Origin of the sequence: Curtobacterium sp. VKM Ac-1376 (assembly GCF_015351025.1) — a bacterium.
GTDB lineage: Bacteria > Actinomycetota > Actinomycetes > Actinomycetales > Microbacteriaceae > Curtobacterium.
In genome coordinates this window covers 56462-113553 of record NZ_JADKRV010000001.1, presented here as the reverse complement: position 1 = coordinate 113553, position 57092 = coordinate 56462, and the positions used below count along the sequence as shown (strand labels likewise).

Annotated in this window: 52 protein-coding genes (2 of these 52 running past the window's edge); 15 read left to right on the top strand and 37 right to left on the bottom strand. The window is 72.0% G+C overall.

Annotated features, from left to right (window positions below; genetic code table 11):
• Nucleotides 1–1135: the 3' portion of a Na+/H+ antiporter NhaA gene (gene nhaA / locus ITJ56_RS00505; RefSeq protein ID WP_194626401.1), read on the top strand. The gene continues 44 nt to the left of window position 1, outside the view; only the last 1135 of its 1179 coding nucleotides appear in the window; the start codon falls outside the window, past its left edge; its stop codon occupies nt 1133–1135.
• A gap of 158 nt (nt 1136–1293) precedes the next feature.
• Here the strand turns inward: nhaA and mfd are convergent, their stop codons facing one another.
• The 12 genes from mfd to ITJ56_RS00445 all read right to left on the bottom strand — a co-directional run bounded on the left by mfd (nt 1294) and on the right by ITJ56_RS00445 (nt 16470).
• Complete coding sequence (gene mfd, locus ITJ56_RS00500; protein ID WP_194626399.1) at nt 1294–4902, bottom strand: transcription-repair coupling factor; 3609 nt, start codon at nt 4900–4902, stop codon at nt 1294–1296.
• Nucleotides 4903–4970: 68 nt separating this feature from the next.
• Nucleotides 4971–5555: an aminoacyl-tRNA hydrolase gene (gene pth / locus ITJ56_RS00495; RefSeq protein WP_194626397.1), complete on the bottom strand. Its 585-nt coding sequence runs from the start codon at nt 5553–5555 to the stop codon at nt 4971–4973.
• 29 nt (nt 5556–5584) lie between these two features.
• Complete coding sequence (locus tag ITJ56_RS00490; RefSeq protein WP_194626395.1) at nt 5585–6208, bottom strand: 50S ribosomal protein L25/general stress protein Ctc; 624 nt, start codon at nt 6206–6208, stop codon at nt 5585–5587.
• 217 nt (nt 6209–6425) lie between these two features.
• Nucleotides 6426–7328, bottom strand: a complete 903-nt coding sequence (locus tag ITJ56_RS00485) for a hypothetical protein (RefSeq protein WP_194626393.1) — start codon at nt 7326–7328, stop codon at nt 6426–6428.
• A gap of 52 nt (nt 7329–7380) precedes the next feature.
• The gene (gene manD / locus ITJ56_RS00480; protein ID WP_228516881.1) at nt 7381–8733 is read right to left on the bottom strand and encodes a D-mannonate dehydratase ManD; all 1353 of its coding nucleotides are present in this window, start codon (nt 8731–8733) and stop codon (nt 7381–7383) included.
• Nucleotides 8730–10013, bottom strand: coding sequence for a mannitol dehydrogenase family protein (locus tag ITJ56_RS00475; RefSeq protein WP_194626391.1), 1284 nt, complete (start codon nt 10011–10013; stop codon nt 8730–8732). Before ITJ56_RS00475 ends, manD begins: the two co-directional genes overlap by 4 nt.
• Nucleotides 10010–10897, bottom strand: coding sequence for a sugar phosphate isomerase/epimerase family protein (locus ITJ56_RS00470; RefSeq protein WP_194626389.1), 888 nt, complete (start codon nt 10895–10897; stop codon nt 10010–10012). Before ITJ56_RS00470 ends, ITJ56_RS00475 begins: the two co-directional genes overlap by 4 nt.
• Nucleotides 10894–12162, bottom strand: a complete 1269-nt coding sequence (locus ITJ56_RS00465; RefSeq protein ID WP_194626387.1) for a Gfo/Idh/MocA family oxidoreductase — start codon at nt 12160–12162, stop codon at nt 10894–10896. The genes ITJ56_RS00470 and ITJ56_RS00465 overlap by 4 nt, the downstream gene beginning before the upstream one ends.
• Nucleotides 12159–12995 carry a sugar phosphate isomerase/epimerase family protein gene (locus ITJ56_RS00460; protein ID WP_194626385.1) on the bottom strand — a complete coding sequence of 279 codons (837 nt, stop codon included), beginning with the start codon at nt 12993–12995 and terminating at the stop codon, nt 12159–12161. The genes ITJ56_RS00465 and ITJ56_RS00460 overlap by 4 nt, the downstream gene beginning before the upstream one ends.
• Before the next feature lie 156 nt (nt 12996–13151).
• Nucleotides 13152–14096, bottom strand: coding sequence for a carbohydrate ABC transporter permease (locus tag ITJ56_RS00455; protein ID WP_228516880.1), 945 nt, complete (start codon nt 14094–14096; stop codon nt 13152–13154).
• The gene (locus ITJ56_RS00450; RefSeq protein WP_194626383.1) at nt 14093–15115 is read right to left on the bottom strand and encodes a carbohydrate ABC transporter permease; all 1023 of its coding nucleotides are present in this window, start codon (nt 15113–15115) and stop codon (nt 14093–14095) included. Before ITJ56_RS00450 ends, ITJ56_RS00455 begins: the two co-directional genes overlap by 4 nt.
• Nucleotides 15115–16470, bottom strand: a complete 1356-nt coding sequence (locus ITJ56_RS00445) for an ABC transporter substrate-binding protein (RefSeq protein WP_194626381.1) — start codon at nt 16468–16470, stop codon at nt 15115–15117. Before ITJ56_RS00445 ends, ITJ56_RS00450 begins: the two co-directional genes overlap by 1 nt.
• 120 nt (nt 16471–16590) lie before the next feature.
• Between ITJ56_RS00445 and ITJ56_RS00440 the strand changes: the two genes are divergently transcribed.
• The 3 genes from ITJ56_RS00440 (at nt 16591) to ITJ56_RS00430 (ending at nt 19942) form a co-directional block, all read left to right on the top strand.
• The gene (locus ITJ56_RS00440; RefSeq protein ID WP_416354741.1) at nt 16591–17673 is read left to right on the top strand and encodes a LacI family DNA-binding transcriptional regulator; all 1083 of its coding nucleotides are present in this window, start codon (nt 16591–16593) and stop codon (nt 17671–17673) included.
• A gap of 75 nt (nt 17674–17748) precedes the next feature.
• The gene (gene uxaC / locus ITJ56_RS00435) at nt 17749–19188 is read left to right on the top strand and encodes a glucuronate isomerase (RefSeq protein ID WP_194626378.1); all 1440 of its coding nucleotides are present in this window, start codon (nt 17749–17751) and stop codon (nt 19186–19188) included.
• Between the two features lie 145 nt (nt 19189–19333).
• Nucleotides 19334–19942, top strand: coding sequence for a class I SAM-dependent methyltransferase (locus ITJ56_RS00430; RefSeq protein ID WP_194626376.1), 609 nt, complete (start codon nt 19334–19336; stop codon nt 19940–19942).
• Between the two features lie 18 nt (nt 19943–19960).
• On the opposite strand, the gene ITJ56_RS00425 is transcribed toward ITJ56_RS00430, so the two are convergent.
• Nucleotides 19961–20338, bottom strand: a complete 378-nt coding sequence (locus ITJ56_RS00425; RefSeq protein WP_194626374.1) for a type II toxin-antitoxin system death-on-curing family toxin — start codon at nt 20336–20338, stop codon at nt 19961–19963.
• Between the two features lie 165 nt (nt 20339–20503).
• A complete protein-coding gene (locus ITJ56_RS00420) occupies nt 20504–21043 on the bottom strand; it encodes a gluconokinase (RefSeq protein ID WP_194626372.1) in 540 nt (179 codons plus the stop codon).
• A gap of 112 nt (nt 21044–21155) precedes the next feature.
• On the opposite strand from ITJ56_RS00420, the gene gndA reads away from it, so the two are divergent.
• Nucleotides 21156–22613 carry an NADP-dependent phosphogluconate dehydrogenase gene (gene gndA, locus ITJ56_RS00415; protein ID WP_194626370.1) on the top strand — a complete coding sequence of 486 codons (1458 nt, stop codon included), beginning with the start codon at nt 21156–21158 and terminating at the stop codon, nt 22611–22613.
• Nucleotides 22614–22694: 81 nt separating this feature from the next.
• Here gndA and ITJ56_RS00410 read toward each other — a convergent pair whose 3' ends face one another.
• Nucleotides 22695–23396, bottom strand: a complete 702-nt coding sequence (locus ITJ56_RS00410; RefSeq protein WP_194626368.1) for a hypothetical protein — start codon at nt 23394–23396, stop codon at nt 22695–22697.
• A 107-nt stretch (nt 23397–23503) separates the two neighbouring features.
• On the opposite strand from ITJ56_RS00410, the gene ITJ56_RS00405 reads away from it, so the two are divergent.
• Nucleotides 23504–25129 (top strand): molybdopterin-dependent oxidoreductase, encoded by a 1626-nt coding sequence (locus ITJ56_RS00405; protein ID WP_194626366.1) that lies wholly within the window; start codon nt 23504–23506, stop codon nt 25127–25129.
• A 175-nt stretch (nt 25130–25304) separates the two neighbouring features.
• On the opposite strand, the gene ITJ56_RS00400 is transcribed toward ITJ56_RS00405, so the two are convergent.
• From ITJ56_RS00400 to ITJ56_RS00355, 10 genes are all read right to left on the bottom strand, one after another.
• Entirely contained in the window at nt 25305–26084 is a 780-nt protein-coding gene (locus tag ITJ56_RS00400; protein ID WP_194626363.1) for a putative protein N(5)-glutamine methyltransferase, read from the bottom strand.
• Entirely contained in the window at nt 26081–27058 is a 978-nt protein-coding gene (locus tag ITJ56_RS00395) for a ribose-phosphate diphosphokinase (RefSeq protein ID WP_194626361.1), read from the bottom strand. The genes ITJ56_RS00400 and ITJ56_RS00395 overlap by 4 nt, the downstream gene beginning before the upstream one ends.
• Before the next feature lie 62 nt (nt 27059–27120).
• Complete coding sequence (gene glmU, locus ITJ56_RS00390; RefSeq protein ID WP_194626359.1) at nt 27121–28548, bottom strand: bifunctional UDP-N-acetylglucosamine diphosphorylase/glucosamine-1-phosphate N-acetyltransferase GlmU; 1428 nt, start codon at nt 28546–28548, stop codon at nt 27121–27123.
• A gap of 148 nt (nt 28549–28696) precedes the next feature.
• Entirely contained in the window at nt 28697–30079 is a 1383-nt protein-coding gene (locus ITJ56_RS00385; protein WP_194626357.1) for an MFS transporter, read from the bottom strand.
• A gap of 243 nt (nt 30080–30322) precedes the next feature.
• Nucleotides 30323–31354 carry an NAD(P)-dependent alcohol dehydrogenase gene (locus tag ITJ56_RS00380; protein WP_194626355.1) on the bottom strand — a complete coding sequence of 344 codons (1032 nt, stop codon included), beginning with the start codon at nt 31352–31354 and terminating at the stop codon, nt 30323–30325.
• Complete coding sequence (locus ITJ56_RS00375) at nt 31351–32583, bottom strand: ROK family transcriptional regulator (protein WP_194626354.1); 1233 nt, start codon at nt 32581–32583, stop codon at nt 31351–31353. The genes ITJ56_RS00380 and ITJ56_RS00375 overlap by 4 nt, the downstream gene beginning before the upstream one ends.
• A 122-nt stretch (nt 32584–32705) precedes the next feature.
• The gene (locus tag ITJ56_RS00370) at nt 32706–33755 is read right to left on the bottom strand and encodes a sugar phosphate isomerase/epimerase family protein (protein ID WP_194626352.1); all 1050 of its coding nucleotides are present in this window, start codon (nt 33753–33755) and stop codon (nt 32706–32708) included.
• A gap of 52 nt (nt 33756–33807) precedes the next feature.
• On the bottom strand, nt 33808–34920 hold the full coding sequence (locus tag ITJ56_RS00365; protein ID WP_194626350.1) for a Gfo/Idh/MocA family protein: 1113 nt from the start codon (nt 34918–34920) through the stop codon (nt 33808–33810).
• Nucleotides 34905–35603: a ThuA domain-containing protein gene (locus ITJ56_RS00360; protein ID WP_194626348.1), complete on the bottom strand. Its 699-nt coding sequence runs from the start codon at nt 35601–35603 to the stop codon at nt 34905–34907. Before ITJ56_RS00360 ends, ITJ56_RS00365 begins: the two co-directional genes overlap by 16 nt.
• Nucleotides 35600–36781 (bottom strand): Gfo/Idh/MocA family protein, encoded by a 1182-nt coding sequence (locus ITJ56_RS00355; RefSeq protein ID WP_194626345.1) that lies wholly within the window; start codon nt 36779–36781, stop codon nt 35600–35602. Before ITJ56_RS00355 ends, ITJ56_RS00360 begins: the two co-directional genes overlap by 4 nt.
• 97 nt (nt 36782–36878) lie before the next feature.
• On the opposite strand from ITJ56_RS00355, the gene xylA reads away from it, so the two are divergent.
• The 3 genes from xylA to ITJ56_RS00340 all read left to right on the top strand — a co-directional run bounded on the left by xylA (nt 36879) and on the right by ITJ56_RS00340 (nt 40667).
• On the top strand, nt 36879–38072 hold the full coding sequence (xylA, locus tag ITJ56_RS00350; protein ID WP_194626343.1) for a xylose isomerase: 1194 nt from the start codon (nt 36879–36881) through the stop codon (nt 38070–38072).
• Nucleotides 38073–38128: 56 nt separating this feature from the next.
• A complete protein-coding gene (gene xylB, locus ITJ56_RS00345) occupies nt 38129–39598 on the top strand; it encodes a xylulokinase (protein WP_194627403.1) in 1470 nt (489 codons plus the stop codon).
• Between the two features lie 82 nt (nt 39599–39680).
• A complete protein-coding gene (locus ITJ56_RS00340; protein WP_194626341.1) occupies nt 39681–40667 on the top strand; it encodes an acetylxylan esterase in 987 nt (328 codons plus the stop codon).
• On the opposite strand, the gene ITJ56_RS00335 is transcribed toward ITJ56_RS00340, so the two are convergent.
• The 3 genes from ITJ56_RS00335 to ITJ56_RS00325 are packed head-to-tail and all read right to left on the bottom strand — an operon-like array spanning nt 40655 to nt 41979.
• Nucleotides 40655–40849, bottom strand: coding sequence for a hypothetical protein (locus ITJ56_RS00335; protein ID WP_194626339.1), 195 nt, complete (start codon nt 40847–40849; stop codon nt 40655–40657). The genes ITJ56_RS00340 and ITJ56_RS00335 overlap by 13 nt on opposite strands.
• A gap of 3 nt (nt 40850–40852) precedes the next feature.
• The gene (locus ITJ56_RS00330; RefSeq protein WP_194626337.1) at nt 40853–41815 is read right to left on the bottom strand and encodes a helix-turn-helix transcriptional regulator; all 963 of its coding nucleotides are present in this window, start codon (nt 41813–41815) and stop codon (nt 40853–40855) included.
• Entirely contained in the window at nt 41812–41979 is a 168-nt protein-coding gene (locus ITJ56_RS00325; RefSeq protein ID WP_194626335.1) for a hypothetical protein, read from the bottom strand. The genes ITJ56_RS00330 and ITJ56_RS00325 overlap by 4 nt, the downstream gene beginning before the upstream one ends.
• 196 nt (nt 41980–42175) lie before the next feature.
• Here ITJ56_RS00325 and ITJ56_RS00320 point away from each other — a divergent pair, with 196 nt between their 5' ends.
• From ITJ56_RS00320 to ITJ56_RS00305, 4 genes are all read left to right on the top strand, one after another.
• Entirely contained in the window at nt 42176–42958 is a 783-nt protein-coding gene (locus tag ITJ56_RS00320; RefSeq protein WP_194626333.1) for a helix-turn-helix domain-containing protein, read from the top strand.
• Nucleotides 42951–43661 (top strand): GAF and ANTAR domain-containing protein, encoded by a 711-nt coding sequence (locus ITJ56_RS00315; RefSeq protein WP_194626331.1) that lies wholly within the window; start codon nt 42951–42953, stop codon nt 43659–43661. The genes ITJ56_RS00320 and ITJ56_RS00315 overlap by 8 nt, the downstream gene beginning before the upstream one ends.
• A gap of 117 nt (nt 43662–43778) precedes the next feature.
• A complete protein-coding gene (locus ITJ56_RS00310) occupies nt 43779–44156 on the top strand; it encodes an ATP-dependent DNA ligase (protein WP_194626329.1) in 378 nt (125 codons plus the stop codon).
• Nucleotides 44157–44202: 46 nt separating this feature from the next.
• Nucleotides 44203–45255 (top strand): glycosyl hydrolase family 18 protein, encoded by a 1053-nt coding sequence (locus ITJ56_RS00305; protein WP_194626327.1) that lies wholly within the window; start codon nt 44203–44205, stop codon nt 45253–45255.
• A gap of 62 nt (nt 45256–45317) precedes the next feature.
• Here ITJ56_RS00305 and ITJ56_RS00300 read toward each other — a convergent pair whose 3' ends face one another.
• Genes ITJ56_RS00300 through ITJ56_RS00285 form a run of 4 tightly spaced genes read right to left on the bottom strand, consistent with a single transcriptional unit; the run spans nt 45318 to nt 51032 of the window.
• Nucleotides 45318–47834 (bottom strand): glycoside hydrolase family 3 N-terminal domain-containing protein, encoded by a 2517-nt coding sequence (locus ITJ56_RS00300; RefSeq protein ID WP_194626325.1) that lies wholly within the window; start codon nt 47832–47834, stop codon nt 45318–45320.
• On the bottom strand, nt 47831–48712 hold the full coding sequence (locus ITJ56_RS00295; protein ID WP_194626323.1) for a carbohydrate ABC transporter permease: 882 nt from the start codon (nt 48710–48712) through the stop codon (nt 47831–47833). The genes ITJ56_RS00300 and ITJ56_RS00295 overlap by 4 nt, the downstream gene beginning before the upstream one ends.
• Complete coding sequence (locus ITJ56_RS00290; protein ID WP_194626321.1) at nt 48712–49734, bottom strand: carbohydrate ABC transporter permease; 1023 nt, start codon at nt 49732–49734, stop codon at nt 48712–48714. Before ITJ56_RS00290 ends, ITJ56_RS00295 begins: the two co-directional genes overlap by 1 nt.
• A 2-nt stretch (nt 49735–49736) precedes the next feature.
• Entirely contained in the window at nt 49737–51032 is a 1296-nt protein-coding gene (locus ITJ56_RS00285) for an ABC transporter substrate-binding protein (protein ID WP_194626319.1), read from the bottom strand.
• Nucleotides 51033–51178: 146 nt separating this feature from the next.
• Here ITJ56_RS00285 and ITJ56_RS00280 point away from each other — a divergent pair, with 146 nt between their 5' ends.
• A complete protein-coding gene (locus ITJ56_RS00280) occupies nt 51179–52225 on the top strand; it encodes a LacI family DNA-binding transcriptional regulator (protein ID WP_194626317.1) in 1047 nt (348 codons plus the stop codon).
• A 15-nt stretch (nt 52226–52240) separates the two neighbouring features.
• On the opposite strand, the gene ITJ56_RS18785 is transcribed toward ITJ56_RS00280, so the two are convergent.
• Nucleotides 52241–53224, bottom strand: a complete 984-nt coding sequence (locus ITJ56_RS18785) for an AraC family transcriptional regulator (protein WP_194626315.1) — start codon at nt 53222–53224, stop codon at nt 52241–52243.
• Between the two features lie 121 nt (nt 53225–53345).
• Here ITJ56_RS18785 and ITJ56_RS00270 point away from each other — a divergent pair, with 121 nt between their 5' ends.
• Nucleotides 53346–53792, top strand: a complete 447-nt coding sequence (locus tag ITJ56_RS00270; RefSeq protein WP_194626313.1) for a MarR family winged helix-turn-helix transcriptional regulator — start codon at nt 53346–53348, stop codon at nt 53790–53792.
• A 67-nt stretch (nt 53793–53859) separates the two neighbouring features.
• On the opposite strand, the gene ITJ56_RS00265 is transcribed toward ITJ56_RS00270, so the two are convergent.
• The 4 genes in view from ITJ56_RS00265 to ITJ56_RS18160 are tightly spaced (at most 14 nt apart) and all read right to left on the bottom strand, a layout consistent with a single transcriptional unit that may run on beyond the window.
• Entirely contained in the window at nt 53860–55692 is a 1833-nt protein-coding gene (locus ITJ56_RS00265) for a choice-of-anchor G family protein (RefSeq protein WP_323749675.1), read from the bottom strand.
• 14 nt (nt 55693–55706) lie between these two features.
• Nucleotides 55707–56483: a hypothetical protein gene (locus tag ITJ56_RS00260; RefSeq protein WP_194626309.1), complete on the bottom strand. Its 777-nt coding sequence runs from the start codon at nt 56481–56483 to the stop codon at nt 55707–55709.
• On the bottom strand, nt 56480–57064 hold the full coding sequence (locus tag ITJ56_RS00255) for a signal peptidase I (protein ID WP_194626307.1): 585 nt from the start codon (nt 57062–57064) through the stop codon (nt 56480–56482). Before ITJ56_RS00255 ends, ITJ56_RS00260 begins: the two co-directional genes overlap by 4 nt.
• A 7-nt stretch (nt 57065–57071) precedes the next feature.
• Nucleotides 57072–57092 carry the 3' end of a hypothetical protein gene (locus tag ITJ56_RS18160; RefSeq protein WP_228516879.1) on the bottom strand. The gene runs 285 nt beyond the window's last position, so only the last 21 of its 306 coding nucleotides appear in the window; its start codon lies off the right edge, out of view — the gene reads right to left on this strand; it ends in the stop codon at nt 57072–57074.

Here is a 57092-nt window from a genome sequence, read left to right as displayed (position 1 = left end):
CCTCACCGCCGCGGTGCTCGGCCTCGTCGTGGCGAACTCGCCCGTCGGCCCCGGCCTCGAACGTCTGCTGGCCGCCCACCTGCCGCTCGGCGCCGTCGGCCTCGACCTGTCGATCGCACACTGGATCAGTGACGGCCTGCTCGCGGTGTTCTTCCTGCTCGTCGCGATCGAGCTGAAGCAGGAACTCGTCGACGGTGAACTGTCCAACCCGAAGACCGCGATCGTGCCGGCCATCGCTGCCGTCGGTGGCGTGCTCGTCCCCGCCGGTGTGTTCCTCCTCGTCACTGCGGGGACCCCGTACACGCACGGCTGGCCGATCCCGACGGCAACGGACATCGCGTTCGCGCTCGGGGTCCTCGCCATGTTCGGCCGGGGACTGCCGGGCGGCATCCGGGTGTTCCTGCTCGCACTCGCCGTGCTCGACGACCTCATCGCGATCATCATCATCGCCGTCGTGTTCGCGCACGACACCGACTTCCTGGCCCTCGGCGGCGCCGTGGTCACGCTCGCGCTGTTCTGGCTGCTCGGCCGCATGCTCCGGCCCGGACGCAGCGGGCAGACCGTCCTGATCGTGGCGATGGTCCTGGTCGGACTCGTGACGTGGTGGCTCGTCTACCACTCCGGCGTGCACGCCACGATCGCGGGCGTCGCGCTCGGCCTCGTACTCCCCCGCCGCCCCGGCCACACCCTGCACGAGAACGTCGAGCCGTGGTCGAACGCGATCGTCCTGCCGGTGTTCGCGTTCGCCTCGGCCGCGGTGATCATCCCCGCGGTGGGCATCGCCGAGCTCTCCCCCACGTTCTGGGCGGTCGTCATCGCGCTGCCGGTCGGCAAGGTCATCGGCATCACCCTGTTCGGCGTCATCGCCACGCGGATCTTCCGCTCGCCCGGCCGCTCCTCGCTGTCGTTCTTCTCGATCATCACCGTCGGTGTGCTCGGCGGGATCGGGTTCACGGTCTCGCTCCTGATGAACGAACTCGCGTTCGCCCGCAACGAGGAGATCCTCGACGAGGGCGTCCTCGCCGTGCTCGTCGGATCCGGCATCGCCATCGTGGCGTCGGCGGTCGTCGTCACCCTCCGGGCGCGGGCCTACCGCGCGCGGCGCGAGCTGTCCGAGGCCGAGGCGACGGAGTAGCGGGCGGCGGACCGGGCGGGCACCACACTTGCGACGATCCACGCGTCGATCAACGCGTGGATCGTCGCGAACGGCGTGCGCGCCGTGGACCCGGCCAGGGACGGACTGGAGGCACGGTGCGGGCCCGCACCGTGCCTCCAGTCCGTCAGTGTCGGCGTCTACGCCGCCGGCGCTTCTGCCGGGGTCGTCGCCCCGTACACGGCCGTCAGGATGCTCTCCACCCACTCGATGAGGGCCTCGTCCGGCAGCGCCTGGTCGTGCGGCCGGGGGATCGGGATGCTCGTCGCGTTCTGCTGCGGGAACCACCGGGCCCCCGGGAACATGCGCTTGAGCCGCACCTGCATCGAGTCGGCGAGCTCCTTGCCCGCGACGCGCAGGTTCGAACCCATGACCACCACGTCGGACAGCCCGACCTGCTGCGCCATGCGCCGGAGCCGGGACACCTCGACCAGGGTCTGCACGGCCTGTGGCGGCTGCCCGTAGCGGTCGGTGAGTTCGTCGAGCACCATGTCGATCGCGTCCGGCTGCGCCGTGGGTGCCGAGGCCGCCGAGAGCTTCTGGTACGCCTCGAGCCGGAGACGCTCGGACTCGACGTAGTCCTCGGGGATGTGCGCGTCGACGGGGATCTCGAGCCGGAGCTCGGTCTGCCCCTCGGCGACGTCACCGCGGAACTGGGAGACGGCCTCGCCGATCATGCGGAGGTACAGGTCGAAGCCGACACCGGCGATGTGGCCGGACTGCTCCCCACCGAGCAGGTTGCCGGCGCCGCGGATCTCGAGGTCCTTCATGGCGACCTGCATGCCCGCGCCGAGCTCGTTGTTCGCCGCGATGGTCTCGAGGCGGTCCTGGGCGGTCTCGGACAGCGGCTTGTCGGAGTCGTAGAGGAAGTACGCGTACCCGCGCTCTCGCCCACGGCCGACACGACCCCGCAGCTGGTGGAGCTGCGACAGACCGTACTTGTCCGCCTTGTCGATGATGAGCGTGTTCGCGTTGGCGATGTCCAGCCCGGTCTCGATGATCGTCGTCGACACCAGGACGTCGAACCGGCGCTCCCAGAAGTCGACCATGACCTGCTCGAGGCTGCTCTCCGACATCTGCCCGTGCGCGACGGCGATGCGGGCGTCCGGCACGATCTCGGCCAGGTGGGCGGCGACCGACTGGATGTCCCGCACGCGGTTGTGCACGTAGAACACCTGGCCCTCGCGCAGCAGCTCGCGGCGGATCGCCGCCGCCACCTGCAGGTCGGACTGCGGCCCGACGAAGGTCAGGATCGGGTGGCGGTCCTCTGGTGGGGTGGCCAGGGTCGACATCTCGCGGATCCCGGTGACCGCCATCTCGAGCGAGCGCGGGATCGGGGTCGCCGACATCGCCAGGACGTCCACGTTGGTCTTGAACTTCTTCAGCTGGTCCTTGTGCTCGACGCCGAACCGCTGTTCCTCGTCGATGATGACGAGCCCGACGTCCTTGAACGTGATGCCCTGCGACAGGATCCGGTGCGTCGCGATGACGATGTCGACCGTGCCGTCGGCGAGCCCGGCGATGGTCTCCTTCGACTCCTTCTCGGACTGGAACCGGCTGAGGGCGCGCAGGTGCACGGGGAACCCGGCGAAGCGCTCCTGGAACGTCTCCATGTGCTGCCGGACGAGCAGGGTCGTCGGCACGAGCATGACGACCTGCTTGCCGTCCTGCACGGCCTTGAACGCGGCACGGACGGCGACCTCGGTCTTGCCGTACCCGACGTCGCCGGAGAGCAGGCGGTCCATCGGGATCGGCCGCTCCATGTCGCGCTTGATCTCGTCGATCGTGGTGAGCTGGTCGGCGGTCTCGGCGAACGGGAACGCCTCTTCCAGCTCACGCTGCCACGGGGTGTCCGGCCCGAACGCGTGCCCCTTCGACGCCATGCGCGCCGAGTACAGCTTCACCAGGTCGACGGCGATGTCACGGACGGCCTTGCGGGCCTTCGACTTCGCGGCGGACCAGTCCGAGCCGCCCATCTTCGACAGGGTCGGGGACTCGCCGCCGACGTACCGCGACAGCTGGTCGAGCTGGTCCGTCGGCACGAAGAGCTTGTCGCCCGGGTAGTTGCGCTTCGACGGTGCGTACTCGAGCACGAGGTACTCGCGCTGCGTCTTCACCGCGTTGCGGCCGCCGGAGCTCACTTCGCGCGAGACGAGCTCGACGAACTTGCCGATGCCGTGCGTGGTGTGCACGACGACGTCGCCCGGCTTGAGCTGCAGCGGGTCGACGACGTTCTTGCGTCGGCTCGCCAGCTTCTTGACGGTGCGCGCGCCCTGCTGGACGCTGCGGCCGTAGAACTCGGCTTCGCTGATGACCGCGATGCGAGGGTCGGGGATGGCGAACCCCGACTCGACGGTGGCGGTCGTCACGACGGCGACCCCCGGCTCGGGAGGCGCGGTGACGGCTTCGGCACGGGCTGCGACCCCCGCGTCCGCGAGGACCTGCACCGCCCGCTCGACCAGCCCCTGCCCCTGGGCGGTCACCACGACCGCCCACCCGTCGTCGGTCAGCGACTTCACGTGCGCGATCGCGCCGTCGGCGCTGCCCGCGAAGCTCGGCACCGCCTCGGCGCGGACGCGGATGTACTCGCCCGCCTCGGCCGCGGCCTCGGCATCGGTCAGGACCCGCTCGGTGTCGCCCTCGTCGAGGCCGGAATCGAACGGCGACACGGTCCACCAGGTGCGCTGGCCGCGAGTGTTCCTGAGCTGCTGCACGGTGAGGAAGTTGCCGGCGTCGAGGTCGATCGGGGCCTGCGCGCCGGCGACCGCGGCGCTCCACGCGGCCTGCAGGAACTCGGTGTTCGTCTCAGCCAGGCTGTTCGCGCGGCCGTTCACCCGCTCGGGCGAGAACACCGCGATGGTGGCGTCGTCCGGCAGGTAGCTCGTGACGGGGACCAGTTCCTGCACGAGCGCGGGGGCGAGCGACTCCATGCCCTCGACCGGGATCCCCTCGGCGATCTTCGCCAGCATCTGCGACAGGTTCGGGAACTCGTGCAGCATCTCGCGCGCGCGCTGCCGGACGTCGTCGCTGAGCAGGAGTTCGCGCGAGGCGGTGAGTTCGACCGAGCCGAGGTCGTCCTCGGTGGTGCGCTGGTCGGCGACGGAGAAGGCCTTGATCGCCTCGATCTCGTCACCGAAGAAGTCGACCCGGACCGGGTGGTCTGCAGCAGGGGGGAAGACGTCGAGGATGCCGCCGCGCACCGCGAACTCCCCGCGACGGGTGACGAGGTCGACGCGGGCGTAGGCGAGGTCGACGAGCTGGGACGCGATCACCGAGAGGTCGTTGCCGCGAGAGTCCGTGCGCAGCACCACGGGGGCGAGGGACGTCAGGTTGCTCGCGATCGGCTGCAGGGCCGCACGGACGCTCGCGACCACGATCGTCTGACGGCGGTCTGCCGGGGCAGCCGCCTGCCAGGCCGCGAGCTTCCGCAACGTCGCGATGCGGGTGCCGACGGTCTGCGCACTCGGGCTGAGCCGTTCGTGCGGCAGGGTCTCCCACGCCGGGAACTCGAGCACCTGGGCGTCGGGCAGGTAGCTGCCGAAGGATTCTCGGACAGCCTCGGCCTCACGCCCCGTCGCCGTGATGACAAGGACGCACTGCGGGCCGGTGCGCTCGGCGAGCAGGGCCCCGAGCAGCGGGACCCGGAGGCCGTCGACCACGGAGAAGTCAGCGTCGCGCGGCGCGGCGCGCAGGACGCGATCGAAGGCGGAGGCGCGGGAAAGCGCAGGGATGATGCCCGAGATCGTCACTCAGGAGATGGTACCGGCCACCACCGACAGCGCCCGCGTCGTGCGCGACGGGCGAACAGCGAGGAGCGTCAGGACGGCGCGTGGACGCGCTGCTGCGCCGCGAGCAGGCCGACCTCGGCGATCGCCTCGACCGCGTCCGCTGCGTCGGCCAGCAGGATCGGCAGCGTCTTCTTCTCGGCTGCGGAGAAGTCGCGCAGCACGTAGTCGGCCGGGTCCTGACGACCGGGGGGACGGCCGATGCCGACCCGCACACGCGTGAACTCGTTCGTGCCGGTGGCCTTGATGATGTCGCGCAGACCGTTGTGGCCACCGTGCCCGCCGCTGCCCTTGAGACGGACGGTGTCGAACGGCAGGTCCAGCTCGTCGTGCACGACGACGAGCTCGGCGGGGGTCGCGCTGTAGAACCCGAGCACCGAGGAGACCGGCCCGCCCGAGGTGTTCATGAACGACCCGGGCTTCGCCAGCACGAGTCGCGGTCCGCCGGGCACCAGGCGCCCCTCGGCGACCTGGTTCGGCGTCTTGTGCTTCTTGAACGTCGCCCCCATGCGGGCGGCGAGTTCGTCGAGGACCATCTGGCCGACGTTGTGACGGTTGCCGGCGTAGCCGGGCCCGGGGTTCCCGAGCCCGACCACGACGAGGATGCGATCCGCCACAGCGCCGGCCAGATGTCTTCGAAGGGGTGTTACTCGGAGTCCGCAGCGCCCTCGGCACCCGACTCGGCACCGGCCTCGGCCGACGCCTCGTCGGCGGCGTCGTCGTCAGCGGTGCCACGCGGGGTGACGATCGCGACGACCAGCGCCTCCGGGTCGGTCTCGAGCTCGGCGCCCTCGGGGAGCTCGAGCTGCGCGGCGTGGATCTGCACGCCGTCCTCGAGGCCCTCGACGTTCACGGAGACGTGCTCCGGGATGTTCGTGGCGAGCACGAGCAGCGAGATCGTGTTGAGGTCCTGCACGTGGATGGTGCCGGAGAAGGACTCGCCCTCGATGAGGACGGGCACGTCGACGGTGACCTTCTCGCCGCGGCGGAGGACCACGAGGTCGATGTGCTCGATGATCTGACGCACCGGGTCACGCTGGACGTCCTTCACGAGGGCGAGCTGCGCCGCACCCTCGATGTCGAGGTCCACGACCGCGTTGGCCGTACGGACGAGCAGCATGGTCTCGTGACCGGGCAGCGAGATGTGCTGCGGCTCGGTGCCGTGGCCGTAGACGACGGCGGGGATCTTGTCGGCAGCGCGGAGCTTGCGGGCAGCGCCCTTGCCGAACTTGGTGCGGACTTCCGCTGCGAGCTTGGTGTAGTCGGCCATGGTGCCTCCTGGTGTCGGGGACGACGCCGGGTTGCCGGCATCGTGGGGGTCTGTGGTGTTGCAACTCGAACGCGTGCACGCGTGAGGAACGATCCCAGAGTCTTGCCGGGTATCCCACCGCGTCGATCACGGCCGCGCGTGCGCAGCCCTCGCCGAAGTCAGGGACCGAGTCTAGCAGCCCCGTTCGGGCGTGTCGCGACGCTTCTGCTCGCCCCGCTCAGCGTCCGAGCTCACGCCGGTGCCGCTGGGCCGCAGCCAGGACCTCGCGGGCGCGGTCACTCGCGGTCTCCGCCTCGTCCCGGAGCCCTTCGAGGCGGCTGATCTCGGCTTCAGCCCGCTCGAGCTCCCGTTGCACGTCCGCTTTCCGGTCCTCGGCGGCCGTCAGGTCGGCCTCCGCGGTGTCGAGTGCGGCATCCGCCTCGCGCGACTCGGTACGCGCGACCGTCTCCGCCTGACGCGCGGCCCTCCGGCCGGCAGCCGGATCACGCTCCGGTTCCGGTTCCGGTTTGGGCTCCACGTGGTCGCGCTGCGCGGGCCTGGAGGCACGACTCGCCTTCCGCGCACCCCTCGCCTGCGAGATGGGGATGGGTGGGGCATCGCTGCCGGACCAAGCGTCCGGCACCGCGTCCGGATCCGCGAGCGCCCCGTCCAGGTCGACCTCGTCGAACCCCACGCTCTCGAGCGCCGTCACGAGCAGGCCCGACCGGACGGCAGCGCCGGCGTGGGGGTCGGCCATCGCCGCCTCGATCGTCGCGCGGACCTGCTCGAGCACCGCCGGGGTGACCGGGTGCCCGGCGTCGGAGGCCAGGTCGGCACCGGCCTGGGCGAGCGCGTCGACCACGCCGGAGCGCTGCCGCCGGAGCCTCCGGATCTCGTCCGGGTCGGCATCGGCCTGGGCCTTCCGGAGCGCCGGCCCGAGGTCGACGGCCTCGTCCATGGCACCGTCGTGCGCGAGCAGGTCGATCACCCAGGCGGCCGGGGCAGGCTTCCGGAGCTTCCCGATCGCCGCGGCGAGGTCGCGGTCATCCTTCCGCGCAGCCCGCTGTCGTGCGGTGCGCTCGGCGACGAAGTCCTGCGGCGCGACGAGCAGCAGCTCCCTGGCGACGTCCGCGAACTCCATGCCACCACTGTGCCCGCTCAACACCCTGCCCGCCGGACGACCCTGCCCGCCACTACCAGTCGTGGACGGTGCCGTCGGCCAGGCGGTTGAACGGCAGGTAGGCCTGCTCGTAGGGGTACTTCCCCGCCTCGTCGACGTCGAGGCTGACCCCGAGGCCGGGCTCGTCGCCCGGGTGCAGGTAGCCGTCGGTGAAGGTGAACGTCTGGTGGAACACCTGGTTCGTCTGCGGGCCGTGCTGCATGTACTCCTGGATGCCGAAGTTGTGGATCGCGAGCCCGAGGTGCATCTGGGCCGCGAGCCCCACCGGGGAGATGTCGGTCGGCCCGTGGAACCCGGACTTGACCTGGTACATCGCGGCGTAGTCCATCGTCTTCTTCAGCGGGGTGATGCCGCCCATGTGCGTGACGGCACCGCGGACGTAGTCGATGAGCTGGTCGCGGATGATGTCCTTGAAGTCCCAGATGGTGTTGAACACCTCGCCGATCGCGAGCGGCGTCGTGGTGTGCTGCCGGACGAGCTTCAGGGCCTCCTGGTTCTCGGCGGGGGTGCAGTCCTCGAGCCAGAACAGGTCGTACGGCTCGAGCGACTTGCCGAGCTTGGCGGCCTGCAGCGGCGTCATCCGGTGGTGGCCGTCGTGCAGCAGGGGCAGTTCGGGGCCGAACTCGTTGCGGACGGCTTCGAACACGGTGGGCAGGTGGCGCAGGTACGCGCGGGTGTCCCAGTCCTCCATCGCAGGGTGGGCGCCGCGCTGTGCGGGCTCGAAGTCGTAGCGGACACCGGCGTTGCCCTCGGTGGTCTTGTTCGACGCGATGCCGTAGATGGACTCGAGGCCAGGCACACCGGTCTGCACGCGGATGGAGCGGTAGCCCTCCTCCTGGTGCTCGCGGATCGAGTCGAACAGCTCGGGCAGCTCCTTGCCGGAGGCGTGCCCGTACGCCATGAGTCCGGTCCGGGAGGCCCCGCCGAGCAGCTGGTAGAGCGGCATCCCGGCGACCTTGGCCTTGATGTCCCAGAGGGCCATGTCGACGGCGGCGATCGAGGCCATCGTGACCGGACCACGGCGCCAGTACGACGACCGGTACAGGAACTGCCAGGCGTCCTCGATGCGGCTGGCGTCACGGCCGACGAGCAGCGGGACGACGTGCTCGGACAGGTACGCGGAGACCGCGAGCTCACGGCCGTTCAGGGTGGCGTCGCCGAGCCCGGTGACGCCGTCGGCCGTGGTGAGCTTGAGCGTCACGAAGTTCCGGTTCGGGCTGGTCACGATGACCTCGGCCCGCTCGATCAGCTGCCCGCGGTCCGCCGAGGCCCAGGTGTCCGGACGGCCGGCGGTGGTCTCGGCCGGTCCGCTGTCGGTGGCACCGGGGACCGGGGCCGCGGGGTTCGTGGTGTTCGTGTCGGTCATGCGTGGACTCCTCCGTTGGAGCGTTCGCGGGCGCGTGCCGCGGCGGTGCGGATGCGGTCGGCCGCCGCCGTCACGGCGGCGACCACGGGGGTCGTGTCGAGTTCGGGGGCGATGACGGCCAGGACGTCGTGCACGTCCGAGTCTGGCCCGGGGGCACCGGGGTCGTCCACCAGCTCGGGTTGCTCGGTGACGTGCAACCACCACGCGGCGAGGGCGGTGGCCGCTCCGGTGCCGATGCCGGCCGAGGGGTCGCGGGTGAGCCGGTGCCGCACGACGTCGACGACGCGGACGGGCAGCTTCTGCGAACCGCCGGACGCGATCTGCCGCGGGGTGTGCCGGATGCGCGGGTTGGCGAACCGCTCGACCAGGGCCGCTCGGGCGTCGGTGACCTCGGCCTCGGGCAGCGGGAGCTCGAGCGCGGCTTCGTCCCAGAGCTGCTCGACCGCGGTACGGCAGACCGGGTCGTCCAAAGCCTCGGCCACGGTGTCGTGCCCGAGCTGCAACCCAAGGTAGGCGAGGAGCGAGTGCGAGCCGTTCAGCAGCCAGAGCTTCCGCTGCTCGTACGGGGTGACCTCGTCGACGATGCGCACCCCGGCGGTCTCCCACGCGGGTCGGTCGATCCCGTCGAAGGCGTCCTCGAGCACCCACTCCGCGAACGGCTCGGTGACGACCGGGACCCGGTCTCCGGCGAGCGCACCCGGCAGTTCCGACAGGCGCGCGACGTCGTCGTCGGTGGTGGCCGGGGTGATCCGGTCGACCATCGAGCTCGGGAACGTGACGTTCGCCTCGATCCAGTCGTGCAGGGCGTCGTCGGTGACGGCGTCGAGCACGGCGTCGCGCAGGACCGCCCCGTTGTGCGTCAGGTTGTCCAAGCTGACCAGTGCGATGCGCCCGGACCCGGCGGCACGCCGGGCGTCGAGCCCCGCGACCAACCGGGCCGGGACGTCGGAACCGGGCCGGTAGCCCTGCTCGGTGACCGTCAGCGTGACGATGGTCGTCGCAGGCGACGCGACCGCGTGCCTCCAGGCCGTGTCGTCGCTGCCCGGGTGGGCGGCCACGATCGTGTCGACCACCTCGGCGTCGTCGCCGGACGCAGCGCGCGTGACCAGCGTGTACCGGCAGTCCTGTGCGGTGAGGGCGTCCGCCGCCGCGGGCGAGCGCCCGGTGAAGGCGGTGATGCCCCACGGCTCCCCCGTGGTGTGGGCCGTGTACCAGGCGAGGTGGGCGCGCGCGAACGCGCCCACCCCCAGGTGGACGATGCCCGGTCGGCGATCGGTCATGCCGACACCGGCACGAGGGACCGCAGGTACGCCAGGTTGTCGGCGGTGCGGGCTTCGAGCGGCAGGTCGGTGGAGAAGTCCTCGATCGTGACCCATCCGTCGTAGCCCACCTGGCGGAGCGCGTCGAGGTACTCGGAGACCGACGCCTGGCCGGTGCGCAGGGGTGCCCACTCGTGCTGCCAGATCGAACTACCGTCGGCACGGGTGTCGCCGGTGTCGACCCAGCGGGCGTTCTTCACGTGGGCGTGCGCCAGGTACGGCCCGAGCAGCTCGAACGCGGCGAGGTGGTCCTCGTACCCCTCGATCACGAGGTTGCCGAGGTCGTGGATGACCCCGACGTGTGCGGGATCGAGACCGTCGATCAGCCGCAGTGCCGCGGAGGCCGACGGCGTGATCGTCATGTGGTGCAGCTCGACCAACACCTTGACGCCGAGTTCGGCAGCGCGGTCCGCCGCCCACTCGAGGTCGGCGCGGGTGCGGTCGAAGAGCTGGGGGTAGGTCTCGCCGGTGCGTTCCTTCTCGGCCCGGTAGTGCGGCATCGTGACGCGGACCTGCCGGGCGCCGAGTTCGCTCGTCACGCGCAGCATCGTGTCGACGCCGTCGTGGTCGGCGGCCGGCTGGTAGCCGCCGATGCCCGAGTACTCGAGCCCGGCGGCGTCGGTGACCCGGGCGACTTCGCCGACCCGGTCACGGATGCCGGTGTACTGCCACGTCGAGTTGTTGCCCGCCCAGAACGACCGCTCGGCGGGGACCTCGGCGCCGTCGGCCGGGCGGTCGTCGACGATGCGCCACTCGATGCCGTCCCAGCCCTGCGCGGCCAGGGTCTCGGCGGCTTCGGACGGGGTCCAGTCGGGGGTGGAGGCGGTGAACACGGAGAACTTCATCGGGTGGCTCCTTCGGTCGCGCTGGCGGTGGCGGGTGTGCCGACGACCGGCACCACGTCGGCTGGGTCGGCGCTGCCTTGCCCTCGATCAGCCCCGCCGACGACCGGCACCACGTCGTCGTACTTGCCGTCGATCACGTCGTCGATGCGGACGGGTTGCCCGAGCGTCGCGCTGACGTAGAGCCCGCGGACGGTGGCGAGCGACACCAGGGCGGCGTCGACCGTGACGCCGGGTTCGCGGCCCTGCCGGATCGCGCCGACGATGTCGGTGTACTGCCGAGCGTGCCCCGCGGCGAAGTGATCGGGTTCGGCCGGGCCGCCGACGACGTGCTCGGGTGGGACGGCCCGGTCCTTCTGGTCGACGGCACCGGCGACCGCGGTCGCGTTGGACGTCGTCGCGGCGGATTCGAGCGTCGCGTTGTCCGGCGCGATGTGGAAGTAGGCGAGCCGGTCGTCGTCGACGATCGCGGATCCGTGCGTGCCGTACACGGCGTAGCGCGCGGAGAGGCCCGGGTACGCGGCGGTCGTGCAGTGGATGACGCCGAGCGCCCCGCCGGCGAACCGGACGGTGGCGACGGCGGTGTCCTCGACCTCGATGCGGTCGTGGGCGAGCAGGCCGGTCTGCGCGGAGATCTCGACCGGACGACCGAGCGCCCAGACGAGGAGGTCGACGGTGTGCACGCCCTGGTTCATCACCGCACCGCCGCCGTCGAGCGCCCAGGTGCCGCGCCAGTCACCGGAGTCGTAGTACCCCTGCGACCGGTACCAGGCGACGCTCGCGAGCCCCGAGGTCACGGTGCCGAACCCGCCGTCGTGCGCGGCCCGGGCGACGGCTGCCGACGCCGGGTCGAAGCGGTGCTGGCTGATGACGCTCGTGACGAGCCCACGATCGCGAGCGGCTGCGGCGAGCGCTGCGATCTGCCGGGCCCGGGGCATCGTGGTGTCGAGCGGCTTCTCGATGACGACGTGCTTGCCGGCGGCCAGCGCGGCCTCGGCCAGCTGCACGTGCATGCCCGAGGGCGAGCAGATGGCGACGACGTCGATGTCGGTCTGTTCGATCGCTTCCTCGATGGTGGACGTCGTGATCGGACGGTCGACGCCCATCGCCTCGATCGCGTCCGCCGCGCCTGTGGCGGCTTCGGGCACGGCGTCGACGAGGGCGACGACCTGCAGGTCGGGGTGGTGCACCGCGACGGTGGCGTGGTGGCGTCCGATGACGCCGGCGCCGACGACGGCCAGGCGGAGCGGGTTGGTGGGTTCGGTCATCGCAGGGTGACTCCGATCTGGTCGGTGAGGGTGCGGAAGGCCCGGCCGGCGCGACCGAAGGCCGCGGGGCCGGAGAACCCGCCGAGGGAGGTGAAGTCGCTGAGGTGCGGCTCGAGCGAGGCGTACCCGGAGTAGCCGGCGTCACGGAGCGCGGTGAGGGTCTGGAGCAGTTCGCCGTCACCCTCGCCCGCCGGCACCACAGACGAGTCGGCGGCCAGGGCGTCCTTGACCTGCAGGTAGTCGACGTAGGGGGCGAGCTGCTCCCAGCCGTCCGTGAAGGGCCGGACGCCGCACTGGACGTAGTTCGCGTTGTCCCAGGCCAGGCGGAGCGCGGACGAACCGACGCTCTCGACGATGTCGAGCACCCGCGCGGGGACGTCACCGTAGATGTCCTTCTCGTTCTCGTGCAGCAGGGTCACCCCTTCGCGCTCGGCGAGGTCGGCCAGCGCCCGCATCCGGACGAGGACGTCGTCGCGGACGTCGTCGGGCGTGCGGCCCTCGAAGTAGAACGAGAAGATCCGGATGTTCGTGGTGCCGAGGGCGTGCGCGGCGGCGATCGCACGGGCGAGCCGCGACACCTCGTGCTCGACGGGCTCGTCGACGGGCACCTTGCCGATCGGCGAGGCGATCGCGGACACGGTCTGTCCGCGCTCCTCGAGCAGCCGGTGGAGTCCGGCGAGCTGGTCCTCGTCGAGGTCGACGACGTTGACGCCCCAGGCACTGCGGACCTCGATGGCGCTCGCGCCGAGCGCCTGGAGGACCGCGACCTGGACGACCGGGTCGGCGTCGATCTCGTCGCCGAAACCGGAGAGTTCCCAACTGGGCTGGGTCATTGCATTCCCTTCATGAGGTGGAGCAGCCGGGGCCCCGCAGCCGGTTCCGGTGCGACGCGCCAGCGGCGGACCGGCCGTGCCGGTGGGGAGAGGCGCGGGGCGGGCTGGCACCGCGCCTCCAGGCAGTCTGTGGACAAGTCGGCAGACTGCACAGCGCTACTTGACGGAGCCGGCGGTGAGCCCGCCGACCAGGTAGCGCTGGAAGATCAGGTACAGGGCGACGACGGGGACCGCGCAGACGATCGAGGCGGCCATCATCTGGCCGTAGATCGGGACCGCGCCGCCCTCCTGGGTGGTGCCGAGCACCTGCAGGACCACGGCGACCGTCCGGGTGTTCGGGGTCGTCATGATCGTGGAGAACAGGACGTCGTTCCAGCCGAGCAGGAAGGCGAAGATCGCGGACACGACGATGCCGGGCCACGACAGCGGGAGCACGATCTTCGTCAGGATCTTCGTCGAGCTGGCGCCGTCGATGCGCGCCGCTTCCTCGAGTTCCTTCGGCAGGCCGCGCAGGTAGGTGACCATCACCCATGTCGAGAACGGCAGGGCGAAGGTCAGGTAGGTGACGAACAGGCCCCAGCGGGTGCCGATGATCTGCACGCCGGTGGCGCTGGCGATGTTCGAGAACACCACGAAGACCGGCAGGAGCAGGAGCGTGCCGGGGATCGACTGCAGGGCGAGGAGCCCACGCAGGATGGTCAGCCGCCCGAGGAACCGGAACCGGACGAGCACGTAGGCCGTGGACACGGCGAGCGCGGCACTCGCGACGGCGACGGCACCGGCGGTGAGCATCGAGTTCACCAGCCCCTCGCCGAGGGCGACGGTGGACCAGATCTCGACGTAGTTCGACAGCGTGAACTCGGACGGGAAGTACTCGCCGCGGGCGACCGCGACGTCGGAGTTCACCGAGCCGAACAGGATGTAGAGCACCGGCACGGCGATGAACGCGATGATCACGGCGATCACCACGATGAGCAGCCAGCGGGGCAGGAGCCGGGTGACGTCGGTGTCGTAGGGACGCTTGTGGCGGCGACCGGGCGCGGTGATGCTCTCGGTCAGGGTCGCCGTCGGGCGGGTCCGTGTGGTGGTGAAGGCGGTCATGCGCGTGCTCCGTCGATGTCGGCGGCGGTCGGGGCGGCGGCGAGCGTGGCGCGGTCGGCGCGGCGCTGCTTCCGGTTGGGGCCGGCGTCGTCACCGGTGTCGAGCTTGACCGCCCGCAGGTAGACGAACAGCGGGATGGCGACGATCACGAGTGAGCAGATCGCCATCGCCGCGGACAGGCCGAAGCGGAACGACTGGAAGCTCGCGATGTACGTCAGGACGGGCATCACCTCGACGCTGGACGGCAGCGGGACGCCGAACAGCACGAACGGCAGCGTGAAGTTGTTGATGTTGTGCAGGATCGAGATGATCACCGCGAGGCTGAGCGGTCCGCGCAGGTACGGGAAGATGATGGAGCGCAGCTTCGCCCACCAGGTCACCCCGTCGAGGGCAGCTGCCTCGTGCACCTCGTTCTCCACGGCCTGCAGTCCGGCCAGGGACAGCAGGTAGACGAACGGCCAGCTCGTCCAGATCATCACGCCGGCGAGCGCCCAGTACGACGCCGAACCGTTCAGCCACAGCACGTCGGTGTGCAGGACCGAGTTGACCACGCCCTGCGGCTGGAGCATCGTGCGGAAGAACGTGCCGACCACGAACGCGGGGAGCACGTACGGGATGAGGTAGATCGACCGGACGAGCCCGCGGCCGGGGAACCGGTTCTGCGTCGAGATCGCGGCGGCGACCCCGATCGGCACGGTGACCGCGGTGACGAGCACCGACAGGGACACCGAGATCCAGATGGAGTGCAGCAGGGGCGAGTTCGTGAACGCCTCGGTGAAGTTGGCGAACCCGACGAACGGAGCGCTGAACCACTCGCGCAGCGTGTACTGGTCGAGGTCGAGCATCGCGATGAAGAACCCCACCAGGAGCGGCACCACGATGACGGCGAGCATGAGGACCCCGCCGGGCAGGAGCATCCACAGCGGGCGCTCGCGTTTGTAGAGGGGCGTCTTGCCGGCCGGGCGGACCGGCCGGGGCGCTGCCGCGTCGGTGCGGGGCCTGGTCTGCGTGCTGGTCATCACAGACTTCCGTTCTTCTGACGATCGAGGGTGGCCTGGGCGTCCTTCTGGGCGTCCTGCAGTCGCTTGCGGAGCTGGTCGTCGGTGACCTCGCCGGACTTCAGCGACGGGATCGACTGCACGACCACGTCGACCAGGGCGAGCTGGATGTCGGACCAGGCGCCGGTGAACGCGGTCGGCTTGGACAGGCGGCCGGCGTCGATGATCGGCTTGAGCTGCGGGTTGTCGGCCGCCAGGTCGGCGGCGGCCGACGCGTTGGTCGGCAGGTTCCCGAACAGGTCGTAGTACTCGAGCTGGGCCTTCGGGGCGCTGAGCTGCTTGATGAAGGCGAAGGACAGGTCCTGCTTCGTGCCGTAGTCGGCGACGACCCAGTTGTCGCCGGACAGGATGCTGGCGGCCTCGATGCCGTCGGACGGCCGCTCGGACGCACCCGGCGGGACGGTCGGCAGCAGGGCGAACTCGTACTTGCCGTCGACCTTGGTGTCCTGGAACGAGTTGATGGCGGTGGTGGTCGTCATCGGGAAGAACGCCGCCTTGCCCTCGGTGAACTGCGCGAGGGCCTGCGCGTTGTTCCAGCCGATCGCGGCCGGGTCGACGACACCGTCCTTCGTCACCCAGTCGAAGTAGGTGCGGTAGGCGTTCTCGACGGCCTCGCTGTCGATCTCGGCCTTCGAGCCGTCGACGATCGTGTTGCCGGCGTTCTGGGCCATCCCCCACACGAACTTCCAGGGGTCGAAGCCGTCGGCGTAGGCGATCGCCATGCCGTGGCGTCCGTCACCCGTGGTGGCCTTCGCGTCGGCCGTCAGCTCGTCCCACGTCGTGGGCATGTCGGTGATGCCGGCCTTCGCGAGCAGGTCCTTGTTCACCGCCATCACGAACGGACGGCTGGCGAACGGGATCCCGATCTGCTTCGACGCACTCGGACCGGAGATGCCGCACGACGCGGGGTCGAACTGGTCCTTGCCGCCGATCGCGTCCCACTCCTTCGCGCCCATCTCGACGAAGGCACCGGTGGCGTACGCGGTCGGGGTGAACGTCGTGCCGATCGCGTAGACGTCGGGGCCCTGCCCGGAGATGACGCTCGTCTGGATCGCGGTCAACTCCTCCTGCGCGGACGAGTAGGTCTCCCACTGGATGTCGGCACCGGTGGTGCGCTTGAACTCGGCGGCGGTCTCCCGCTGCCACTGTTTGCGTTCCTTGGGGTAGGTGGTGTCCGCGCCCATCATCACGCGGAGGGTGTTCGGGTCGTCGCCGCTGCCGTTCACCACGGCACATCCCTGCAGGGACAGTGCGGCGAGGGCGACCACGGCGACGGCACCGACGATGGTGCGGACTTGCAGTCTTCGCGTCTTCACGGGGGTTTCCTCCTCGAGACCTCCTCCGAGCGGCGCTGCTCGGTGGCACCACTGTTCCGCCGTTGGCAACATGCGGCAACCGGTTGCCACTTGTTGCCAGACGCGAATACGTTCGGCCTCGTGAGCGGACTCTCGACGAACGACGGCCGCGACGGGGCCGGTGCCGGCATCGCCGTCGGTGCGACGCGTCGCGTCACCATCCGGGACATCGCGGACGCCACCGGGGTCGCCGCGTCCACCGTCTCACGGGCCCTGTCCCTGCCCGACCGGGTGAACGCCGTCACCCAGGAGCGCATCCAGCGGGCCGCCCGCGAACTCGGCTACGTCGCCAACTCGCAGGCCCGGGCGCTGACCTCCGGCCGCACCCGCGCCGTCGCGGTGCTCGTCTCCGACATCACCAACCCCTTCTACTTCGACGTCATCCGCGGCACGCAGCACCAGCTGGCGGGTGCCGGCTGGACGCAGCTGCTCGTCGACACCGAGGAGTCCGCCGACGCCGAGATCGCCGCCCTCACCGCCGTCGGGGCGAAGGCCGACGGCGTCGTGCTCACCGCCTCGCGCCTGTCCGACGCGCAGATCGCCCGGTTCGCCGAGCGGATCCCCCTGGTCGTCGTGAACCGTCGGCCCACCGGCGTGCCCTCGGTGCTCATCGACACCCCCGGCGGGGTGGAGCAGGCGGTGCAGCACCTGGTGTCGCTGGGACACCGGGAGATCCTGTACATCGCCGGGCCGGACAGTTCGTGGTCGAACGAGCGTCGGTGGCGCGCACTCGTGCAGGTCGCCAAGCGCCTGGGGATCCGTGTCGCCCGGGTCGGGCCGCACGCACCGTTCGTCGACTCCGGTGCCGCGGCCGCCGATGCCGCCGTGCACGCCGGTGCGACCGCGTGCATCGCCTTCAACGACCTGATCGCCATCGGGATGCTCGCCCGGCTGCGGGAGCGGGGGGTCCGCGTCCCCGAGGACATGAGCATCGTGGGCTGCGACGACATCTTCGGCGCCGACTTCTGCAACCCGCCGCTCACCACGATGACCTCGCCGATCGAGCGCGCCGGCCGGGTCGCGATCCGGATGCTGCTCGGACGACTCGGCGCCCTGCCCGCCGACGAGCTGCCCGGGGAGCACATGTCCGGCGCCGTCGCGCTGCCCACCCACCTGACCGTGCGCGAGTCGACCGGGCCGGCGCCGGTCGCCGGCACCGGCTGATCCCGTACGGGCGGCCCCGAACTCGCCACACCCGCACTCGCCGCCCCGAACTCGCCACACCCGAAGGAGTCGATGATGACCCGCACCAGCACCCCCACCCGGCTCACGCCCCACCCCGACCGGCTGCTCCCCGCGGACCCCGGAGCGCGAGCCGTGGCACGCAGCGTGTACGAGGCGGTCAAGGACGCCCCGATCATCTCGCCGCACGGGCACGTCGATGCAGCGCTGATCGCCTCGGACCAGCCCTTCAGCGACCCCGCGTCGCTGCTCATCACGCCGGACCACTACGTCCTCCGCCTGCTGCACGCGAACGGGGTGGACCTGACCGCGCTGGGACGCGCTGACCTGTCGGGGACCTCACCCGTGCCTCCAGGCCGCGCCATCTGGCGACAGCTGGCGGAGCACTGGGACGACTTCCTCGGGACCCCCGTGCGCTACTGGTTCGAGACGGAGCTGCACGACGTGTTCGGGCTCGACCAGGCACCGTCAGCCGCGAACGCGGACGACCAGTACGACCACATCGCCGGTCTGCTGGCGTCCCCCGCCTTCCGGCCGCGCGCCCTGTTCGACACCTTCGGCATCGAGGTCCTCGCCACGACCGACGGCCCGGCGGACGACCTCGCCGCGCACGCGCAGCTCGCCGCCGACCCCGGCTTCACGGGCCGGGTGCTCCCCACCTTCCGCGCGGACGCCGTGTTCGACCCGACGCGGTCGGACTGGAGGCCCGTGGTCGCGTCGATCGGCGAGGCCGCCGGCATCGACACGGGCACCCACGCAGGGCTGTTGGCGGCGCTCCGCGCACGTCGCCGGTACTTCATCGAGCACGGCGCGACCGCGACGGACACGGGCGTGCTCGACGCGGGATCCACGCCGCTGTCGTCCGTGGAGCGCGAACGGATCCACGCGGCGGCACTCCGGGACCCGTCGTCGGTCACCGAGTCCGAGGCGACGGCGTACCGGCACGACATGCTCTACCGCTGGGCGGAGATGAGTGTCGAGGACGGCCTGGTCATGCAGCTGCACCCGGGGGTGATCCGGAACCACCACACCCCCACGCTCGAGCGCTTCGGGCCGGACACCGGGCACGACCTGCCGGCGGTCGGGTCGTTCACCGAGCCCCTGCGCCCACTGCTCGAGTCGTTCGGCACCGCACCCGGGTTCCACCTCGTGCTGTTCACCGTCGACGAGACGGTGTTCTCGCGCGAGATCGGTCCGCTGGCGGGCTTCTACCCCGCGGTGTACGCGGGGGCACCGTGGTGGTTCATCGACACTCCGGCGGCGATCGGGCGGTACCGCTCGGCCGTCACCGACTCGGCCTCGTTCACGAAGACGTCCGGGTTCATCGACGACACCCGCGCGTACTGCTCCATCCCGGCGCGGCACGACATGGCTCGTCGTGCGGATGCGGCGTACCTGGCGTCGCTCGTGGTCACGCACCAGATGTCCGAGGAGGACGCCGTCCGGACCGCGGGGCGCATCGTGTCCGACATCCCGCAGGCGACGTTCAAGCTCTGAGGGGCGGGCGCGGGCGCGGCGGGCGCGGGCGGGCGTGGCGCGGCGGGCGCGTGGTGCGAGGTTCCGTGCTCGGTGCGAGGGTCGCCGGGTCGCACGGAACAGGGAACCTCGCACGGTTCGGCGCTGCGCCGGTACGGTCAGGCGCATGACGGAGCGGGTGACGAGGGCGTACAGCGCGCGGGCCGACGAGTACACGGCAGTGCTCGGGTCGATGGACGCCGTCCACCCCGATGACCGGGCACTCGTCGACGCCTGGGCAGCGGGTCGCCGCGGCCCCCTGCTCGACGCCGGGTGCGGGCCGGGGCACTGGACGGCGCACCTCGCGCGGCAGGGGAATCGTGTCATCGGCATCGACGCGGTGCCGGCGTTCGTCGAGCACGCACGACGGACGCACGGTGCGGTGGACGTGGACATCGACTTCCGGGTCGGGTCGCTCGACGCGCTGCCGTTCGGGGACGGCAGCGTCGACGGAGTCCTGGCCTGGTACTCGGTGATCCACCACGAACCCCCGCGGATCGGAGGGCCACTGGCCGAGTTCCGGCGGGTGCTCTCCCCCGGCGGCGGTCTGCTGCTCGGGTTCTTCGAGGGCCCTGCGGTCGAGGCCTTCGACCACGCGGTCGTCACCGCGTTCCGCTGGCCCGTCCCGTCCCTGGCGGCACTGCTGAACGAAGCGGGCTTCGACGTGGTGGACGTCCACACCCGTTCAGCACCGGGGCACCGACCGCACGGGGCGGTCAGTGCGGTGCGACGCTGATCGTGACCGCGTGGTCGATCAGGCGTCCGAGATCAGGGGCATCAGGGCCGCGGCGATCTCCGGCACGGCGTCGAGTTCCCCTTCGGCGATCGCGACGATGAATTCGTACGCCTCGTTGTTCGAGGCGTGGAGCCGGACCCCGTTCACACCGAGGAAGACCACGAGCAGCATCAGTCCGAGGCGCTTGTCGCCGTCGACCAGGGCGTTGTTCCGGACGGCGGAGTGGACGAGTGCCGCAGCCTTCTCGACCAGTGTCGGGTAGGCATCGTTGCCGCCCACCGAAGCGGCGGGACGTGTGATCGCCGCCTCGAGCAGTCCGACGTCGCGGACCGCGGAGTCCGCCCCGAGGGTCCGCCGAGCGATGTGCAACGCCTCGTCGCTGGTGAGGTGGATCACTTGCCGAGTCGATCGAGTGCCTCGGCGTAGCGCGGGAGTCCTGGAACGACGCTCCGGGTGTCTCCCATGACGACCGCCGGTCTCGGGACTTCGGGGATGACGAGCACGGCGATGCGCCCCTGTGGAGGAACGGCTCAGGACCCGTCAGCGGTCATCGGCCGTCGCTCAGGCTGAGGTGACCGCGAGCGCGGCCAGTATCTCTCGCACGGTGTCGTCGACCGAGCCGTCGATCGACACGTCGACGGCGGCCTCGTCGGGCTGGGGTCGCTCGAGCGTCGCGAACTGGGAGTCCAGCAGCGAGGTCGGCATGTACTCGTGCCGGCGGTGCGACTGGCGCTCGGCGATGAGCTCACGCGACCCGTCGAGGAACGCGATGACGAGGCCCGGGGCCGACTGCCGGAGCCGGTCGCGGTAGACCCGCTTCAGAGCCGAGTTCGCCATCACGCACCGCGACCCGCCGGCCTCGACAGCGGCGATCCGCTCCGCACAGGCGTCGAGCCACGGCCACCGGTCCTCGTCGGTGAGCGGGATGCCCTGCCGCATCTTCTCCTTGTTGGCGACCGGGTGCAGGTCGTCAGCGTCCACGAAGACGCACGGTTCACCCTTTGCCGTCAGGGCGTCGGTCACGGCCTGCCCGATGGTCGACTTGCCGGAGCCGGAGACGCCCATGACGAGGACGGGCGGGTGGACAGCGCGCGCGTTCATCCCTCCAGAGTATTGATCCGGTGAACTCCGGTCCCCAGTTGCCGGAACACCCGTGCGGTCCCAGGGCAGCGGTCGTAGGTTGGGCGACAACGTCCGGACAAAGGAGACCCTCGTGGCAGACAACAACGGTCAGGCGAACATCGGGGTCGTCGGACTCGCAGTGATGGGCTCGAACCTCGCCCGGAACCTCGCGAGTCGCGAGGGCAACACGGTCGCGGTCTACAACCGCACGTACGCCCGCACCGAGGAACTGCTGCAGGAGCACGGTGACGCCGGGTTCATCGCGTCCGAGGACATCGACGGGTTCGTGGCCTCGCTGTCCAAGCCCCGCACCGCGATCATCATGGTGCAGGCCGGCAAGGGCACCGACGCCGTGATCTCGCAGCTCGCGGAACGGTTCGAACCCGGCGACATCATCGTCGACGGCGGCAACGCGAACTTCCACGACACCATCCGCCGCGAGCACGATCTGCGGGAGAAGGGCCTCAACTTCGTCGGTACCGGCATCTCCGGCGGTGAAGAGGGTGCGCTGAAGGGTCCGTCGATCATGCCCGGTGGCTCGAAGGAGGCCTGGGAGACGCTCGGGCCGATCCTGAAGTCGATCGCCGCGGTCGCCGAAGGTGAACCCTGTGTCACCCACATCGGCACCGACGGCGCCGGGCACTTCGTGAAGATGGTGCACAACGGCATCGAGTACGCCGACATGCAACTCATCGCCGAGTCCTACGACCTGCTCCGCCGCGTCGGCGGCCTCACCGTCGAGGACCTGGTGCAGGTGTTCGACGAGTGGAACAAGGGCGACCTCGAGTCCTACCTGATCGAGATCACCGGCGAGATCCTCAAGCAGCGCGACGACGAGACGGGCAAGCCGCTCGTCGACGTCATCCGCGACGAGGCCGGTTCGAAGGGCACCGGTGTCTGGACGGTGCAGAACGCCGTCGGACTCGGTATCCCGGTCTCCGGCATCGGCGAGGCGGTCTTCGCCCGCGCGGTGTCGTCGAAGCCCACCCAGCGCGCCGCGGTGCAGAAATCGGTGCAGAACCGACCGTCCATCGCCGAGGTGCCGGACACCTTCGCCGACGACGTCCGGGCCGCCCTCTACGCCTCGAAGGTCGTCGCCTACGCCCAGGGATTCGATCTCATCATCGCCGGGGCGAAGGAGTACGGCTGGGACATCGACCTCGGGAACGTCGCGAAGATCTGGCGCGGCGGCTGCATCATCCGTGCGCAGTTCCTGAACCGCATCGTCGAGGCGTACGCCGAGAACCCGGAGCTCGAGAGCCTGCTCGTCGACCCGTACTTCGCGAACGCCGTCGCCGAGGGCGAGGCCGCGTGGCGCCGCATCGTCGGGATCGCTGTCGCATCGGGCATCCCGGCACCGGGGTTCTCATCAGCGCTGTCGTACTTCGACTCGCTCGCCTCGGAGCGGCTCCCCGCAGCGCTCATCCAGGGGCAGCGGGACTTCTTCGGCGCGCACACGTACCAGCGCATCGACAAGGACGGCACCTTCCACACCCTGTGGTCCGACGACGACCGGCGCGAGGTCGAGCAGGAACCGTCCACGCACTGACACGAGCACCGACGCATTGATCGGCTCCGTCCAGGACGATCAGCACGAGGGGCCTCGCCGACCGCAGGGCCCTTCGTCGGTTCAGGCGACGATGCGCTCCCGCGCCAGGTCCGCGACGAGCCGACCCAACCGGGGTCCCCGCCCGAGCAGGCGCTGCGACCCCGGGCCGGTCCGCACGAAGAACGTCGTCACCGCGGGGGTGTCGTCCGGTCGGACGTAGTGGATCGCGACCGCGCAGGCACGGCGGGCGCCGCCGCGACCGATCGGCACATCCTCGAGCCCGACGTGCACGACCCGGCTCCACCGGATCACGAGCAGCCGGGTCGCACGACGTTCCTCGAGTTCCCACAGGGAGGCCTCGGTCGCCCCGAAGGCCCAGGTGACCCGGGCACCGAGGCGCACCTCCGGCCGGACCTCGGCGATGGCGGCGTCGAGTTCGGCGGTCGGTGCCGCGGGCACCAGCCAGACCGTCGGATCGATGCGGCGGATCGCGAGCGCGAGCGCTTCGTCGGCCTGCCTGCGACGGGCGGTGGCGGCGCGGACCACCGCGACGACGATCACGACGATGCCGAGGCCGATCGAACCGAACTCGACGAGGCCGTACCAGGACAGGTCCGCATCAGGCACGGTCGAGACGACGATGATCCGGATGACGAGGAGGGCCAGCCACACGGCGACGATCACCCAGCGCAGTGTCGACAGGCGTCGGGCCGACGACCTGGCCGTCCGACCCGTCCCCCGGGCGCGGCCGGACCGCGGGACGCCATCGGGATGCTGCAGCACGGCTCGATCCTCCCACGATCGGCTCGCCGCCTGCTGGCGGAGGGCGGTGAACGCCCGGGGAAGCGCACGCACAGCCGACGAGCGGCCCCGCGACCTACGCTCGGGCGGTGACCACCGAGACGACGGACGAGCCGAGCGGCCAGCCGACGAGCGAGCCTTCCGCCCAGCACGACGGCAGCCGCGTGCCTCGACCGAGGTCGTTCGCCGCCGCCGTGGGCGTGGTGGCCGCAGCCGCGTTCCTCGGCGTCGCCGAGTTCGGCGCCCTCCTGCTCGGCGGAGCGGGCAGCCCCCTGGTCGCCGTCGGGTCCGCTGTGATCGACCTCGCACCCCCCGGCGCGAAGGACCTGATGGTCGCCCTGTTCGGCACCGGCGACAAGGTCGCCCTGTTCGTCCTGATGGCCGTCCTCGTCGTCGCGATCAGCGCCGGAGCCGGGGTCCTCGAGCGCGCCCGCCCGCCGTTCGGCGCGCTCGTCTTCGCCGCCGGTGGGGTGCTCGCGCTCCTCGCGGTCAGCACCCGTTCCGGCAGTGGTACCTGGGACGGTGCCCCGACGGTCTTCGGTGTCGCCGCAGCCGTCGTCGTCCTGCGGGTGCTGCTCCGACGGCTCCGCCGCTGGGAGGCCGCAGCGGCCGTGCCGACGGCGTCACCGCGACCGGCGTCGGTCGAGCGCCGCGCGTTCCTGGTCTGGGGCGTCGCGACGGCAACGGTCGCGATCGTGGTGGGCACCGCCTCCCGGCTGGGGTCGTCCGCGATGCAGGCTGCGGCCGCTGCCAGGCGAGCCATCCGGCTGCCCCGTGCCGCGACGACCGCACGGCCGGTGCCCGCGGGGGCCTCGCTCGACGTCGACGGCATCACCCCGTACATCACTCCGAACGCCGACTTCTACCGGATCGACACCGCGCTGCGGGTGCCGACGGTCGACCCGGCGGACTGGTCGCTGCGCATCCACGGGGCGGTCGAGCAGGAGATCACGCTGACGTGGGACGAGCTGCTCGCACTGCCCCTCGAGGAGCACGTCGCGACGCTGAGCTGCGTCTCGAACGAGGTCGGCGGTGACCTGATCGGCACCGCACGCTGGCTCGGCTACCCGATCCGCAGCCTGCTCGCGCGCGCCCGGCCGACGGGCGACGCCGACATGGTGCTGTCCCGGAGCGTGGATGGCTTCTCCGCCGGCACCCCGCTCGACGTGCTGCAGGACGACGGCACCGCTGCCCTGCTCGCGGTCGGGATGAACGGCGATCCCCTGCCGGTCGAGCACGGGTTCCCGGTGCGGATGGTCGTGCCGGGGCTGTTCGGGTACGTCTCGGCGACGAAGTGGGTCACCGAGCTGGAGGTCACGCGGTTCGCAGACGCGCAGGGGTACTGGACCCCGCGCGGTTGGTCCGAGCGCGGGCCGGTGAAGCTCGAGTCGCGCATCGACACCCCGCGGAACGGCGCGACCGTGACCGCGGGTCAGAGGGTCGCCATCGCCGGGGTCGCGTGGCAGCCGCACAAGGGCGTCAAAGCCGTCGAGGTCCGCGTCGGAAGCGGCGACTGGCAGCGCGCCGAGCTCGCCGACTCGGTCTCCGCGGACACTTGGCGACAGTGGGTGGTGCGGTGGACGCCGACCGCCGGCTCGCACCGCATCGAGGTGCGCGCGACCAGTGCGGACGGCGAGGTGCAGACGAGTGTGGAGCGACCGCCGGCGCCGAACGGTGCGACGGGCTGGCACACGGTGACGGTCGACGCGCGCTGACGGTCCTGCGCGGGGTCGCGTGACACGCCGCCCGTGTCGCGCCGAGATCGCCGAAAGCGTCGGTTCGCGGGCGAGCAGGCGGCACTTCGTGCCACCTCGGCGAACCTGAGCGGCATGTCGTGACCGCTCGGCACGCACACGGACACGGACACGGCGCGCCTCGGACCGGAGCGGATCAGGCCGGGAGCGCCGCGACGACGCAGGTGCCGTCGACCTCGTCGTCCCGCTCGACCTGCGCGTCGAAGCCGGCGTCCGTGAAGGCAGCGACGGACCGCTCAGCCTGCTCCTCCGACACCTCGATGACGACGGCCCCACCGGGGCGGAGCCACTCCCCGGCACCCGCGGCGATGCGACGGTGCAGGTCGAGACCGTCCTCGCCGCCGTCGAGCGCGACGCGGTGCTCGTGCTCCCGGGCTTCGACCGGCATCAGGTCGATCGACGCCGTCGGCACGTACGGGGCGTTCACCGCGACGACGTCGACTGTGCCGCGGAAGCGCTCGGGCAGCGGGGCGAACAGGTCACCCGCGACGACGATGCCGCGGTCGCCGATGTTCTCGGCGGCGACGTCGACGGCGTCCGGGTCGATGTCCGCGGCGACGAGGTCGAGCGCACCGACACGGGCGAGCAGCGCGACCGAGATCGCACCGGCGCCGCAGCACAGGTCGACCACGCGGCCGTAGCGCTGCAGTCGGCGCGCGGCCTGCTCGACGACGACGGTGGTGCGGGCGCGCGGCACGAACACCCCTGCGGTCACACGGATGCGGTGCCCGTCGAAGGCGGCCCAGCCGAGCACGTACTCGAGCGGCTCACCGGCCAGCCGACGCTGCACGAGGGTCCGGAGTCGCACCGGCTCACCGTCCCCTGCCTCGAGCAGCAGGTCGGCTTCGTCCTCGGCGAAGACGCTCCCCACGGCCCGGAGCCGGGCCGCGAGGGCATCACGCGCGGGGTGGGTCAAGCGGCTCCATCGAACATGGAGGTCACCGAGCCGTCGTCGAAGACCTCGTGGATGGCGCGGGCGATGAGCGGGGCGATCGGCAGGACCTCGAGCCGGGGCCAGCGCTTCTCGTGCGGGACGGGCAGGGTGTCCGTCACGACGACGCGGTCGATGAACTCGCTCTGCAGCAGCTCCGTGGCGGGGTCGGAGAACACGGCGTGCGTCGCGGCGACGACGACGCCCGTGGCACCGGCGTCCTTGAGCGCCTCGGCGGCCTTGGCGATCGTCCGACCGGTGTCGATGAGGTCGTCGACGAGCAGGCACACGCGGCCGCTGACGTCACCGACGATCTCGTGCACCGAGACCTGGTTCGGCACGAGCGGGTCGCGGCGCTTGTGGATGATGGCGAGCGGCGCACCGAGCTTCTCGGACCAGATGTCGGCGACGCGCACGCGGCCCATGTCCGGCGACACGACCGTCAGTGTCTTCGGGTCGAGGATCTGGCGGAAGTGCTCGAGCAGCACCGGCATGGCGAACAGGTGGTCCACCGGGCCGTCGAAGAAGCCCTGGATCTGGGCGGCGTGCAGGTCGACGCTCATGATGCGGTGCGCGCCGGCGGCCTTGAACAGGTCGGCGACGAGCCGGGCCGAGATCGGCTCGCGGCCACGGCCCTTCTTGTCCTGGCGGGCGTACGGGTAGAACGGCGCGACGACCGTGATCCGCTTCGCCGAGGCACGCTTCAGGGCATCGACCATGATGAGCTGCTCCATGAGCCACTCGTTGATCGGCGCGGTGTGCGACTGGATGACGAAGGCGTCGCAGCCGCGAACGGACTCGTCGAAGCGGGCGTAGAGCTCACCGTTCGCGAAGGTCCGGGCATCGGTCGGGACGAGGTCGACCCCGAGCTCCTCCGCGATCTCGGCCGAGAGCGCCGGGTGTGCTCGCCCCGAGACGAGGACGAGTCGTTTCTGGCCGGTTGTCTTGATTCCGGACAAGTGCGGTGCTCACTCCCTGACCCACGAGGGGTCGATGTCGGCGACGGGTGGGTCGCCAGGATCTATTCGCCGTTCGCGAGCCGAGCAGCCTCGGCCGCCGGTGTGCCGGGTCGGTGTTCCTCGACCCATCCGTCGGTGGTGCGCTGTGGGGCGTAGCTGATCGCGAGCGATCCGGCCGGAACGTCCTTGCGGACGGTGGTCCCGGCGCCGGTGTACGCACCGTCACCAATCCTAACCGGGGCGACGAACACGTTGTGCGAGCCTGTACGGACGTGCGACCCGACCTCGGTGCGGTGCTTGTGGACGCCGTCGTAGTTCGCGGTGATGGTGTTCGCGCCGATGTTGGAGTCCTCGCCCACCTCGGCGTCGCCGATGTAGGACAGGTGCGGCACCTTGCTGCCGCGGCCGATCGTCGCGTTCTTCGTCTCGACGAAGGTGCCGATCTTGCCGTCGTCGCCGAGGATCGTGCCCGGGCGCAGGTAGGCGAAGGGACCGACCGAGGCGCCGTCGCCGATCACCGCGAGCGTGGCGTCGACCCGGTTCACCGTCGCGCGGGCACCGACCTCGGTGTCGCGCAGCGTGGTGTCCGGACCGACCACGGCACCGGCGGCGATGGCCGTGGCCCCGATGAGCTGGGTGCCCGGCAGGATCTCGGCGTCGGGCTCGATCGTCACGTCGAGGTCGATCCAGGTGGTCGCAGGGTCCTGCACCGTGATCCCCGCGAGCTGGTGCTGACGGACGATGCGGGCATTGAGTTCGCGGGCAGCGTCGCCGAGCTGGGCACGGTCGTTGATGCCCGCGACGAGCCACTGGTCGGAGAGCGTGACGACGTCGATGATCCCGCCGCGCTCGGCGATGAGCGTCGGGGCGTCGGTGATGTACTTCTCGCCCTGCGCGTTGGCGGTGGTCAGCAGGGGCAGCACGGCCCGCAGGTGCGCGGCGTCGAAAGCGTAGATGCCGGCGTTCGTCTCGGTGATCGCGAGCTGCTCCGCCGTGGCGTCCCTGTGCTCCACGACCCCGACGAACGAGCCGGAGGCATCACGCACGACACGGCCGAGGCCGGTCGGGTCGGGGGCGATCGCGCTGACGAGCGTGACGGCGTTGGCGGCACCGACGTGGGCGTCGACGAGCAGACGGAGGGACGCGGCATCGAGCAGCGGGACGTCGCCGGACAGCACCACGACGGCACCGTCGAAGTCGGCCGGGAGCGCCTGGACGGCCACCTCGACCGCACGGCCGGTGCCGGGGACGTCGTCCTGGTCGACGACGATCGCGTCGGGCGCGCGCTCCACGACCTCGGCCGCGACCCGGTCACGCTCGTGCCGCACGACGACGGCGACGTGCTCGGGGCCGAGGGACGACGCCGTCCGCAGGACGTGCCCGATGAGCGGCAGCCCGGCGAGCCGGTGCAGCACCTTGGGCGTGGACGACTTCATGCGCGTGCCCTGCCCGGCGGCGAGGACGACGACGGCGATGCGCTGGTCGGTCATGCACCCATCCTGGCGCACCGCGGCCCGGGCCGCCCGACGCGACCACGGCCCTGTGCGGAACCGTGCGCACAACCGCAGCCTGCGGACGGACGGGCACCGCGCCTCCAGGCCGGGGCGACGGCACGCCGCACCGCAGACACGACACGACTCAGGCGCGCGCGACCCGCGGTTCCGGCTTCACGAACGCCATCAGGACCAACCCCGCGACGAGCACGACGACGACCCCGAGGATCCCGAAGCGCGTCGACCCGCCGACCGTCACCGCGACGCCGAACAGCGCCGGCGCGAGGAACGAGGCGGCACGGCCGGTGGTGGCGTAGAGGCCGAAGAGCTCGCCCTCGCGGCCGGGTACGGCCAGGCGCGCCAGGTACGCCCGCGACGACGACTGCACGGGCCCGACGAACACGGCGAGGGTCAGGCCCAGCACCCAGAACCACTCGGTCCGGGTGCCGGCGGCGAACACCCCGACCCCGCACAGGGCGAGCCCGACGAGCGAGACCATGATGAGCGCGCGGGAGCCGAAGCGGTCGTCGAGGCGTCCGGAGACGAACGTGGCGACCCCGGCGACGACGTTCGCGGCGATGGCGAACAGGATCACCTCGGACGCGCTGAACCCGAAGACCTGGGCGGCGACGATCCCGCCGAAGGTGAAGACGGCTCCGACGCCGTCGCGGAAGACGGCGCTGGCGAGCAGGAACGCGAGGACGTTCCGACGCTCCCGCCACAACCGGGCGATGTCCCGGACCAGGTCCGCGTAGGCCCCGAGGACGCCGCCGCCACGGGTGCGGTCCGGCACCGCCTCGGGGATGGTGAGGAACAGCGGGATCGAGCTGACGGCCAACCAGACGGCGGCGATGCCGATCGCGACACGCACGTCCCACTGGCCGGCGGCGACCGTGGCCGGCAGCTGCAGCAACCCACCGACGACGCCGTCACCCCGGAAGTCCTGGATGCAGAGCACGAGCAGCACCACGAGCAGCACGATGCCGCCGAAGTACCCGGCGGCCCAGCCGATCGCGGACACACGACCGGTGCGCTCACCCTGGGCGATCTGCCCGATCATGGCGTTGTAGCCGACGCTCGCGATCTCGTAGGCGACGGTCCCGATGCCGAGCAGGGCGGCGCCGAGCAGCAGGTACGGCTGGCTCGGCGCGACGAAGACCATGCCGCCGATCGACAGCGCGACGCCGATCGTGGCGATGAGGACCGATCGGCGACGGTGGCCCGACGTGTCGGCGAGCCGCCCCATGGCCGGGGCGACGAGCGCCACGACGATCCCCGCGATCGTCAGGGCGGTCGACACGACGGCCGCGTTGTGCGCGAGCTCGCGTTCGACGATCGCCTTGCCCGCCGCCGACGTGTCGCCGACGAGCGCCGGGTCCACGAACGCGCGGCTCGCCAGGTACGTGCTGAACACGAAGGTGGTGACGACGGCGTTGAACGCGGCGGAGCCCCAGTCCCAGAGCGCCCAGGACACGAGCGCGCGCCGATCGGTGCGCTGCGGCACCACGGCGGCCGGAGAAGCGGTCATGGGCGAACCGTAGCGTGTCCCGGTGACGCGACGGTGGCCCCGTTCCGGGTCACGTGGCGGACGGGAGGCGCGGGTCGGGCCCGCCCCGCGCCTCCCGTCCGCACCGTGCGTGCGTCGCCACCCCGCGCGCTTCCGCGTGCGCTTCCGCGGGCTCGCTCGCCTGGTGCGAGGTCCCGCACTCCGTGCGCGGTCTGAGCGCCGTCACGGATTACGGAACCTCGCACCGGACGACGCGCAGCACGCTCAGGCGGGGACGCCGCCGGGGTAGACGACGGACTTGAGCGATGCCGGGTCGGTGTCGCTCTCGAGGGCCTCGCGCACGTCGTCGAGCCCGAAGCGGCCGGTGACGAGCGAGTCGAGGTCGACCTGCCCGGACGCGACCAGCTCGATGGCGACCGGCCACGTGTTCGTGTACCGGAAGATCCCGGTGACGGTGACCTCGAGGTTCTGGATGTGCTCGACCGGCAGCGTCATCTCGGAGTTCCCGAGCCCGACGAGTACCGCGGCACCGGCAGGGCCCACGGCCTTGATGCCGTCCGACACCGCGCGGGGTGCACCGCTGGCGTCGATGAAGGCGTCGACGGGGACGATGTCCGACGCGACCGACACGGCCGTGGGGTCGACGACCTCGGTCGCGCCGTACCGCAGGGCGCGTTCACGGCGCTCGGCGACGAGGTCGCTGACGACGATGCGCGAGGCACCGAAGGCCTTCGCGACCTGCGCGCAGATGATGCCGATCGGACCGGCACCGGCGATGAGCACCGACGAACCGGGGACGATGCCGGCCTTGCGGACGGCGGCGATGCCGACGGACAGGGGTTCGAGGAGCGCGCCGGCCTCGAACGAGACACTGTCGGGCAGGACGTGCGCGAACCCGGCCTCGATGGTGACGAACTCGGTGAAGGCGCCGTCGACGGGAGGGGTCGCGTAGAAGCGCATGTGCGGGCACAGGTTGTAGCGGCCGGCCAGGCACTGCGCGCAGCGGTGGCAGGGGCGCTGCGGCTCGATGGCGACGCGCTCCCCCACTCGGGACGGGTCGACGCCCTCGCCGACGGCGGCGATGGTGCCGGAGAGCTCGTGGCCGAGGACGAGCGGTTCCTCGACGACGAAGTCGCCGATGCGCCCGTGGCGGTAGTAGTGCACGTCGGAGCCGCAGACGCCGACGGCCGCGACGCGGACGAGCACGTCGCCCGGGTCGACGGCGGGGACGGGGCGGTCCTCGACGGTCAGGTCCTGCGTGCCGAGCAGCACGCTGGTGCGCTGGGTGGAGGTCATGCGGTTCTCGCTTCCTCGGTCGCGTCGTCGCGGCCGGACGTGTGGGTGGTGGAGGGGGCGGCGGGCGCCGCGGGCATCGTGGCGTCGCGCAGCAGCTCCGCGAAGCCGATCTCGGCGGCGCCACGGACCAGGACGTCGCGGCCGAGTGCCGCCGGGACGATCCGGAGCCGGTCGGTCATGGCGGCCATCGTCTGCGCCCGGACGTCGGTCTCGACCCGGTCGCCGACGTGCCCGAGCAGCGCACCGAGGAACCCGCCGAGCACGACGACCTCGGGGTCGACCGTGTGGATGGCGTTCCGCAGCGCGGTCGCGAGTGCGGTGACCTGTCGGTCGACGACCCGCTCGACCTCGGGCCGGCCCTGGGCGAGCGCCGCGGCGAGCGCGTCGAGGTCGTCCGGCGGGGTCCCGGTGACGTCGGTCAGGGCGGAGCGCGAGGCCTCGGTCTCCAGGCAGCCGACCGCGCCGCAGTGGCAGCGGATCCCGTTCGCCGCGACGAAGGTGTGCCCGAGCTCGCCCGCGTACCCGTCGGCACCGCTGAAGGGTCGGCCGGCGCTGACGATCCCGCCGCCGATGCCGCTCGCGCCGCCGTTCAGGTACACGAGGTCGTCGACGCCGCGGGCACTGCCGTACAGCCGTTCCGCCCAGGCGCCGAGGTTGGCGTCGTTCGCGGCCCGGACCGGCAGTCCCAGGCGTTCCGCGAGCGGTGCGGCGAGGGGTTCGTCACGCCATCCGAGGTGCGGGGCGTCGCGCACGGTGCCGTCCTCGACCCGGACGATGCCGGGCACGGCGACACCGACCCCGACGACCCGGGCCGCCGGTCCGGTGCGGGCGAGGAGCGCTGCGAGGACCCGGGCGACGGCGTCGATCGCCTGCGCCGCGGTGGGCACGGTGGTCTGCGGCTCGACCAGCCGGTCGCGCACGGTGCCGTCGAGGCCGACGAGGGCGACCCCGACGGCGTCGATCTCGACCGTGACCGCGGCGGCGAGGACGTCGGCCGACGCCCGCACGACCCCGCTCGGCCGTCCGACTCCGGCACCGGGTGTCCCCGCGGCCGGGGTCTCCTCGTGCACGAGGCCGGCGTCGACGAGTTCCCCGACGAGCGCGAGGATCGTCGAGCGGTTCAGGCCGGTGCGCCGGGTGAGCTCGGCGCGGGTGACGGGGCCGTCCTCGTGGACGAGCCGGAGGACACGCGCGGCGTTGCCCGGCGTCGCGGTGGTCTGCCGTGCCATGGGTCCTCCTCGGGGGTGGACGGGGTCGTGGTCGAGCGGGTGGGGTTCCGGGCTGAGCGACGAGTTTTGCACCGGCGGACCCGTGAACGGTCGCGCAGCGCGAGATCCCGGCGAAGAACCGGTCAGCGCGAGCGCGAGAACGCCGCGTCGAACGACGCCTCCGGCGGCGCGATGGTCCCGAGCCGCCGGACGAACGCCAGCGCCTCGGGAGCGCCGACGAGCCGGTCCATCCCGGCGTCCTCCCACTCGACGCTGGTCGGTCCGGCGTACCCGATGTGGTTCAGCACACGGAACACCCGCTCCCACGGCACGTCCCCGTGGCCGGCGGTGACGAAGTCCCAGCCGCGGCGCGGGTCGCCCCAGGCCAGGTGCGAGCCGAGCCGCCCGTTGCGTCCGTCGAGCTGCTTCACCGACTCCTTGCAGTGCACGTGGTACACCCGGTCGGCGAAGTCGAGCAGGAACACTGCGGGGTCGAGGTCCTGCCAGACGAAGTGTGACGGATCGAAGTTGAACCCGAAGGCCGGCCGGCCCTGGAACACCTCGAGCGTGCGCCGCGCGGTCCAGTAGTCGTAGGCGATCTCGGACGGGTGCACCTCGAGCGCGAAGCGGACGCCCACTTCCTCGAACACGTCGAGGATCGGCGACCAGCGGTCGTGGAAGTCCTGGTACCCGGCGTCGATCATCGACGGTGGAACGGGCGGGAACCCGGCGACGGTCTTCCAGATCGACGAGCCGGAGAACCCCGTGACGGTGTCGACGCCGAGTGCTGCGGCGGCGCGAGCGGTCCATTGCAGCTCCTCGGCCGCGCGCTGCCGCACACCCTCGGGGTGGCCGTCGCCCCACACGTGCGGCGGCAGGATGTCCTCGTGCCGCTGGTCGATGGGGTCGTCGCACACCGCCTGGCCGACCAGGTGGTTCGCGATGGTCCAGACCTGCAGCCCGTTGCGTTCCAGGATCGCCCGGCGGCCCGCGACGTAGGAAGGGTCCGTCGCGGCGCGCCGGACGTCCAGGTGGTCGCCCCAGCAGGCGATCTCCAGGCCGTCGTAGCCCCACTCGCCAGCGAGCCGGGCCACCTCCTCGAAGGGCAGGTCGGCCCACTGTCCGGTGAACAGCGTGACCGGCCGGGAGGGCCGGGTCGTCTCCGTCGTGTCGCTCGCGTCCGTCGTCGTCATCGTCGTCGTCCTTCCTCGCGGTGGTCGGGGTCCGTGCTGTGTTCGAGGTCGGTCACCACGACCCGGGTGCGGACCCGGCGGGGACGGTGGCGGGTCGCTCGACGCGCGAGTGCACGTCGACGACCGCGTGGTCACGGGCGGCGGCCGAGACGGCCTCCATGACCTCGAGCACGTGGAACGCGAGGTCACCCGAGGCACGGTGCGGCCGGTCGGTGGCGATCGCGTGCGCCATGTCGGCGAGCCCGTAGCCGCGACCGGCGTCGGCGTACCCGGCCGACACCGGCAGGTCGCGCCACGAACGGTCGTCGGCGGTGGCGATCGACACGGTGTCCGAGAACCGGTTCGGGTCCGGGACGCCCAGGGTGCCGGCGGTGCCGTACACCTCGAACAGCGGGGCACGGGTGGCCCACACGTCGAACGACACCGTGATGGTCGAGACCACGCCGCCCTGGTGCTCGAGGATCGCGACGACGTGCGTGTCGATGTCGACCGGGATCGGCGTGCCGGCGTTCGGCCCGGTGGCGACGGTGCGCTCGCGGGTGGAGCGGGTCGCGCTGCCGCTGACCCGGACGACCGGCCCGAAGAACGTGACGAGGCTGGTCAGGTAGTACGGCCCCATGTCGAGCAGCGGTCCGCCGCCCGGCTGGTAGTAGAACGCGGGTGCGGGGTGCCAGAGCTCGTGTCCGGGGGCGCTCCACGCGACGGCCGCGGCGACCGGGGTGCCGATCGCGCCGTCGTCCAGTGCGGCCCGTGCCGTCTGGATGCCCGTGCCGAGGACGGTGTCCGGGGCGCTGCCGACCCGCAGGCCGGCGGCATGGGCGGCCTCGAGCACCGGGGCCGCCTCGGCGGTGGACGTCGCGAGCGGCTTCTCGCCGTACACGTGCTTGCCGGCGGCGAGCGCCCGCGTGGCGATGTCGGCGTGCGCGGCCGGGATCGTCAGGTTGAGCACCACGTCGACGTCGTCGGCGGCGAGCAGGTCGTCGACGGTGGTCCCGCGCACGCCCTGGGACGCCCCGACCGCCTCGGCCCGCGCGACGTCGAGGTCGGCGACCGCGGCGAGTTCGAGCCCGGGCAGCGCCGGGAAGTGCTCGAAGTACTGCTGGCTGATGACCCCGACGCCGACGACACCCACGCGGAGCACCCCCTCGTTCACCGTGCTGCCCACAGGAGTCCCCGTTCGATGATGGTGCGGAGCGGCTGCGACTCGACGACCTCGAGCCGGTGTCCGGGTGCCGAGACGAACACGCGCCCCTGCCCCCACTGCCGGGTCCAGATCGCCGGCGCCGTGACCGGTCGGTTCCAGGCGTCGAAGTCGCGCGCCTCCTGCGTGGTGGTCGCCAGGACGTCGTTGTACTCGTCGCTGAGCACCCAGTACTGCTCGGTCACGAGGTCGAAGTCCTCGATGCCCTGGGTGATGGGGTGCGACCGACCGAGGTCGGTGACGTGCACCGTGTAGGGGATGTAGTTGTCGGACTGCTCGCCGGTTCGCTCGTCCGGGTGCTTTCCCGCGTGGTGGGCGAACTGCCCGCCGACCATGTGCAGGTAGTCGGCGGTGTTCCGGAACGCGTCCGCGATCCCGCCGTGCCAGCCGGCGAGTCCGGCGCCGCGGAGCACCGCGCGCTGCAGCCCGGCGAACTCGTCGTCCGCGATCGTCGACATCGTGACGACCTGCACGATCAGGTCGACCGTGTCCATGTACCCCTGTTCGGCGTACACGGTGGTGCCCTCCTCGACGCGCACGTCGAACCCGTGGTCGAGCAGGAACGGGACGAACAGGTCGGTGGTCTCGACGGGCTGGTGCCCGTCCCAGCCGCCGCGGACGACGAGCGCCTGCCGCTGCCCGGTCACGAGGTCACCGTCCAGCTGCTGCCGTCGACGGCGCTGCGTTCGACGGCGTCGAGCACCCGCTGCACGTGCAGGCCCTCGGCGAAGGACGGCGACGGGTCGGTGCCGGCCACGATCGCGCCCACGAAGTCGGCGACCTGGTGGCTGAAGGTGTGCTCGTACCCGATCAGGTGCCCGCTCGGCCACCACGCCGCCATGTACGGGTGTTCGGGCTCGGTGACGAGGATCCGGCGGAAGCCCTGCTCCCCCGCGGGCGCCGACGACTCGTACAGCCGCAGTTCGTTCATGGCCTCGAGGTCGAACTGGATCGCCCCCTCGGAGCCGCTGATCTCGAGCGTCAGGCCGTTCTTCCGGCCCGTCGCGTAGCGCGTGGCCTCGAAGGTGCCGATGGCGTCGTCGGCCGCGCCGCCGCCGAGCCGGGCGGTGAAGAACGCGGCGTCGTCGACGGTGACCTGCCCGCGCTCGTCCGACGCGGTGCCGGAGAGCCCGACGCCGTCGGCGAGCAGGGGGCGCTCGGTCACGAAGGTCTCGAGCGTGCCGGAGACGCTGGTGAGCTGCGCGCCGGTGACGTGCTCGACGAGGTCGATCGCGTGCGCGCCGATGTCTCCGAGCGACCCCGACCCGGCGAGCGACTTGTCGAGCCGCCAGGTCATCGGGCCGTCCTCGTCGGCCAGCCAGTCCTGCAGGTAGAGCGCGCGGACCTGGCGGACCCGGCCCACCCTGCCGTCCTGCACCAGCTGCCGGGCGAACGCGATCGCCGGCACGCGGCGGTAGCTGAACCCGACCATCGCGCGGACGCCCCGTTCGCGGGCTGCGTCGGCGGCGGCGGTCATCGCCTCGGCCTCGGCGACGGTGTTGGCGAGGGGCTTCTCGCACAGGACGTGCTTGCCGGCCTCGAGCGCGGCGATCGCGATCTCGACGTGGGACGACCCCGGTGAGACGACGTCGACGACGTCGATGTCCGGATCCGCGACGACGGCGCGCCAGTCGGTGGACGCGGTCTGCCAGCCGTACTGCGCCCGTGCCGCCTCGGTGCGTTCCGCGTCGCGCCCGACGATCACCGCCATCTCCGGCTCGGCCCCGAGGTCGAAGAACCGCGGGGCGGTCCGCCATGCCTGGGAGTGCGCGGCTCCCATGAAGCCGTGCCCCACCATGGCGATCCGAAGTCTGTCCTGTGCCATCCGCTCGCTCCTTTGCGATCACGTCCTTGCCACAGCCAACACTACCGCTTATGTTGGGCGCGGCAACATTTTGTTTCGACGACGAACGGTGACCACCATGGCAACGACGCCCACCCGTGCAGACAAGTTCTCCTTCGGTCTCTGGACCATCGGCTACAACGGCTCCGACCCCTTCGGCGGCCCGACCCGCCCCGCCCTCGACGTGGTCGAGGCGGTCGAGAAGCTCGACGAACTCGGGGCCTACGGCCTGACCTTCCACGACGACGACCTGTTCGCGTTCGGTTCGACCGACGCCGAGCGCCAGACGCAGATCGACCGCCTCAAGGGCGCGCTCGAGTCGACCGGTCTCGTCGTGCCGATGGTCACGACGAACCTGTTCTCCGCCCCCGTGTTCAAGGACGGCGGCTTCACCTCGAACGACCGCCAGGTGCGCCGGTTCGCGCTCCGCAAGGTCCTGCGCAACATCGACCTCGCCGCCGAGCTCGGCGCGTCGACGTTCGTGATGTGGGGCGGCCGCGAGGGCTCCGAGTACGACAGCGCCAAGGACGTGCAGGCCGCGCTCGAGCGCTACCGCGAGGCCGTCAACCTGCTCGCCCAGTACGTCACCGACAAGGGCTACGGCATCCGGTTCGCCATCGAGCCGAAGCCGAACGAGCCCCGCGGGGACATCCTCCTGCCGACCCTCGGCCACGCGATCGCGTTCACCGAGACCCTCGAGCGTCCGGAGCTGTTCGGCATCAACCCCGAGGTCGGCCACGAGCAGATGGCCGGGCTGAACTTCACGGCCGGGATCGCACAGGCGCTGTACCAGGGCAAGCTCTTCCACATCGACCTCAACGGTCAGCGCGGCATCAAGTACGACCAGGACCTGGTGTTCGGCCACGGCGACCTGCAGAACGCGTTCTCGCTCGTCGACCTGCTCGAGCACGGTGCCCCGCAGGGCGGCCCGTCGTACGACGGCCCCAGGCACTTCGACTACAAGCCGAGCCGCACCGAGGACATCACCGGCGTCTGGGACTCGGCGTCGGCGAACATGCGCATGTACCTGCTCCTCAAGGAGCGCGCGCAGGCCTTCCGTGCGGACCCCGAGGTGCAGGCAGCGCTCGAGGCGTCGAAGGTCGGCGAGCTGAGCACCCCGACCCTGAACGACGGCGAGTCGTACGACACGTTCCTCGCCGACCGTTCGGCGTACGAGGACTTCGACGCCGACGCGTACTTCGGCGGCAAGGGCTTCGGCTTCGTGCGCCTGCAGCAGCTCGCGATGGAGCACCTCATGGGCGCGCGGAATTGAAGGCAGACGCGCCAGCGGCTGCATTCCGCGCGCTGAGGCGGACTGCAGCCGAAGGGCTGAGCCAGCAGCTCGTCGCGGGGGTCGACTCGTCGACCCAGTCCTGCAAGGTCACCATCCGTGACGCCGCGACCGGTGCGGTCGTCCGAGAGGGGCGCGCGTCCCACCCGGACGGCACCTCCGTCGACCCCCGCCACTGGTGGGACGCCCTCGGTGCCGCGATCGCGGACGCCGGCGGCCTCGACGACGTCGCCGCCGTCGCGATCGCCGGGCAGCAGCACGGCATGGTCGCGCTCGACGCCGACGGCCGCGTGGTCCGCGACGCCCTGCTGTGGAACGACGTCCGCAGCGCAGAGGCGGCCGCGCAGATGGTCGAGGAACTCGGTCAGGAGGCGTGGGTCGCCCGCACGGGACTGGTCCCGGTGGCCTCGTTCACCGGTACCAAGCTGCGGTGGCTCCGCGACGCCGAGCCCGAGAACGCGGCCCGCGTCGCGGCCGTCGCGCTGCCGCACGACTGGTTGTCGTGGCGGCTGCGCGGGTACGGACCGTCGGACGAGAGTCCGCTCGGACCCGACCTCGACGCCCTGGCGACGGACGCCTCGGACGCCAGCGGCACGGCCTACTGGGACCCGGTGCGCCGCGAGTACGACCCGGAGCTGTTCGCGCTCGCACTCGGGCGCCCGATGCGTCCGGCGTCGATGGGCGACGACGACGCCGTGGTCGTCCCCCGCGTGGTCGCTCCCGACGAGGCGATGGGCACCCTGTCCACCGACGTCGACCTGCCCGGCGGCGCCGTCGCTCGGTCCGGCCTGGTCGTCGGTGCCGGGCTCGGTGACAACGCCGGCGCGGCGCTCGGTCTGGGCCTCGGCCCGGGTGACGTCGCGGTGTCCCTCGGCACGAGCGGCACGGTCTTCGGGGTCAGCGATGCCGAGGTGCGCGACCCGAGCGGGACCGTGGCGGGCTTCGCCGACGGGACCGGGTCGCGCCTCCCGATCGTCACGACGCTCAACGCGGCCCGCGTGCTCGAGGTGATCGGCGGCCTGCTCGGCGTCGACCACGACGCGCTCGGCGAGCTGGCGCTGCAGGCGCCGGCCGGGGCAGACGGTCTGGTCCTGGTGCCGTACTTCGTCGGCGAGCGCACGCCGAACCGGCCGGACGCCACCGCGTCACTGCTGGGCATGACGCCGGCGACCACCGACCGGGCGCACCTGGCCCGGGCGGCCGTCGAGGGGATGCTCTGCGCCCTCGCCGACGGTCTCGCTGCGGTGCAGGGCACCGGGGTCACCGTCGAGCGACTGCTGCTCATCGGCGGCGCGGCGCGGAACCCGGCGGTCCGCACCGTCGCCGCGCAGGTGTTCGGTCGCGACATCCTGGTGCCGGAACCCGGCGAGTACGTCGCCGCGGGTGCTGCGAAGCAGGCCGCGTGCGCACTCACCGGCGCCCTGCCCACCTGGGACACGGCGACGACCACTGTGCCCTCCGATCCGCACCCGGAGGTGCTCGAGCAGTACCGCGCCGCGGCGCGCTGACCGACGCACGCTCCCGACACTCCCCGCCCCCGGCGCCCTCGACGAGGGTGCCGGGGGCATCATCGTCACCGGAGGACCCCTGATGCCACTGACCGACCTGCCCCTCGACACGCTCCGCACCCACCGGTCCGACGTCCACCGCCCCGACGACTTCGACGCCTTCTGGGCGGACACCGTCACCGCCGCGCGGACCGCCGGCGCGGGCACCGCCCCGACGCTGGTACCGGCGGACACCCCGGTGACCGGCCTGGTCGTCGAGGACCTGACGTTCCCCGGGTTCGCCGGCGATGCGGTCCGCGCGTGGGTCACCCGTCCGCTGGGCGCCGACGCTCCCCTGCCGGTGGTCGTCGAGTTCCTCGGGTACGGCGGAGGGCGGGGCCGCGCCGGCGAGCGGGTGCACTGGGCCCTCGCCGGCTACGCGCACGTCGTGATGGACACCCGGGGGCAGGGCAGCGGGTGGGCGGGCGGTGACACCCCCGACCCGCACGGTTCCGGACCGCACGCCAGCGGCTGGATGACGAGCGGCATCGGCTCCCCCGCTGACCACTACTACCGGCGCGTCTACACCGACGCCGTGCGGCTGGTCGACGCCGTGCGGACCCTGCCGGGGCTCGGCCCGGACCGCATCGCCCTGACCGGCGGGAGCCAGGGCGGCGGGATCGCGATCGCCGCGGCCGCCCTGGTCGAGGCGCACGACGGCCCGGTCACCGCGCTGCTGCCCGACGTCGCATTCCTGAGCGACTGGCGGCGCGGCACCGACGTGGCGGTCGGCGGACCCTACCTGGAGCTCGCGCAGTACCTCGCCGTGCACCGCGACGCCGCCGACGCCGTGTGGGCGACCGCGGCGTACTTCGACGGGGTGAACTTCGCAGCCGGGATCACCGCACCCGCGCTCTTCTCGGTCGCGCTGATGGACGAGGTGGTGCCCCCGCGGACGACGTTCGCCGCGTTCAACGCCCTCGGTTCGACCGACCGCGAGATCGCGGTGTACCCGTACAACGGCCACGAGGGCGGCGGCTTCCGGCACTGGGAACGGCAGGTCGCGTTCCTGACGGCTCAGATGAGGTAGTGGTGCCGGTGCTGCACGACGGCGCCGGTACCACCGACGTCGTAGTGCACGGTGAGGGTCTGCTTCCCGTCGCGGCCGTCGTACCCACCCCACTCGAACAGGATGCTGTCCGGCACCACGTCGCACTGGTGGAGCATGACCCGCTCCGCCAGCGCGACGAGGCGCTGCTGCTCGGTCCGCATCGGTCAGCTGCTCGTGCGCAGCGTCTTCTTCGGGTACTCGTCGAAGCGCTGGAAGTACGTGCTCGAGAACCGCCCCATGTGCCGGAACCCCCAGCGGTGCGCGACGTCCGCCACCGTCGTCTGCGAGGCCTCGGCGAGCTGCAGCGCGATCCGGACCCGATCGAGGCGCACCCGGAGCAGGTAGGCCATCGGGCTGGTCCCGGCGTGCTGCATGAAGTTCTCCTGCAGCGTGCGGGAACTGACCCCGACGGCGTCGCAGACGTCCGCGAGCTGGAGCTGTCGATCGCAGTGCTCCGCGATCCACGCCTGCGCCTGCTGCACGGTCGTCGCCGTGCGGGTCGCCTGCTGCTGCCGGGGCTCGGGAGCGGCTCCCCCGAAGGCGCTCAGGACCGACTCGGCCAGCAGGACCTGCGCGGAGAGGTGCCCCCCGGGGTTCCGCTCGGGATGCAGGGCGTTGGCCGCGACCGTGTCGATGCGGGCGAGCAGCTGCGGGATCTCGGCCTCCGACGGCTGGCGACGGAGTCCCGCCGCGCCGAAGCGGTGGTCGAACACGACACCGTGGACGGCGTCGAGGAATCCGCTGTCGAGGCGCAGGACCTGCACGGTCCCGGCCGGTGCCACCATCGTGAACGGGTGCCCGGCCGGCAGGAGCACCGGCACCCCGGGGCGGGTCGGTGGCTCATCGTCGATCCGGATGCCGCCCACCGCGGACCACGCCAGGAGCGGTGTGCCGTCGGGGACGAACGTGGCGGCTGCGGCCGTGGACACCGCCGACGACAGCAGCGCGACGTTGTGGTGGTGCACGGTGCGGTGCCGGAACGCGAACCGCTCGCTCGGTGCGAACCGGATGTCTCGGCAGCGGTAGACGGTCGTGAACGTCCGTGCCGCGCCGGTGGGCGTCCTGCCGCTCCGCTGGACGGTCCTGGGCGCTGTTGTGACCGGCCGGAGCGCGGTGTCGCCGCTCATGCGTCGCGCCTGCGGTGTGCGCGCATGTCGTCGAGCGAGAAGCGCTCGAGGTCGACGTCGTCCTCGGACTGCACGATCCACCCGCGTCGGGCAGCACGTGCCCGCGCTCGGTAGGAGGTGATGTGGACCGGGGAGACCCCCGGAGCACGCTCGTAACCACTCATCAGAAGCTCCAATCCATCCCGTGCGCTTCGACCCTGTTCGAAGCAAGACAGTTTGAGTATGTTCAGGACGATATGCGCCCCGAAAGGGGTTGACAACGCCCCCCGAACGGGTGCAAGAGACATCCGCGCGCCCCGGATAATGGCGCCGGCGTGGCGTCGGAGGCCGAACCGCAGCAGCGCCTCGTACGCTCCACGTATGGACCAGGCATCGACCACGGCGAGCGGTCCCGAGCAGGGCACACCGCGGCTCTCCCGCACCGTGCGCGATGCGCTCCGGTTCGTGCACGCCCACGCTCGTGACCCGATCTCCGTCCCGGACATCGCCGCGGCGGCGCACCTGTCGACGCGGGGCCTGCAGAGCGCGTTCCGCCGGGAGCTCGGCGCGTCCCCGGCGGCCTACCTGCGCGGGGTCCGACTCGAGGGGGTCCGCCGTGACCTGCACGCGATGCGGCCGTCGGACCGCCGGACCATCGCGGACGTCGCCAGGCGCTGGCACTTCAGCAACGCCGGTCGGATGGCTGCCGAGTACCGCGCCGTGTTCGGCAGCGCGCCGTCCGCAGCCCTCCGCTACTTCGACCCCGAGGACCCCGGCCCCGAGGGCAGCGCTCCCCTCAGCGGCCCGCCGAGCGAGGGCACGCGTTTCCGCATCGTCCTGGACTGCGAGGTCGAGGTCGAGGACCCCGAGGCCACCCTCACCAGCGCGCTGCGCCGAGCCGACCACGACGACCGGTCGTGGCACGGCTACGACCCCGACGGCAGCACGGCGGACCTCGTCGCGTTCATCCTGGCCGGTGCCGTGCGCGGTGCCTCCGGAGACGCCTCGGGGATCCGGTTGCGCGCGGTCAACCCGATGCTCCGCATGCCGGACGAGCGGGGCGCCTACCCGGCAGCCGAGCTGCCGTCGTGGTGGGGACCTGGTGACACGCCGAGCACCGTCCGCGTAGCGTCGGCACCACGAGAGGAGGACGCGGATGACTGACGCGACGGCACGCGCCTTCCGCGCATTCCGCTCCACGGACCTGCCCGATGCGGCCGTGAGCACCGTGTTCGAGTCGGTGCTTCGGGTCGGCGGGGTCTCCGTCGCGTCCTTCGGCTCGCTGCTGCCCAGCGAGACGGTCTCGGCCACCGACACCGTGGCGGCCCGGGTCGACGACATCCAGTTCGACCTGGCCGAGGGGCCGTGCTGGACCGCCCTCGAGCTCCGGTCACCGGCGGGTGAGAGCGACTTCGTCGACCACCCCGGCACCAGCTGGCCGGCGTTCGCCGACGCCGTCCGCCGCGAGCCCGTCCGCGCGGTGTTCGCGTTCCCGATCGTGTTCGGACCGTTCCCGCTCGGCGCCGTCGACATCTACGCCGAGCACCCGACCGCGCTCGACGACCGGCAGATCGCCACCGCCACCACACTCACCGCGGCGCTCGGTCGGCGCGTCCTCCGCCGGGCTCTGCACTCGGCCGACGACGACGGCGCGCTCCTCGACCGCGGGCCGTACTCGCGCCGGGCCGTGCACCAGGCGACCGGTGTCGTGCTCGCACAGCTGAACATCACCCCGGACGACGCCCACCTGCTCATCCAGGGACACGCCTTCGCGCGGCGGACGACGATGCGGGTCATCGCCGAGGAGATCGTCAGCGGCGCCGTCCGCTTCGAACGGCGCGGCGGACTGATCGAACACGTCCGCTGACCCGTACCGATCGCGCCTGGCGTTGTACGAAAACCGTCAGGGACTCGGAGTCGGCGGCAAACTGGGGAGCTGCAGGCTCGACGCGCCCCGCCAGGCCACCCACCGGAAGGCACCCTCATGGGACAGCTGATCTACGACTCCCAACCACTCGAACTCCGCCTCGACGACCGTGCGTTGACGCACCTGCAGATCGTGATCGTGAACCTCATCCGACGCGGTGAGAGCTTCGTGTTCTCGTGGAAGGACGACCCCGGCCTCGGTGGCGGCCGCAGCAGCATCTGGATCCACCCGTACTGTGGACTCCACTTCAAGTTCGCGGGCGGGAAGTCGCCGACCGTCAACCGGTCATGGCTCGACGACCTCTACGCCAGCGCCGCGAGCGGGTCGGGACTCGTCCTGACCCCCGAGCCCGAGGACACCAGCGGGCCGGTCTCCGCCGACGACGTCGCGGGTGCACCACCCGCCCGTCCGACCACCACCATCAGCGCCACCTGACCCGCCCCGCGCGGCGTCACCCCGATCGACAGGACGAACACGCCGCATGCCCTCTGTCGCCCGCGGCCGCAGCGCCGCCGTGCTCGCCGTCGCCATCACCGCCGGTCTCGTCCTGGTCAGCTGCTCGACGCCGGGGCAGGAAGCCCGCACCGACACCGCCGGTGCCGGCACGAGCGAGCCCGACCGGTTCGACGTCACGGGGTTCCAGCCGGAGAACGCCGACCCCGCCCTGGTGCACGCGAACGCTCCGGCGATGGACGTCGTCAGTGTCGACGGGCTCCTGCTGAACCGCACGGGATCGAGGGTCACGGCGCCCTCGCGCGCGGCGACGGCCCAGCGCAACCGCGCACACGCGAACGGGCTCACCGCCCAACTGCTCGTCAGCAACTACGCCGACGGCGACTTCAGCGAGCCGATCGCCACGAAGCTCCTGCGCTCTCCAGCCAACCGTGCACGGGTCGTCCGCTCGCTCACCGCCGACGTGGCGACCGGCGGGTGGGACTCGATCATGATCGACCTCGAGGCGCTCACCGCGGCGGACGAGCCCGGCCTCACCGCGTTCGCACGCGAACTGCGGGCGGCGGTCGGCGACGACGTCCGGCTCGACATCGCCCTGTCCGCCTCGACCACCGCCGCCGGGTACGCCCGTCTCGGCTACGACGTGCGTGCCCTCCGTGCACCGCTCGACCACCTCACGCTCATGGCCTACGACCAGCACGGCCCGTGGGAGCCGGACGCACCGGGCCCCGTGGGATCGCTCGCCTGGTCGTCGAAGGCGGCCCGTGCGCTCGCCACCCTGGCGCCGGCCGACCAGATCGTGCTCGGCGTGGCCGGGTACGGCTACCACTGGAAGGGCACGCGGTCAGCGGGACAGCTCTCCGACGCCCAGGCGCGGCTCCGGGTCCGGAAGGCGGGAGCGACCGCCAGGTGGGACGCGACGGCCGGCGAGTGGACCGCGACCCTGCCGAGCGGCGAGGTGCTCTGGTGGTCCGACGCCCGGTCGCTGCGCGAACGGATCGCCCTGGCGGACCGGCTCGGCCTGACCGGTGTCGCGGTCTGGTCACTCGACCTGTCCGACCGGCTCGAACCGTTCGGGTGACCGGGGCCCGCTGACGGACGGGAGGCACGGTGCGGGTCCGCACCGTGCCTCCCGTCCGTCGGTCACCCGATCGACCACTCCACCAGCCGGGGGTCGTCGAGCGTGACCTCGTGCACCGCGCCCGTGACCGCGACCGTCGCGCGGTCCGTGGCGGTGCCGGGGACGGGGTGTCGGACCGGACCGTCGCCCGAGGCGACGATCCCACCCGCCGGCACCGGGCCTCCCGGCCGTGACGCCGCCGCGTGGGACGCGACCCAGACCTCCACGTCACCGGGCTCGACCACCTTCCGCATCCGGCGGTCGGTGAAGGCGAAGCGCTGCACCGGGACGCGGAAGCGGACCCGCGCGGACTCCCCCGCGGCGAGCGCGACCCGCGCGTACCCGAGCAGCTGGACCTCGGGCCGGGTGACGCTGCCGTGCACGTCGTGGCCGTAGAGCTGCACGACGTCCTCGCCGTCTCGCGACCCGGTGTTCCGGACGGTCACCGAGGCGGTGAGGACGCCGTCGGAGCGGACCTCCTGGTCGACGACGAGTTCGTCGTAGGCGAAGTCGGTGTACCCGAGCCCGAAGCCGAACGGCCGCACCGGCGTCGAGTCCGCGGCGGTGACGTCGGACGGCCCGCCGAGCCGCGGGTGCAGGTACGTGTACGGCTGCGCGCCGGCCGAGCGCGGGAGCGAGACCGGTAGCCGACCGGAGGGCGACGCGGCCCCGGTGAGCAGGTCGGCGATCGCGAGTCCGCCGCCCTCGCCGGGGAAGAACGCCTGCACGACCGCGGCGGGTCGCGGTCGATCGCCGTCGAGCGCCCAGCCGATCGCGTACGGCCTGCCCGTGAGCAGCACCATCACGGTCGGCGTGCCGGTCGCGACGATCGCCTCGACGAGCTCCCGCTGCACGCCCGGCAGGTCGAGGGACTCGGTGTCGTTGCCCTCGCCGACCGTGCCGCGTCCGAACAGGCCGGCCTGGTCACCGACGACGACCACGGCGACGTCCGAGGCGGACGCGACCGCGACGGCATCGGCGAACCCGTCACGGTCGTCCCCGGTGACGGCGCAGCCGGCGGCGAAGCGGACGGCCGCTGAGCCGAGCGCCTGCGTGACGGCTTCGCGGACGGTCGGGATCGAGAACCCGAGCGGCAGGTCGGGGTGCGAGGCCAGCACGTGGTTGGCGAAGGAGTAGCACCCCTGCAGGGCCTCGGCTCGGTCGGCGTTCGGGCCGATGACCGCGACCGAGGCCCCTGGGGTGAGCGGGAGGACGGGGGCTGCAGGGCTGCCGGTCGCTGCCGTGCCGCCGTCGGCATCGCCGGCAGTTCCACCGCTGTCGTTCGACAGCAGCACGAGCGACCGGGCCGCCAGCTGCTTCGCGAGCGACCGGTGCAGCGGGGTGTCCAGGTCGATGCCGGTCGGCGGGTCGTCCTGGAACGCCGCAGGGTCGAGCAGCCCGAGGCGTTCCTTCTGGCGGAGCACCCGGAGGACCGCACGGTCGACGAGCGCCTCGTCGACCGCGCCGCTGCGGACCCGTTCGACGAGCGGCGCGAGGTACGCGTCGCCGGTGGGGAGCTCGACGTCGATGCCGGCCTCGAGCGCCAGGGCTGCGGCCTCGCCGCGGTCGGCGGCGACGCCGTGCATGACCTCGAGGAACGCGACGGAGAAGTAGTCGGCGACGACCGTGCCGTCGAAGCCGAGCCGGTCGCGGAGCAGGTCGGTCAGGAGCTCCCCGTTCGCCGCCACGGGCACACCGTCGATCTCGGCGTACGAGTTCATGACGCTCCGGGCGCCGCCGTCGCGGAGTGCCATCTCGAACGGCGGCAGGGAGACGTCGGCGACCTCGCGGGGGCCGGCGTGCACGGGGGCGTGGTTCCGCCCCGCCTGCGACGCCGAGTACCCGAGGAAGTGCTTCAGCGTCGCGTCCACGCCCGCCGACTGCAGGCCGCGCACGTAGGCGGTGCCGACGGTACCGACCAGGTACGGGTCCTCACCGATGCACTCGTCGACCCGTCCCCAGCGGGGGTCGCGGACCACGTCGAGCACCGGCGCGAGGCCCTGGTGCACGCCGAGCTGGCGCATCGACGCACCGATGGCGGCGCCGACCTGCTCGACGAGCTCCGGGTCGAACGAGGCACCCCACGCCAGCGGGGTCGGGAACGTCGCGGCCTTCCACGCGGCGAGGCCGGTCAGGCACTCCTCGTGCACGAGCGCCGGGATCCCGAGGCGGGTCTCGCGCTGCAGTCGGCGCTGTTCGGCCCAGAGCCAGGCGGCGCGCTCGTCGGGATCGACGGGGCGGGTGCCGTAGACGCGGGTGAACTGGCCGATGCCGTCACGGGTGACGTCGGCGAGGGTGCTGTCCTGCTGCGCGGACGCCATCTCGCCCTGCATCGGGGCGACGACACCGTTCTGGTCCAGCCAGTAGCCGACGAGCTGGGCGACCTTCTCGTCGAGGGTCATCACGGCGAGCAGGGCGTCGGCGCGGCTCGTGGCACCGGCTGCGGTCGCGTCGGTCGCGGTCGCGGTCGCGTCCGTCGCGGTGTCGTCCTGGAGGCGCGGGTCGCGTCCTGCGGTCCGCGTCGCGTCGGTCGCGGTCACCCCTTCACCGCCCCGGTCAGGCCGCCGACGATGCGGCGCTGGAAGATCGTGAAGAACACGAGCGCCGGGATCATCGACATCGACGTGAACGCGAGCACCTTGGCGGTGTCGACGGAGTACTGCGACGAGAACGCCTGCACCCCGAGCGGCAGCGTGTACGCACCCTCGTTGTTGAGGATGAACAGCGGCAGGATGTAGCTGTTCCAGCTCGCGATGAACGCCAGGATGCCGACCGTCACCACGCCGGGGAGCGACAGCGGCACGACCATGCGGAAGAAGAACCCGAGGCGGCTGGCCCCGTCGATCGACGCCGCTTCCTCGAGTTCGTCCGGGATCGCCCGCAGGAACGGTACGAGGATGATCACGGTCGTCGGCAGGGCGAAGGCGATCTGCGGCAGGATGACGCCGGCCAGGCTGTTCGTGAGACCGAGGTCCTTCACGAGCAGGTACAGCGGCGTGATCGCGACGGTGATCGGGAACATCAGCCCGGCGGCGAACAGCGCGTACAGCGCACCGCGGCCGGCGAACCGGTAGCGGGCGAGCACGAAGCTCACCATCAGCCCGAGCACGACGACGCCCAGGGTGGTGGTCACGGCGCTGATCGTCGAGTTGCCGAGCTGCTGCCAGAAGATGCCGCTCGACAGCACGGAGCCGTAGTTGCCGAACTCGAACGGCGCCGGCAGCCCCGCGGGACTCGTCGTGATCTGCGAGTTCGTCCGGAAGCCGCCCAGCACGATGTAGAGCACCGGGGCCAGGTTCGCGGCGACGAACAGGATCGCGACGAGGTAGGTGAGCGGGCTGGCGTGCCCGATGGCGGCGCTGGACCGACGCTCCCGCCGGGCCCGCGGCCCGGGGGCGACGATGCTCGTGGTGGCCATCAGTTCTTCCTCTCGGTGAGTGCACCGGCGGTGTCGCGGCGGAGCACGAAGCGCTGGTAGATCAGGGCGACGGCGAGCGAGATGACGAACATCACCACGGCGACGGCACTGCCGTAGCCGAAGTTGCCGGAGGTCCGGCCGTTGGCGACCATGTACGTCGCCATCGTCGAGGTGCCCGCCGTCGACGAGATGTACTGCCCCCAGATGATGTAGACGAGGTCGAACAGCTGCAGCGAGCCGATGATCGACAGGAACGCCCAGATCCGGATGGTCGGCCCGAGCAGCGGCAGCGTGATGCGCCGCTGGATCTGCCAGTAGCCGGCGCCGTCGATCGCGGCTGCCTCGAAGAGTTCCTCGGGGATGCTCTGCAGGCCGGCGAGGAACAGGATCACCGCGAAGCCGATGTACTTCCACGAGATGATCACGAGCAGGGTCCAGATGGCGATGTCCGGGTTGGACAGCCAGTCGGCGCGCAGCCCACCGAGCCCCATTCCCTGCAGCAGGTCGTTCACGGCACCGTTCGACTGGAGCATGAGGCTCCACCCCGTGCCGACGATCACCTCGGAGATGACGTACGGCACGAAGACGAGCACACGGACCAGGCCGCGGCCGTGCATCTTCTGGTTGAGCAGCAGCGCGAGGACGATCGCGATCGGCCCCTGCAGCACCAGGGAGAGCACGACGATGAAGCCGTTGTGCATCAGGACCGCGTGGAACGCCCTGTCCTGGAAGATGATCAGGTAGTTCTGCAGGCCGACGAAGTCGGTGGGCGGGCCGTAGCCCTGCCACTTGAAGAACCCGTAGTAGGCGGCGAGGACCACGGGCAGGATCACGAACGTCACGAAGACGATGACCGCGGGTCCGGCGAGGACCGCGATCTCCACGCGCTTCCGCCAGTCCGCGATGCGGCGCGTGGACCGCCGGCCGGCGGGGAGCGGCGTACCGCTCCCCGCCGGGGACGTCCCCGCGGCCGTGTCCGACCCGGTGGTCGGAGTCGTACCGAGCGAGGTGTCGAGGGTCATGCTCAGCCCTTGGCCGCAGCCTGGTTGGTGCTCGAGACGATGTCCTTCGCGTTGCCCTTGCCGGCGAGCAGGTCGACGACGCTGGTGTTCAGCGCGTTGCCGACGTTCTGGCCGTACAGGGTGTCGAGGTACTGCGAGACGAACGGGGCCTCCTGGTAGGCGGCCAGTGCCGACTTCAGGTAGTCCGCGTCGACGACCGACTGGGCGTCCTTGTTCACCGGGATGGCGTTGAAGGCCTTGTAGTAGGCCTCCTGGTTGTCCTTCTGCACGATGAAGTTCAGGAAGTCCGTGCACGCCTTCTTCGGGGCCTGCGCGGAGCAGGAGTTCCCGTCGACGCCGCCCATCATCGACTTCGGGTCACCCTTGCCACCCTCGATGGTCGGGAACGGGAACCAGCCGAGGTCACCCAGCGGCTTGGCGTCCGGCGTCAGGGACGCGATCACACCCGGGTCCCACGCACCCATGAGCTCCATGGCCGCCTTGTGGTTGGCGAGGAGGCCGGCGGAGCTGCCGGCGCCCTGCTGGGCAGCGGTGGTGAGGAAGCCCTTGTTGAACGGCTCGGTGGCGTTGAAGTCCTCGAGCTGCTCGCCGGCCTTCGTCCAGCACGCGTTGTCGAACTTCAACGACTCGGCGGTGCTCTCCAGGGTCTTCTGGCTGCACTCGCGGAGCGCGAAGTTGTAGTACCAGTGCGCTGCCGGCCAGGCGTCCTTCGCGCCGACGGCGACCGGGTCGATGTCCTTCGCCTTGAGCTTGCTGACCGCGTCGTTCAGCTCGTCCATCGTCGTGGGGGTGCCCTCGATGCCGGCCTCCTCGAACAGGTCCTTCGAGTACCAGATGCCCTCGGGGAGCACGGCGCCCGGCATGGCGTAGGTCTTGCCGTCCTTCTCGTAGCCGGCGAACGTGCCGGCGCTGATCGACTTCTTCGCGTCGGCGCTGATGGAGTCGGAGATGTCCATGAGCTGCCCCGCGGCGATCATCGCGTCCATCTTGCCGCCGCCGCGCTGCAGGAACACATCGGGGGCGTCGCCCGAGTTGAGGGCGGTCTGGAGCTTGCCGTCCAGGTCCTCGTTCTGGATCGCCTGGGTCTTGATGGTGACGTTCGGGTACTTCTCCTCGAACGCCTTGACCGTCGAGGCCCAGTAGGCCTTGCCCGGTCCTGTGGTGGAGTTGTGCCAGAAGGTCATCGAGACCTCCCCGCCGTCGTCGGCGGCATCGCTGCCCGCCGAACAGCCGCTGGCCACCAGTGCTGTCGCCCCGATCAGCGCGATGGCTGCCGCGGCACGGATCTTCCTCGTCATCGTGGAACTCCTCGGTGTCGTCGTTGACATGCAGCGACATCGACTGCCGCTGCGGAGAGCGTGCCAGGTGCCCCAACCCGATGTCAATCGATATCGATAACGTTTTCTTCACCGATTGCGGGGACCCGCAGCGGTACGGTGAGCACATGGACCCAGCACTCGGCACGCGTCCCGGTGCTGACCGGGTGACGATCGGCGACGTCGCACGGGCCGCCGGGGTCTCGATCCCCACGGTGTCGAAGGTCATCAACCAGCGCGACGGCGTGGCACCGGCGACGATGCTCCGTGTGCAGCAGGTGGTCGCGGACCTCGGGTACGAGACCTCGCTGGTGGCCCGGAGCCTGCGGAGTTCGCGCACCGGTGTCGTCGGCATCCTGGTCCCCGAGTTCGAGCCGTTCTCGACCGAGCTCCTCCGCGGCATCTCGCGCGCGACGACCGGCACCGGGTACGAGCTGCTCGCGTACGCCGGTCTGATGACCGGCGTTGACCGCCCCGGCTGGGAACGTCGATCGCTGTCCCGCCTGTCCGGCACACTCATCGACGGCGCCATCGTGGTCACCCCGACCACGGCGCTGTCGAGCTCGTCGATCCCGGTCGTGGCGATCGACCCGCACACCGGACCCGAGGGCCACGCCACCGTCGACGCGGACAACGAGGCCGGGGCCGTGCAGGCCGTCGAACACCTGCTCGCGCTCGGGCACACCCGGATCGCACACCTGCAGGGCCGCGCCGACCTGGCGTCCGCCCAGCTGCGCGAGGCAGGCTACCGTGCCGCACTCGCGGCGGCGGGCTTCCCCGTGGACGAGTGCCTGCTCCGTGACGGCGGGTACCAGGAGGACCAGTCCGCGGCCGTCGCGCGGGACCTGCTCGCGCTCGACGACCGTCCCACCGCGGTGTTCGCGGCGAACGACTCGTCGGCGATCGGTGTGCTCCGCGCCGCGGCCGAGGCCGGGCTCCGGGTCCCCGAGGACCTGTCGGTCGTGGGGTTCGACGACGTCCCGCAGGCCTCCACCACGACACCACCGCTCACGACGGTGTCCCAGCCGCTCGCCGAGCTCGGGTCGCACGCCGTCGAGATGCTGCTCACGATGCTCCGCGGCGAGCCCGCGACCGACCACGTGCGGCTGCCCACGACCCTCCGGGTGCGGGCCAGTACCGGCCCGGCCCCGTCGGCCGTCACCACCGCGCACTGAAGCCGGTGGGCGTCCTCAGCGGCGCAGGGTCTGCTTCGGGTACTCGCCGAACCGCGCGGCGTAGGCCGCCGAGAACCGGCCGAGGTGCGCGAACCCCCACCGTCGTGCCACGTCGCCGACCACGCCGGCCTGCGGGTCCAGTTCGAGCAGCTCGCTGCGCACCCGGTCGAGCCGGACCTCGCGCAGGTAGGTCAGCGGGGACACGTCGAACACCCGGCGGAACGACTCCTGCACCGAGCGCACGCTCAGGCCCGCGACGTCCGACAGCTCCGTGACCGTGACGGACTCGGCCGCGTGGGCGTGGATGTACTCGACGGCGGCACGCAGGCGGGCGTTCCGGGGCAACCCGAGCACCGCGGGCAGATCGTCCACCCGGGGCGGGAAGCTGTCGAGGAACGCCGTGGCCGCCGACCGCTTCGCCTCGTGCCACGCCTCCGACTCGGGCCCACCGAGACGGAGCGCGCGGGACAGCGCGACGAGCGCACCCTGCCACCGTGCGGCGGTGCCGGGCTCCGGCTCGCGCTCGGGGTCGAACCGCAGCGGCCGTCCACCGAGGTCCAGGTACTCGAGGGCGACGCGGTGCACGTACTCCCGGCCGAAGTGCACGAGCCGCTGATCGTGGTCCTCGGCCATGAAGAGGACCGCTTCGTCGGGCGGCAGGAGGGCCGGCACGTCGCGGAGCAGGTCGATCCGGGTACGACCGGTGTCCAGGCGCGCGGTCCCGCTCGTGATCCAGGTCACGACGTAGTCGACACCGACGGGCACCTCCCCGCGGAGCGCGCCCCGCAGCTGCGACCGGCGGATGCTCACGTCGGAGTCACCGACTGCCGTGTACCGGTAGGCGAACTCGCCGTCGGTGCGACGCACGGACCACCGTTCGGCACCGTGCACCACCGCGAGGTCGCGCGCCGCGGACTCCGGATCGCCCCCGGCGACCTCGAACCGGACGGGCTCCCGAGCACGGTCGGCCGACTGCGGCATCTCGAACGATTCAGCCACGTCGCCCCGCCTCCGGGGCGCCGGACCGGCGCGTTCCACGACACGCGTTATCCGGACACGCTGGGCGGGTGCCCGCGGCGTATCGTGGCGCGGACCTGGTCCGGACCGAGGGGAAGCCGTCGTGAGCGATGTCGATCTCGACGCGGCGCTGACCCGGCTCGAGTCCGCGGTCTCCGAGCTCCGCGGGCGCCTGCGCGACCAGCTCGGCGTGTCCGGCGGGGACCTGACGCTGCTGCAGTTCGTGTCGCGGGCCGAGGAGGCCGGCCGTGCGGTGCGTGTGAAGGACCTGTCGAAGCACCTCGGGCTGACCGGACCGGCCGTGACGGGCATGGTCGACCGGCTCGAGCAGAGCGGCCACATCAGCCGCGTCCCCAACCCGGACGACGGCCGGAGCCGGCACATCGAGCTGACCGATGCCGCTCGCCGTGACTACGCGCGCGCGATGGACGGCACGAACAAGCACCTGCACGAGCTGATGGCCTCCTTCTCGGAACGGGACAGGGGCAGGTTCGTCCGGATCATCGACCGCGTCATCGCGGCCATCGACCTCGGCGCCCCGAGCCTCTGACGGCAGGTTACGGGCGCGCAGCACGGCGCCCCGGCGAATGTCCAGCATGCGCAGCTAGGTCAGGAACCTACCTATCTTGCGGCCGCAACGCCCCCTCCACGAGGGACACGGCGTTCGGGCCGACGGTCGCGGTCGCCAGGTCCAGCCGGGCCAGGCCACCGGGTACGAGCGCGTCGGCGAGGGTGAGACGGAGCGCCGTCTGCGTGTACGTGCCGGTGGTGGCCCGTCCCGGCGGTGCAGCGCCGGCGGCGGTGTCCTCCTGCACGTTCACCCGCAGTGAGAGCACCCCGGGCAACCGCGCGAGCACCGTCCCGAGCGCCCGCACGACCGGACCCCCGACGGTGCTCGTCAGGGTGGTGCCGAGGGTGCCGACCAGGGCGAACAACCGGGTCGAGAGGGTCCCGACCACCGCCTGCGTCAGGGGGTTCACCAGCGTGGTCGCGAGCCCGGTCACGACCCCGAGGAGTCCGCCGAGGTCGAGCCCGAGCAGCACGACCCCCACGGACAGCTTCGTCTGGCCGGACATCAGTGCCGCGACGCCGGTGTCGACACCGATCGACAGCGTGGCGATCTGCACGCGGGCGCCGAGCAGGAGCGGGGCGCTGAGGTCGGCGGTCAGGGCGATGCGCACGTGCAGCGACCCGAGCGCCGTGGTGAGCGCCGCCGTGACCTTCGCCGCCCAGGCGTCGAGCACCTGGCCGAGCCGGTCGGCGAGTGCCGCGAGCGTCGCCGCGTCGAGCACGACCTCGTGGTTCGGCGGCAGGTCGTTCAGACCGTGTGCGTCGTCGCCGAGCAGGTGCGCGAGGTCGACCCGCACGGTGCCGGCGGCGAGGTCGAGCGACAGCGTTCCGCCGGGGTCCTGCACGGGCTCGGCGAGCAGCGGCTCCACGGCCCCGGCGAGGTCCGGGCCGGTGAGCTCCACCGTGCCGCCGATCGTGCCGAGTCCCAGGCTCCCGGTCAGTCCACCGAGCACGCCGAGCACGCCCTGGTCGATGGTCCGGGCGAGCAGTCCGTCCCGGCCGCCGAGCGCGTCGACGGTGGCGTCGAGCTGCACCACGGTGTCGTCGACGGCCGTGACGAGCGCCCCGACGAGCGGACTGTCCACGGTGAGGTCGAGGCTCGCGATGCCGTAGTCACGGTCGAGCCCGACGGCGACGGGGTCGTCGGCGACGTCCTGCACCGCGGCGCGGAGGTTCGAAGCGAGGGACCGCTGCACGAGCCCGCCCCACAGGTCCTGCCGGATCGCGTCGCACCCGGCGAGCTGGGCGCTCGCGCCGACCGCACCGACCTCGAGTCCGACGTCGGTGACGTCCTCGATGCCCGGGAGCGCCCGGCTGATGGTCACCGAGGCCGGGTCGGGCAGGTCACCGGAGGCGGTGCTGTCGGTCACGAGCACGCCGCCGGAGTCCGCGACGAGCCCCGACGCCGCGACGGCCTCGCCCGTGCCCGCGGCGGTCGCGACCTGGTTCACGGCCCCGGCCGACCCGCCGGGCAGGCCCACGCCGAGACCGGTGAGGTCGATGCCCGCGACGTCGCCGAGCAGCCCGACGTCGAGGGGGTTGCCGAAGGCCTGGGTGTACGGCCGTCCGTCGGTGCCGAGCTCCGGCGCGGTGACCGGTTCGACCGACGCCGGCTCGGCTCCGCTCTTCGCCACGCTGACCCCGCGGACCTCGGCCACGTCGTCGAGGTCCGTGCCCGCGATGCTCCCGCCGAGGAAGCGGCTCGACGCGGTCGCCGTGTAGTCCGCATCCGTGCCGCAGTCGAACGACGAGGTGCCGACCGCGCCGTGCGCCCACTCGCGGTCGACCCACGACGCGGTGCTCGGCACGGCCGTCGGGGTCACCAGGGCGACGGCGACGACGACGGCCGTGGTCACCGCGATCCGACGACGGCGGGTCACCGCTGCCCGCCCCCTCACGAGCCGCTCCGGGGTCGGGCCCCGCGCAGCCGGAGCGCGATGCCGGCGAGCAGCGCGGCGAGCGCGACCAGCACGGGCCCGGCGAACCCGCCACCGGTCATCGCGAGGACGGTCGGTCCGATCCGGTCCGCACCCGGGGCGGCCGGTGACTCCACGGCGCGCTGGTCCGCCGGGCCGTCGCCGCGGGCGGTGACCCCGAGACCGACCGCGGCGGACGCGGGAGCCCCCAGCGTCGGGTCGGCGAGGGACAGTCGGACGAGCAGGTGGGCGGTGCCGTCGCCGTCGGGGTCGGGGATCCGCACGGCTCGCTCACCGGACCAGTCGGCGACGCGCACCGGGGCGACGACGCGCGAGGCCTGTCCGTCGCACACCGGGTGGTCCGACGGGTCCCGCCACGAACGGTCGCAGGTCGAGACCGACACGAGCACACCGTGCGCCGGGTCGACCGCGGCAGGCACGACCGCCGACCCGGGTCCGGACCCCACCGTGGGCGCGAGCGCGACGGCCCGTACACCGTTCAGGTGCAGGTCCAGGGTGACGGGCCCCGGTTCGGTGACCCGGGTCCGGACCTGCCACGTGACGTCCGCACCGCGGGTCGGGTGCGGCAGGGTGAGCGGGGTCGGACCGGTGTCGAGCACCAGGCGCCCCGGCGCGCCGGTCTCGCCCGCGGGCCTCCAGTCCGTCGCGGCGACCGCGACCGCCGTCGTGCCGATGCCGACTGCTCCGACGAGCACGGCGCCGGTGGCGGCGAGCACGGCGAGCAGCCGGGTCACGACGGGTCCCGACGACGGTCCGGCCAGAACGCCCAGACGACGAGCACCCCGACCACCGCGACCGCGAGACCGCGGGCCGGCGGGCTCGACACCGCGACCAGGACCGAGCCGAGCAGCGGGGTGTGCGCCAGGACCAGTCCCGCCTCGCGCACGACGTACGGGTCACGGTCGTCCGACGCGTTGTCGTCGCCGCGGAGTGTCAGCGACCGGGCCGTCGCGTCCCCCGGCACGGGCTCGACGGCCACCACGCGGTGGGTGACGGGCAGGCTCGACCCCGGGCGCGGCACGGTGACGACGTCACCCTCGTCGACGTCGGTGGCGGCGACACGGTGGGTGATCGCCAGGCCACCGGCGGGGATCGTCGGCGCCATCGACCCGGTGGTGACGACCACGAAGGACAGGCCGGTGAGGGCCACCGCGACCCAGGCGAGCAGGCAGGTGAGCCCGACCACCCCGGCGACCGTCAGGACTGCGGAGCGGGCGCGGTCGACGGAGCGGGCGCGGTCGACGGGGTGACCGGACGCTGCGACGTCCTCGGCGGGGAGGGCGGCACCGGACGGCGGCGCAGTGGCGCGGCGCACGGCCGCGTCAGTCGGACTCGGCGGCGAA

Bases quoted from the DNA above. Each gene is read 5' to 3' on its own strand.
- ITJ56_RS00490 (WP_194626395.1), bottom strand. From the start codon at position 6,208: ATGGCCGACTACACCAAGCTCGCAGCGGAAGTCCGCACCAAGTTCGGC.
- ITJ56_RS00485 (WP_194626393.1), bottom strand. From the start codon at position 7,328: ATGGAGTTCGCGGACGTCGCCAGGGAGCTGCTGCTCGTCGCGCCGCAG.
- manD (WP_228516881.1), bottom strand. From the start codon at position 8,733: ATGACCGACACGAACACCACGAACCCCGCGGCCCCGGTCCCCGGTGCC.
- ITJ56_RS00475 (WP_194626391.1), bottom strand. From the start codon at position 10,013: ATGACCGATCGCCGACCGGGCATCGTCCACCTGGGGGTGGGCGCGTTC.
- ITJ56_RS00470 (WP_194626389.1), bottom strand. From the start codon at position 10,897: ATGAAGTTCTCCGTGTTCACCGCCTCCACCCCCGACTGGACCCCGTCC.
- ITJ56_RS00465 (WP_194626387.1), bottom strand. From the start codon at position 12,162: ATGACCGAACCCACCAACCCGCTCCGCCTGGCCGTCGTCGGCGCCGGC.
- ITJ56_RS00460 (WP_194626385.1), bottom strand. From the start codon at position 12,995: ATGACCCAGCCCAGTTGGGAACTCTCCGGTTTCGGCGACGAGATCGAC.
- ITJ56_RS00455 (WP_228516880.1), bottom strand. From the start codon at position 14,096: ATGACCGCCTTCACCACCACACGGACCCGCCCGACGGCGACCCTGACC.
- ITJ56_RS00450 (WP_194626383.1), bottom strand. From the start codon at position 15,115: ATGACCAGCACGCAGACCAGGCCCCGCACCGACGCGGCAGCGCCCCGG.
- uxaC (WP_194626378.1), top strand. From the start codon at position 17,749: ATGACCCGCACCAGCACCCCCACCCGGCTCACGCCCCACCCCGACCGG.
- ITJ56_RS00430 (WP_194626376.1), top strand. From the start codon at position 19,334: ATGACGGAGCGGGTGACGAGGGCGTACAGCGCGCGGGCCGACGAGTAC.
- ITJ56_RS00420 (WP_194626372.1), bottom strand. From the start codon at position 21,043: ATGAACGCGCGCGCTGTCCACCCGCCCGTCCTCGTCATGGGCGTCTCC.
- glmU (WP_194626359.1), bottom strand. From the start codon at position 28,548: ATGACCGACCAGCGCATCGCCGTCGTCGTCCTCGCCGCCGGGCAGGGC.
- ITJ56_RS00385 (WP_194626357.1), bottom strand. From the start codon at position 30,079: ATGACCGCTTCTCCGGCCGCCGTGGTGCCGCAGCGCACCGATCGGCGC.
- ITJ56_RS00380 (WP_194626355.1), bottom strand. From the start codon at position 31,354: ATGACCTCCACCCAGCGCACCAGCGTGCTGCTCGGCACGCAGGACCTG.
- ITJ56_RS00375 (WP_194626354.1), bottom strand. From the start codon at position 32,583: ATGGCACGGCAGACCACCGCGACGCCGGGCAACGCCGCGCGTGTCCTC.
- ITJ56_RS00370 (WP_194626352.1), bottom strand. From the start codon at position 33,755: ATGACGACGACGGACGCGAGCGACACGACGGAGACGACCCGGCCCTCC.
- ITJ56_RS00355 (WP_194626345.1), bottom strand. From the start codon at position 36,781: ATGGCACAGGACAGACTTCGGATCGCCATGGTGGGGCACGGCTTCATG.
- xylA (WP_194626343.1), top strand. From the start codon at position 36,879: ATGGCAACGACGCCCACCCGTGCAGACAAGTTCTCCTTCGGTCTCTGG.
- ITJ56_RS00340 (WP_194626341.1), top strand. From the start codon at position 39,681: ATGCCACTGACCGACCTGCCCCTCGACACGCTCCGCACCCACCGGTCC.
- ITJ56_RS00335 (WP_194626339.1), bottom strand. From the start codon at position 40,849: ATGCGGACCGAGCAGCAGCGCCTCGTCGCGCTGGCGGAGCGGGTCATG.
- ITJ56_RS00330 (WP_194626337.1), bottom strand. From the start codon at position 41,815: ATGAGCGGCGACACCGCGCTCCGGCCGGTCACAACAGCGCCCAGGACC.
- ITJ56_RS00325 (WP_194626335.1), bottom strand. From the start codon at position 41,979: ATGAGTGGTTACGAGCGTGCTCCGGGGGTCTCCCCGGTCCACATCACC.
- ITJ56_RS00320 (WP_194626333.1), top strand. From the start codon at position 42,176: ATGGACCAGGCATCGACCACGGCGAGCGGTCCCGAGCAGGGCACACCG.
- ITJ56_RS00315 (WP_194626331.1), top strand. From the start codon at position 42,951: ATGACTGACGCGACGGCACGCGCCTTCCGCGCATTCCGCTCCACGGAC.
- ITJ56_RS00310 (WP_194626329.1), top strand. From the start codon at position 43,779: ATGGGACAGCTGATCTACGACTCCCAACCACTCGAACTCCGCCTCGAC.
- ITJ56_RS00305 (WP_194626327.1), top strand. From the start codon at position 44,203: ATGCCCTCTGTCGCCCGCGGCCGCAGCGCCGCCGTGCTCGCCGTCGCC.
- ITJ56_RS00295 (WP_194626323.1), bottom strand. From the start codon at position 48,712: ATGGCCACCACGAGCATCGTCGCCCCCGGGCCGCGGGCCCGGCGGGAG.
- ITJ56_RS00290 (WP_194626321.1), bottom strand. From the start codon at position 49,734: ATGACCCTCGACACCTCGCTCGGTACGACTCCGACCACCGGGTCGGAC.
- ITJ56_RS00285 (WP_194626319.1), bottom strand. From the start codon at position 51,032: ATGACGAGGAAGATCCGTGCCGCGGCAGCCATCGCGCTGATCGGGGCG.
- ITJ56_RS00280 (WP_194626317.1), top strand. From the start codon at position 51,179: ATGGACCCAGCACTCGGCACGCGTCCCGGTGCTGACCGGGTGACGATC.